We start from the raw sequence: 56,210 nt of genomic DNA, 5'->3' as shown, positions 1-56,210 counted from the left end.
CGCCCAATTTGGCTGTTGTTGGCGACGTTTTTGGTTGCCGTATCAAGCCTGATTTATGAACTTATTGCGGCGACGCTTTCCAGCTATTTGCTGGGGGATTCGATCCGCCAATTCAGCTTTGTCATCGGGGTGTTTTTATCTGCGATGGGGTTGGGCGTGTGGCTTTCCCGGTTCGTGGGCTCGGCCGTTTTGGGCTTTGTCTGGGTTCAAATTGCGATTGGGTTGATCGGGGGGGCCTTGGCTCCGACGTTGTTTTTCGCCTACGCTTATCTTGGCGATATCGCGTTTCTATTATACGGCTTGTTGGGCATGATCGGGCTTTTGTCCGGGATGGAAATTCCGCTGATTGCACGCGTGTTGAAAGATATTGGCGCCGCTTCTTTTCGCTTTGAAAACGTGTTAAGTGTTGATTACGTCGGGGCCCTGGTCGCTTCTTTGGCGTTCCCAATTTTGATCATTCCACACTTTAGCCTGACGTCAGCGAGCATTATTTTCGGCTGTCTCAATCTTGGCGTTGCTGGCGGTTCAATTTGGGTGTTCCGAGACAAATTACCCGTGAAGATTTGGTTGGGCTGGGGGGGCGCTTTTGCCCTGTCGCTGGTCGCCCTTGTGAATTCCGAACGCATGGTGTCTGTCGTAGATGCTGCAATGTTCGAAGATGATATTATCATCAACGAAACAACGGCTTATCAGAACATTGTGGTCACACGTTTTCGCGATAGAACACGATTATTTCTCAATCATTCCATTCAATTTGATACCTTAGATGAACACCGATACCACGAATCCTTGGTGCATCCGGCCATGGCATCCACCCCACGTCGCGCCAAGGTCTTGATCCTTGGTGGAGGCGACGGAATGGCTGCGCGCGAAGTCTTGAAATACCCGGATGTGGAAAGCATCACATTGGTCGATTTGGATCCGCGTATTACTGATCTATTTCGCACGCATTCGGATCTCACGGCGCTGAACTCTGGGTCACTTCTTGATCCGCGTGTGACGGTACTGGCCGATGACGCGTGGCTATACGCAGAGGCCACGCCAAATGTCTTTGACGTTATCATTGTGGATCTTCCTGACCCTAAGTCCGTGACTTTATCCAAGTTATATTCGTTGGAATTTTATGCGATTTTATTGGAACGCCTGTCGCCCCACGGTGCGATGGTGACCCAAGCCGGATCGCCAATGTTTGCGAGGGATGCCTATTGGTCCGTCGTTGAAACATTAGAAGCCACCCGCAACCCTGCCGCGCCGGACCCCCTAAGCGTTACCCCTTACCACACCTATGTTCCAAGTTTTGGCGATTGGGGTTTCGTGATCGCGCGCCCCTTGGCGCTGGCCCAAAAGGAGGTCTCCTTCCCGCCGGATCTAGAGTATATGCAGCCCGATACGTGGGAAAGTTCACAAGTGTTTGCGCGTGACGTGGATCGCACGGATGTCGAAGCAAATTCGATAAGATCCCATCCGCTTGTTGCCTATTACCAGCAGGGTTGGGATGTTTGGTTCCGCTGACCAATGGCGTGCTTTTGCTTTTGTCTCTGGGGCGGATATAGGGTATTTAGCTGGAAAATGATGGGGTTCTTGTGAATAACAAACTTAATATCCTCGTGATCGGCGCGGGATCAATCGGCAAACGTCACCATGGAAATCTTCTAGAACTGGGCGCGAAAAGTCATTTGATGTCTTGGCGGGATGGCGGGCATGAACGCGCCAGTGATTTGATTTCCAGCGGGCAATTTGATGCGGCGGTGATCGCAACCGCAACTGATATCCGATTGGAGTTGATTGCGTTATGTGCCGCGAATGATCTGCCGATTTATATCGAAAAGCCACTCGCGTTTGATCCGGTGACTTTACGCCAGATCTATGAAGTTGCTGCGCCCATTAAAAGCCGCAGCATGGTTGGTTTCATGATGCGTTATCATCCGGCATTCCAAATGTTGGCATCCGCAGACCTGTCTGGAATCTATGGGTTTAACTTCGAAATTGGCCATGATGTTACGCAGTGGCGGGAAAATTGGACCTTTTCGGAAAGCTACGCGTCGAACCCTTTGGGGGGGGGCGTTTTATTGGATCTGTGCCATGAAATTGATATGGCACATTGCTTGTTTCCGGGCGCTCTGGACGTTGACGTGGCAAGCCTTGGCCACACCGACTTTCCAAATGTCGACTTTGCGTCGCGGGTGACCATGACCGGGAAAGATGCCCCGAGCGGCACCGTCACGATGGATTACCTCGCGCCCGTAAGCACCCGCAAGATTGCTTTGCGTGGTATTGATGCTTTGTATGATTTTGATCTTGGGGCGCAGTCCTATCAGGTTCGCACGGCCAATGGGGTTGATCAGCTTGATCGGCCTTTGGAGCGCAATGAAATGTTCATCGGGATTATGCGCGACTTTCTGGCGCTGGTGCAGGGCGAGCAGACGTCTTCAACGCCACATATGCCACGTATGGATCGAGTTTTTGACAGTTGCGATCTGATCGCGCGCGCTTGGCAGGCACGTAAATTTCACAGTTCAATCACAGGGATCGTTACATGATTATTGGCCACATTGGCGCACGTAAAGGCAGCAAAGGCGTGCCGGGAAAGAATTTTCGCGACATTTGCGGCAAGCCCTTGATCGATTGGTCTTTAGATCAATTGTTTGAAAGCAAACGGGTGGATGCCGTCGTTGTATCCACTGACAGCGAAGAAATTTACGCCCATGCCGTGGCAAAAGGGGCGCTTGAAATTGGGTTGCGCCCGGCTCATTTGGCGACGGATACTGCGGGTAAGTGGAACGTTTGGCAGCATGCGCTGGAAGAGGCTGAAAAACACGTTGGCCCGGCCAGCGCGTTTCTTGATCTCGATTGCACCTCTCCTTTGCGGATCGAGGAAGATATTGATCAGGCGTTGGATCTGTTCTTCGCGCAAAAGCCTGACATGGTGATGTCTTGTTGTGATGCGCGTAAGAATCCCTATTTCAACTTGGTTGAACCGGATGAAACCGGGGCGCTTCATGTGTCGAAACCACTTCCTGGAGGTGTTGTTGCACGCCAGCAAGCGCCCGTGGTGTATGAACATGCTGCATCGACCTATGTGGTTGATCCGGCCTATCTAAAACAAGCACAAGCCCTGTTTGAGGGGCGCGTAATTCCCTATGTAATGCCCGCGTCGCGGTGCTTGGATATCGACGAAGAGTTTGATTTTCGTCTGGTGAAACTTTTGATGCAGGAACAGCTCAATGGATAAACAGTTAAGCGATAAAACCATCTTTCTCACCGGTGCAGGTGGTGTTTTGGGCAGCACGTATATTCGTCGTATGCTGGCGGCGGGCGCAACGATTGTCGCCACGGATCTGCCGGGCCATCGCGCCGATGCATTGAAGGAAGCCCATGGGGAAAACTCGGCGTTTAATTTCTTTGAGCTGGACGTTTCAAGCGAAGAACAGATCACTGAGATTTTCAAAGAAGTGCAAGGTGCTGGCTTGAACCCAAATGTTGTCTTGAACAACGCGGCTATCACGGGTGAAATGTTGATGGGGGCCGGGAAAAGCTTTCCTGACTTTGCAAATACCACCGTGGATGATTGGGAAAAAATCCTGCGCACCAATTTGACAGGTGCCTTTATGGTGGCCCGCCAAATGGATCGTGACATTGTTGGGAAATACCCTTCGACTTTGGTGAATGTTGCGTCCATGTATGCGCTGAACGGTCCGCATCATGAAATTTATGACGGCATGCCGTTCAAGAATTTCTCTGCCTATTCAACGACAAAAGCGGGTGTGCACGGGTTGACCTTATGGCTTGCCGGATATTGGGCGCCCCGCAAGGCTACGGTGAATACCATTTCACCAGGTGCCGTGTTTAATGGCCATTCGGAAGAGTTCCAGAAACGTGTGAGCAATCTCATTATGGCCGGTCGTATGGCGGAACCAGATGAGATCGCAGACGCGATGTTGTTCCTGTGCTCTTCACAATCTGCCTATATGACGGGTCAGATGATCAATGTGGATGGCGGCTTTAGCGGCTGGTAACAACGACCATAAAGCACGGGCAACGCGTCATGTTATTAGCGCGTTGCCCGTCCGTGGATTGGGCCTAAGTGGCGTCCACGAATTCTTTCTGCAAACCACCCTGCCAAAATTCGGGATCTTGCAAGGTTTTGACGAAGCGTTCCGTGGCATTCCCTTCGCCAAAAGCCGTGTGTGGCGGGTAACGCTTGCCCCATTGGCTTTCTAGGAAATCACTGATGTTTTGGGCATCCAAAGCTGCGGTGCTGTGGATGGATGGGCCCTGAGCGCGGTTGGTCTGGCGCGTGCCCACGTCAAGGGATGGCACCCCCAAGAACGGCGCTTCACGCACGCCTGCTGAGCTGTTCCCAACCATGACACTGGCATTTTTCATCAGTTCAGAGAAATGTGCAAATCGCATGGACGGGATGGCACGGAATTGACTGTTGGGCAGTGCATTTATGACGTCGAAAATCGCTTCGGATCCTGGGTCATTGTTTGGCAAGATTAGCACGAAATTACGGCCCGATGCCTTAAGCTGCCCATATAGGGTTTTGGCCTGAGCCTCCATTTGGCTTGCTTCAGAGGTCACGGGGTGGAACACACAAATCCCATAGTCATCAAAGCCGATGTCATAGCGTGATTTCACCTCAGCCAAGGACACGCCCGAGTTTTGCGAATGAAAGTCAAGTTCAGGCGACCCAATGACGTGGACGCTTTCGACGGGTTCGCCAAGGGCCTGAACACGTTTTCCTGCGGCAGCCGAGCTGACGAAATGATAATTGGCCAGTTTTGAATTGCAGTGCCGGAAGGTTTCATCAATTGTTCCAGACACTTCGCCGCCTTCAATATGGGCACAGCGCACGTAATTCGTCGCACAGACAAGGGCGCAGGCCAGGGCTTCGACGCGATCGCCATGAACGATCACAAGGTCAGGTTTTTGTTCGGCGACAAAATCAGAAAAGCCAAGAACAGTTTTCGCAAGGATGGTATCTTGGGGGTCACCTGCGCGCTGGTTCATGAATTCATAGCTGACGATCCCCGGTGTCTTCTGGACTTCCAGTTTGGTCAGGCCATAGCGCGCCATCAAATGCATGCCTGTGACAAAGAACGACACTTTGAACCCAGCCAGCCGCGCCGCAGTGGCAAGAGGTTCAAGTTTGCCGAAATCTGCACGGGTACCGGTGACGAACAAAAGGCTTTGCATTGATGACGATCCGTTGGGTTGGCTATGAATAGCTGGGGGCAAGGCGCAAGACTTAGTCGAAATCAGACCATTTCAATTGCTGATTATGCGTCACGGCAACTTTCAGGGTTTTTCCGACGACTTTGTCAAAATCATATCCTGCAATATCACCTGAACCTGGGCGGCGTGCCCAGATATCGGCTTCGGTGATCAAATGTCCTACGGGCAGGTCTTTGTCTGCGACAACACTGGCGCGGGCAAAGCGATACACGTCTTCTTCAGGGCCGGTGCGCTGCTTTTCATTGTGCAGGGCCGTGTGGATTTCTTTCGAACGATCAATGAGAAACTTCAGCTCAGCTGGGTCCATGGAACATGAAATATCCGGCCCCTTGCGATAGCGGCTATCGGTGTAATGGCGTTCCAAAATTGTCGCGCCAAGCGCAACGGACGCCAAGGCCATTGTCGGCCCAATCGAGTGATCTGAAAAGCCAACCGTCGCATTGGGGAAGGCCGCTTTCAGGTCAGTCACACCCTTCAGGGAGACGATTTCTGGCGGACTTGGATACAGATTTGTACATTCCAGCAACGCGTATTCTACACCAGAATCCTCAAGGATCTGAACGGAAGCGCGCATAGTTTCAATGGTTTGCATGCCAGTCGACATGATGATCGGTTTGCCGAACCGTGCGATGTGACGGATCAATGGAAGATTATCAGCTTCGCCGGATCCAATCTTGAAACCGGATACATCGATGTCATTGAGGAAATCGGCAGCAGCGCGCGAAAACGGGGTCGACAGATAGATCATCCCCAGGCTTTCGGTGTAATTCTTCAACTCGATCTCGTCTTCACGTGACAAGGCGCAACGCTGCATCACTTCCCAGATCGACACATCGGCATTCGGCGGAAAGATCTGCTGCGCCTCGGCCGTCATTTCATCTTCGACGATATGGGTTTGGTGTTTCACACATTCACAACCCGCATCACGCGCCATGCGCACCATTTCCTTGGCGACGTTTAGATCACCTTCGTGGTTGATCCCAATCTCAGCAATAACGAGAGGGGGATGAGCCGGGCCAATTTCGCGATGTGCAAGTTTCATAGGGTCTCTCTTCAAAGTGGATTGGTTATGGCTGACAAGCCAAGGGGCAATTGTCAAGAAAGGGGCATGTGATCAAGCAACACCACGTTGCAACATTTGCAGCACGGTGACCAGCCCAACGGGCGTGTCATTTTCAGTCACAAAAGCCGCCGTGATGAGATTGGTTTGCATGATATTGAGGGCACGCGCACTAAGTCGTTCTTGATCCAAAGTGACGCCATTTGGGGTCATCAGTTGCGCAGCCGTCGCGGCGAGGATGACGGATTGCATGGTGCCAGATGTGTTTTTCTCAAGGTATCTACGGATGTCCCCATCGGTGATCACACCAACCAGTTTTCCGGCCGTGTCCTGAAGCCCAACAATGCCGAAGCCCTTGTTGGAAATCTCAGAGATAACTTCGATGATCGGGGCGGTTTCTGGCAATAGGGGAAGTTGGTCGCCCTTGTGCATGAACTCGCTGATGGGCTGCAACACAGATCCAAGCTTGCCGCCGGGGTGGAAATTGCGAAAGCTTTCCTCAGAAAATCCACGCATACGCAGCAGGGTCACGGCCAAAGCATCACCCATGGCCAATTGCAAAAGCGTGGATGTTGTGGGGGCAAGATTGTGGGGGCAGGCTTCTTCCGCGCGGGGCAGAACGATTGGAAATTGTGCTTTGCGGGCCAAAGTTGAATTGGCATTCCCAGTGATCGCAATGATCGGCACGTCAAACCGCAAACCATAAGCAATGGTGTCTGACAATTCGCGGGTTTCCCCGGACCATGACATCAACACCAAGACATCATCGCTTTGGATCATGCCAAGATCACCATGGCTGGCCTCGGCCGCATGCACAAAATAGGCGGGTGTTCCGGTGGATGAAAACGTTGCCGCAAGTTTGCGTGCGATATGGCCGCTTTTGCCCACACCGGACAGGATCAAACGGCCCTTCATCTCAAACATGACCTGGGCAGCTTCGGTGATAATCTTCGCCAATTTAGGCTCTGATACGCTGGTTAGGGTCTGTTCAAGCCCGTTTTGAAAGACCTGAAGGGAATCCAAAACAGATTGCAGAGGTGAGATTTTGTTTGATGTGGGCACGTAAGAACCTCATTGTCCGATTGATAAAAAGTCGAAGATTTCAACCGTGTTTAGATCTGCTTTGTTAGGTCGTCATAGGCCTTCAAGCGTGTGAGAAGGGCCTTCATTTCAGCCAAGGGCACCATGTTCGGCCCGTCACTTGGGGCGTTGTCGGGGTCTGGATGTGTTTCAATGAACAAAGACGAACAGCCGACCGCCAAAGCCGCGCGTGCCAATGGGGGAACGAATTCACGCTTGCCGCCAGAGGATGCGCCATTGCCGCCAGGGAATTGCACCGAATGGGTGGCGTCAAACACAACGGGATACCCTGTTTCCGCCATGATCGGCAGGCTGCGGAAATCGCTGACCAGCATGTTATAGCCAAAGGATGTGCCGCGATCCGTCAACAGAATACGGTCATTGCCCGTGCTTGCGACTTTATCGGCGACATTGGCCATATCCCAAGGCGCCAGGAACTGACCCTTTTTGACATTGATCGCCGCGCCGGTTTCACCCGCTGCCAGCAGCAGGTCAGTTTGGCGACACAAAAACGCTGGGATTTGCAAAATATCGACGGCTTGCGCGGCAGTCGCACATTGATCAGCGGAATGGATGTCGGTCAAGGTGGGGCAGTTGAACTCGGCGGCGATTTTGCTGAGGATGGATAGACCTTCCTCAATGCCAAGTCCGCGTTTGCCGGACATGCTGGACCGGTTTGCCTTATCAAAACTGCCTTTGAAGACGAAAGGGATGTTTAGGTCATTGCAGGTCGTCGCCAATGTTTCCGCAATGGCGCGACTGTGATCCAAGCCTTCAAGTTGGCAAGGACCCGCGATCAATACAAAAGGTGCGTCATTGCCAAAAGTGGCGTTTCCAACGGTTACAGTTTTCATTCCCAGCCTTTCTCACGCAGGACGGTTTCGATCCGTGCGACATCTACGGGGTTGTTCAGTTCCCAAAATACACGCCCACGCCCTTCGACTTCTACGCAGCGCACAGGCACGCCATTGGCCAAGAACCGCAGTTGTTCCAAGCCTTCAAGTTGTTCTAACACGCATTCACCCCAATTTACATATTGGGTCAATGTGGCCGGGCGATAGGCATAAGCGCCGACGTGGTGAAAGACGGGTGTCTCGGCGCCGGGTGTATAGGTATCATCCGTATAGGGCAGCACTTCTTTTGAAAAATACAGCGCATCGCGGGCGGTGTTGAACACGGCCGTGGTGCCACCAACACGCCCGTTGCGGCGGTCTTCGCGGAAGTTTTTCAAGGTCAATCCATCACAGCGCAGAACCGGCGTTGCCATCCGCACGGATTTGTCACGGCGCATTTCGGCGATCAAATCGGTGATAAACCAAGGGGGCGTCAAAGGCGCATCGCCTTGCAAGTTCACCACGATGTCGGGTTGGCTTGGCAGGCTGCGCAAGGCATCCGCCACACGTTCCGTGCCATTTGCACAATCGGTTGCGGTCATCAGAACATCGGCACCAAAGGCACGTGCTGCATCAGCGATCCGTTCGTCATCCGTGGCGACATAAACGCCATCGACACCATCCACTTCCATGGCGGTGTCCCAACTGCGTTGGATCAATGATTTCGAGACACCTGTTGCGCCAACAAGCGGGGCCAATGGTTTACCCTCAAAACGGGTGGAACCATAACGGGCGGGAATAATAATCACGGCTTTTTCTGTCATACCACCCTGATGCCGGATAATCGCCAAAAGGCCAAGCCCTTAACTGCTTTGGCGGTGATGGCGCGTCGCACCGGCAAAGGAATGCCGATACGAGGATTATATGTGTCTATTCCAGCGCTTTTGGGGGTTATTTCCCCGTAATATACATTGGTTTTAGACATGAATGCCGATTGACATATTCTCTTGGATCACGTCGGGGTCATAGGCTTTGCGTGCAAAAACTTCGCGGACCATGGGTTCGAAATACTCAAGCGGTTTCATCGGGTAATCGGGGTCAAAGGCGCTTTGGTCCCAGCGTTCACAGAAGGTGGCGCAAGTGTCAAAGCAGGGATGATCTTTGAATTCATCACGTGCGTTTTCGTCCCAATTGTAATGGCGCGCGTAATATAACATCTGGAAAATTCCGTGATGCTCAATACACCAAGCGACCTCCCAGCGCACGAAGGGGCGGATGACTTCGGCCGAAAAACGATCATGGTTTTGCGGGGCCAATCCGTCGCCGATATCGTGAAGCAGTGCCGCAACGATCCAGTCGATGTCAGCCCCATCAGCTTCTGCGCGCGTGGCAGATTGCAAGCCGTGTTGCAGCCGTGTGATCCGATAGCCTTCAAGGGATGCTTCCCCTTGGCGACGCATCTCGTCCATGACGCGATCTGCGGTCAATGCGTGATAGGGGTGCTCAAGCTCGGCCAGTTTTTGATATTCTTCTTTTGTGCCGTCTTTCATCTGCGTGAAGGACACTTTGTAATCTTGATCCGCTTGCGTCATGCGCTGGCTTCCTTTCCGGCATAAAGGGCGATGTCATGTTCAGCACCCGCAGTTAATGTCGCCTGTTGATCCTGAATGATCTTGTCATAAAGCGACAGATCTGCCCGGTGAAATACATCACGGGGACCGGCAATGTTCACCCATCCACGCGCAGCATCTGTTCCGCGCACCAACATCGCATAATCACGACCAGGAAGACCATCGCGGACCTCAGGGGTGACGTATCGAATGGCCAAACCTATGCGTCGGTCATCAGATCTATTGGGGCCAGACGCATGAAAGCAACGCCCATGGTGCAGGGACATTTCACCGGGCTTTAAAGCCCCCATCTGTGCGTCTTCTTCGCGAATCCCTGCAATCTGTTGTCCGCGCGACAGAAGGTTGTTTTCATCTTGCGTGTCTTCGTGATCCACAATCCCATTTTTATGGCTGCCAGGGATAAAGCGCATGCATCCTGCTTGTTCGGTGACGTCACTTAGAGCGACCCAAGCGGTGACTTCGTCATTGGTTTCGCCCATGCCCCAATAGGTGATATCCTGATGCCAAGACACGGTTTTTTCGGTGTGGGCTTCTTTGATGAACAACTCGACGGACCAGACCAAAAGATTGTCGCCCAGTATGCTTTCAACGGCGTCTAAGATGGCGGGGGTCTTGGCCAATTCCGCCAAAAGCGGGATCACCACATGTCCGTTCACGCGAAAATACTGGTTCAAGTCCTGTCCGTTTGCACCAGCGCCATGTGACGCCTCAAGCGTTTCGATTTCATGTCGAAGTTGCGCAACCTTATCCGTGCTGAAGACGGGGATGTTGCAGGCGAATCCACGGGTTTCATAATGATCGCGTTGATCTTGGCTAAGGCCATTGGGAACGGTGTATGTCATTTTTCATCTCTGATGGTTGAGGCAATTCAGTTCATCAAAGGGCAGGCACTGGGCCAAGGAAAGAAATATGTCTTGCGACTTAGGGAAAGCTGAGCTTAGCCTGCGACATGGGCCATTCTCGAATTCCATCCCTCAATTGGTTGCGCGTGTTTGAAGCGGCCGCGCGTGAAGAAAGCTTTGCGCGAGCAGCTGAAAAACTCAACCTCAGCGCGCCCGCCGTCAGCCAACAAGTGCGCGCTTTGGAGGATCATTTGGGGCGTCAATTGTTCGTACGTGGCCCTCAAAAAGTGCAGCTAACCCCGGCGGGTGCAGCGTTTCTGCCCGTGGTGCAGCAAGCCTTGGCATCGGTGGAAACCACCGCCGCCGCCCTGTTCGGTGGGCAAGATCAGAAGTCGATCACATTGCAGGCGGTTTCGTTATTGGCCATGAGTTGGCTGCCATCCCGGCTTGCCGCTTTTGAAGAGGCCAACCCAGGCATGCGGGTTAACTTGATCACCGGCGAAACATTGTCAGACTTTCGGACGATCCTTCCCGGGCGTGAACCTGATTTGCAGATTGCCTTTGGTTCAGTGACAGATTTTGCGGATACGGCTGAACCTTTCCTGCGCGAAACATTGCGGGTTGTGGCAAGGCCGGAAATGGTTGCGGGCGTGCAGTCGGCGCAGGATCTGACATCGCATGGTTTGTATGAGGTGGCGGCACATCGATCTGGATGGCATCAGGTGTTGGCGACCCAACCGGATGTGGATATGCGTGACATGGATTTAAGGATGGTGGATTCAACGCCGCTTGCGTTTTCGTTCGCGGGGCAGGGGCTTGGTTTTGCTTTGGCACGTGCGCCAGCCAGTGATGATTTGGTTCAGGCGTTGGGTTTGAAGGCCTGTCCGCTTTTCCCACCAGTTCCCGGCGTGCAACGATATTTTTTCCTTACGCCCGGGGGCAGAGCGCTGTCCCGTGGTGCGCAAAAACTGAAATATTGGCTGAAATCCGAAGGGGATCACACGCGGTGATATGGGCTTCCGGCCAGGATCGATGCCGCGCGATACAATTGTTCTGACAGCATGACACGTGCCAGCATGTGGGGCCAAACCATTTTCCCCAAACTGATCGAGAAATCAGCTTTTGCCCGCAGGGATGGATCAATACCATCCGCACCACCAATGATGAAACATAAGTCTTGCGCACCGCCATCGCGAAGATCGGCGATCTTATTGGCGAAATCGGGTGATGTCAGGATTTTCCCGCGTTCATCCAAGGTGCAAATACGTGCGCCTTTGGGGATGGAACGTTCAAGCAGAACGGCCTCGGCGGTCATGCCGCCGCCCTTTTTCGCGTCGACTTCGGCCATGTTCAGAGGACCAAGACCTAAGGCGCGGCCGCTGCGATCAAACCGTGTTTGATAGTCGTCGAAAAGGGTGCGTTCCGGTCCGGCGCGCAAACGCCCGACCGCAGAGATTTGAACACGCATCGCGCTAGATTACGCGTTGGTGTCAGTCATGGAGCCTGGATCAAGCCACATTTTTTCCAGCTGATAGAACTCGCGCACTTCAGGGCGGAAAACATGAACAATCACATCGCCAGAATCGACAAGAACCCAATCGCCTTGGTCTTTGCCTTCAAGTTTGGACAGACGTCCAAAGTCGTGTTTCAGCTTGTCAGCCAGCTTTTCAGCAATACCGATCACTTGGCGTGTTGAGCGACCTGAACAAACGACCATGTGATCCGCGATTGCAGATTTTCCAGCCAGATCGATTTGCACGATGTCTTCGGCTTTGTTCTCATCGAGAGAGGTAAGAATGCTCTCAAGCAACACAGCGCTTGAAGGGGCGTTTGCCTCGGGCAGTGATTTCGACTGTGCAGTGGCGTCTTTCGCGACTACGTTATCAGCCGCACTTGTAGATTGAGACAGGGTCTTCCCTCCTAAAAACGCGCCGCAAAAGCTCGGCGCAGAGCTTCCTTTAACGGTATCACCACGCGCGCGAAAGCTCAATCGGCATCTGCTGTACTATTTATTCGGGCCTTGGTGGGTGGTTTTGCGGAAGTTGCGTTGCTTGGTGATATAGATCAGCAAGCCCCAGGACCTGTGCGTCCTGTGCGTTTTTGCCGATCAACTGCAATCCCATGGGCAGGTTTTTCGCACCGAACCCGGCCGGGATAGACACCGCAGGAAGCCCGATCAATGACGCGGGAACGACGACTTCCATCCAACGATGATAACTGTCCATCTGCTTGCCTGCGATGGATTTTGGCCAATCTAGATCGGCGTTAAAGGGGAATAATTGTGCGGATGGTAGGGCCAGTAAATTGATGTGTGTGAGGCGCGCAATTTCGCGGAACCAATCGGAACGAATGATGCCGGCATGGTGAATGTCTGTGGTGCTATAACTTAGGCCGCGTTCAATTTCCCAAACATGGGCGTCTTTCAAATGGGCACGTTTCTGTGGATCACGATACAAGGCAATTGAGCTTAGCGCGACGGAATGGCTGCGCAAAATGCACCAACTGTCCCATAGCGATTCGGGTGCAATTTTTGGTGTATATTCGACGATCTCACAGCCAAGATTACGTAAGATATCAAGCGCCACTTCGCATTGTGCCAACACCCCATTTTCCATGGGAAGATAGCCAGACCAGTCTCTAATCCAGCCAATAGTGACATTTTTGGGGTTAATCTTTTCCATACCATTATAGGCGGGAAGTGAGATCGGTTGTCGAGGATCGGGTTGCCCGATGACTTTCAACATCATGTCCATGTCGCGCGGGGATCGGGCCATTGGGCCGTTGGTTGACAGCCCTTGTGACCAAGCATCCCCCTGCGGATCTTTCGCAACCAATCCCGCGGATGGGCGAAACCCATAGACGTTGTTCCACCCCGCAGGGTTGCGCAGACTGCCCATCATGTCTGACCCATCCGCAAGTGAAACCATGCCCGTTGCAAGTGCTACGGCCGCGCCGCCGCTGGAGCCGCCAGCACTTGTGGATGTGTCATATGGGTTGCGCGTGACGCCGAAAATCGGGTTGTAACTGTGACTGCCAAGACCGAATTCGGGCACGTTTGTTTTGCCGATGATCAGAACACCAGCGGCGCGCAAGCGCGCGACCATGATGCTGTCGGCGTCGGGAATGTGATCGGTAAAGATAGGCGAACCGCTGGTGCTGCGCAGCCCCTTGGTGTCTTCGAGGTCTTTGATCGCCATGGGCAATCCCCAAAGCGGTTGATCCGGGCGCGGGCCTGCGGCATCCATCGCGTCGGCCTCGGCCAAAAGATCGGCGTTTGGGCGCAGCGACACAATTGCGTTTACTGATGGATTGATGGTTGTGATTCGCGCAAGACAGGCCTCAAGCACCGCGCGCACGGTGACCTTTTGTGCCTGCAACATTTCAACCAAATCGCAGGCGTCATATTCAGTCAATAATTTGGGGTGTGTCATTGTTGCTCTCGTTCAAAATTCGCACTTCACGTTGGGGAAAGGGAAGGTCAATTCCATGTTCCTTGAACGCATCCCAAAGCGCCAGATATACATTGCCGCGAATGTTGGTCAGCCCGCCGGTTGGGTCTGTGATCCAAAACCGTAAAATATAGTCAACGGAACTGTCCCCAAATCCCACGATATGGCAAACGGGTGCCTTGGCGGTCAGCACGCGTCCAACGGATTTTGCCGCATCAATCGCAATTTTGCGGACGGCATGCGGATCACAGCCATAGGCCGTGCCAAAGTAAATATCGAGCCGCACAAGGTCATTGGAATGCGACCAATTCACCACTTGGCCCGTGATCAAATCCTCATTCGGGATCAAATATTCACGACCATCACGGGTGACCACGGACACATACCGCGCACCCAAACTGTCGATCCAGCCAAAGGTATCGCCCAGCGAAATCACGTCGCCAGGTTTGATGGATTTATCGAGCAAAATAATGATGCCTGATACAAGGTTTGATACAACTTTTTGCAAACCAAAGCCAAGGCCAACACCGATGGCACCGGATAGAACCGCAAGACCTGTTAGATCAAAACCAACGGCTTTCAGCCCGATAAAAAACGCGGATCCATATAGGACCATCTGCGCAAATTTCACCACCAAGACCTGCATGGAAGGCGAGATTTCCTCATTGGAACGCACTTTGGTTGCCGTGGCCGTGGAAACCAGCTTGGCACCAAAAATCAACAGGCCCGTAACCGCGACGGCTTTGAAAACCACAAGGATAGACAGGTGAAAATCGCCAAAATCAACGGCTGCGGAATCGAGGATATTACTGGTCGTGTCGAGCAGGCCTAGGTAATATAGGGTCACCCATGCCCAGCCGCCACCGCGTACAAGGCGGCGCAGAAATTCGCTTTTGATGACGATCGTTGCAAGTGTGATTGCCACCCAGGCGAAGCTGACGGTGCCTATCAGGGCCAGCAAATATGTGCGGGATGGGAAGGTGTTTAGTACCTCTCGCATGTAAAGAATGACCGACCATTGCAGTATCACAAATAAGATCAAAGTCGTGCGACGATGCAGGATCAGCAACCACCGCAATTGCCATTTTGGGCGACCTTCCAAGCCGCGCATCCAGTCGTGTATGCGTGGGGCGATCCATGCTTGAAGCCCCCAAGCGACGATAAAGACTGCGACCGTGATCGCGACTTGCCACAGTTGATAGGGGCGTAGCAGCCCTTCGATGAACACCTGAAGCTGGGCCAGAAAGCCTTGTACTTCGGCGGTCAGTTCAGGGGGCAATTCAGGGGATGCCGGATCGGTGACGGGCTGGGTCGTATCGTTTTCCATGCTCTACTGTTGCATGCGGATCTGGGCGCGACAATGGTGTATGGGGGAAATTGCAGGCGCGGGCGATTTTCACCGCCCGCTGGCATGTTGGGGTTAACTGCGTGGGTCGAGAAGTTTGCTTAACACGCGATCCTTGGTGATTTGGCCAATCACCTCGTCGCCATCTTTGACAGCCACTGACTCTGTGCTGTCTCCGATCAATTCCATCACGTCGCGAATATCCATGTCTGGCGCAACAAAATGATCCGGATCGCCCGTAACCGGCACCATCACATCGCGCGCACATAACACGCCAAGCGGGTTCATATGGGCGACGAAATCAGCCACGTAATCATTCGCAGGGTTTGAGAAAATCTCCTGCGGGGTGCCACATTGCACGATGCGCCCGCCTTCCATAATCGCGATACGATCACCCAGTTTGAAGGCCTCGTCCAGATCGTGACTTACGAAGATGATGGTGCGTTTCAGATCGCGTTGCAGATCCAAAAGTTCATCCTGCAATTTCGTGCGGATCAGCGGATCAAGCGCGGAAAATGGCTCGTCCATCAGCAAAATTGGGGCTTCGGTTGCAAAGGCGCGGGCCAGACCCACACGCTGTTGCATCCCACCGGACAATTCGCCAACTTTGCGATCCGCCCAATCGGACAGGCCAACCAGCGCAAGTTGTTGGTCAACCTTTGCGTTGCGTTGCGTCTTCTCCATGCCCGCAAGTTCAAGCCCAAGTCCCGCATTTTCACGCACAGTGCGCCAGGGCAGCAGGCCAAATTGTTGGAAGACCATGGACACATGTTTCTGCCGTACATCGCGCAGGGTGGCGGCGTTGCAGCTGGTTACATCGACCATTTCCTGGCCATTGTTTACACGCACAGCGCCGCGCACCACGGGGTTCAACCCGTTGACCGCACGCAAAAGTGTGGACTTGCCAGATCCAGAGAGTCCCATAAGAACAAGGATTTCGCCTTCTGCCACGTCAATAGAGCAATCATGCACGCCCAAGATCTGGCAGGTTTCAACCTGCACTTCAGAACGGGTTTTCATTTCATCCATCAAGGGCAATGCCGTTTGTGGTTTGTCGCCAAAAACGATGGATACATTGTCGAATTCTACAGCGTTTTTCATGATTTTGTCTCCACCCGCAACATGCGATCAAGCGCAATTGCGACGGCCACAATCACAAAGCCACTTTCAAAACCTTTGGCGGCGTTCACTGTGTTCAACGCACGGATCACCGGGATGCCCAGGCCATCAGCACCAACAAGGCCGGCGATCACAACCATGGATAGGGCCAACATGATGGTCTGGTTCAGACCCGCCATGATTTGCGGAAAGGCATAGGGTAGCTCAACCTTGAATAGGGTCTCACGCGGGGTGGCGCCAAAGGCGCGCGCAGCTTCTTTCAGGGCAAGAGGAACTTGGGAAACACCCAATTGCGTCAAGCGGATAGGGGCAGCAACGACGAAGATGAACGTCGCAACAAGGCCCGGCACCATGCCGATGCCAAAGAGAACGATCATCGGGATCAGATAGACAAAAGTTGGGATGGTTTGCATCATATCAAGGATGGGTTCGACCGCGCGATAGGTGCGGGGGTTGTGGGCAAAATAAATGCCCAGAGGCACACCAACAGCCATACAGAAAAAACCGGCATATAAGATCAATGTCAGGCTTTCTGCGGTCTCATCCCAATAGCCCTGATTGATCACGTACAAGAAACACAGCGTCACGATGACAACGCGTTTCCAATCTTTCTGGATCAGCCAAGTGATGCCTGCGAAGATGACAACCATCAGAAGAGCTGGAGGGTATTGCAGCAGTTCAACCGTGCTGTCGATCACCCAAGAGAGCATGGTCTCGAGACCGTCAAAAAACCAGGAAAGATTATCTTTCAGCCACTCAAACGCGGCCTTCATCCACTTCCCGACAGGTATTTTTTCCTCTGTCAGCCAATTCATTGCGCACCCTCCCCGGTGGTGTCTTAATCTAAAGTGAACGGCCCCAGATGATCACCAGGGCCGCTCGAATTTGTTGTGAATTACTTACATGTCGAATGCGTGCTTCAAAGCTGCAAACGCGTCGGCACCGTCTTTGGTGGTCACGCCTGCAAGCCAAGGCTCAACCGCATCCATGTTCGCGGTGATCCATGTTTTGGCAGCGTCGTCTGCTTCTTCGCCACCATCAAGAATTGCGCCCATGACTTCGTTTTCCATCGCCAGTGAGAATTCGAGGTTTGTCAACATTTTGCCAACGTTCGGGCATTCAGCAACGTAACCCGCACGTGTGTTGGTATAGACGTCACCTTCCGCGCCGAACCATTCTTCGCCACCGGTCAGATATGTGACGTCGAAGTTAGAATTCATTGGGTGCGGCGCCCAACCAAGGAAGATCACTGGTTCGCCCTTGCTGTCAGCGCGTTCAACCTGTGCCAGCATGCCTTGCTCAGAGCTTTCAACAACTTCCAGCGCGGACATGCCGAATGTGTCGGCTTCGATCAGATCCATAACGATGCGGTTGCCGTCGTTGCCTGGTTCGATGCCATAAATGGTGCCGTCAAGCGCGTCAGCATGTGTTGCAAGGTCTTTGAAATCCGCGATTCCAAGGGCCGCACCCGCAGCGTTTGTCGCCAATGTATAGGCGGTTCCATGCAGGTTTGCGCGTACGGTATCAACGGTGCCAGCTTCGCGATATGCTGCGATGTCACCTTCCATGGTTGGCATCCAGTTGCCAAGGAAAACGTCGATGTCGCCTTCGGCCATGGACACGTAAGTCACAGGAACGGAAAGAACTTTAATGTCGGTCTCGTAACCGATCGCTTCTAGGATCGTTGTGGTCACAGCGGTGGTCGCGGTAATGTCGGTCCAGCCCACATCGGAGAAAGTAACAGTGCCGCAATCTGCAAGTGCTGGGCCTGCGAGTGCGATCAGCGCGAGGGCGGATACTGAAGTCTTAAAAGTCATTTTTGGCTCCCTGGTTTTTTCTTGATTGACGAGTCAATTAAAATCATTGAAAGCTATATGGCAAGTCTTTTGGAGAAAAATATGCCCAAGCTCGGGATGGAACCTATCAGGCGGGATGCCTTGGTGAAAGCGACGATTGCAGAAATCGGGCGCGCGGGTTCCCTTGACGTTACGGTGTCTCAAATCGCGAAACGTGCGGGCATGTCTTCGGCGCTTGCGCACCATTATTTTGGCGGAAAAGAACAAATCTTCCTCGCGGCAATGCGTCATACTTTGTCTTTATACGGGGCGTCTGTGCGTGGTGCATTGACGGTGGTGAAAACCCCGCGTGATAGGGTAGAGGCCGTGATTGCAGCAAGTTTTGAGCCAGGACATTTTCGACCAGAAGTCGTATCTGCGTGGTTGAATTTTTACGTGCTGGCGCAGACCTCGGATGAGGCGCGCCGTCTGTTGCGGGTCTACCAAAAGCGTTTGAATTCCAATCTATTGGCAGGTTTGCGCCCCTTGTTGGGTGCAGAAGCAGATCATGCCGCAGCTGGCGTGGCAGCAATGATTGACGGCCACTATATCCGGCGCGCCTTGCACGAAATTGAAGAAGACGCAGAAGGGGCCGCAGATATTGTGGTAACCTATCTAAATGCATTGTTGGGGGATCAACAACCATGAGCGATAAAAAGCAAAACATCCTGATTTTGATGGTGGATCAGCTGAACGGAACGTTGTTCCCGGATGGCCCGGCAGACTGGTTGCATGCGCCGAACCTGAAAAAGCTTGCCGCAAAATCTGCGCGCTTCAAGAATTGCTACACCGCCAGCCCATTGTGTGCGCCGGGTCGCGCCAGCTTTATGTCTGGCCAATTGCCCCGCCGTACTGGCGTTTATGACAACGCCGCTGAGTTCCGCTCGGATATCCCCACTTACGCGCATCACCTGCGCCGCGCGGGCTATCAAACCTGTCTGTCCGGTAAAATGCACTTTGTTGGCCCCGATCAGATGCATGGTTTTGAAGAACGCCTGACCACCGATATTTACCCTGCTGATTTCGGCTGGACGCCTGATTATCGCAAACCGGGCGAACGTATTGAGTGGTGGTATCACAACATGGGATCGGTCACGGGTTCTGGCGTTGCTGAGATCTCCAACCAGATGGAATACGACGATGAAGTCGCCTATAATGCGACCCGCAAAGTCTATGATTATGCGCGCGGAAAAGACGACCGTCCGTGGTGCATGACCGTCAGCTTTACCCACCCACATGACCCCTATGTGGCGCGTAAGAAGTATTGGGATTTGTATGAAGATTGCGAACATCTTCTGCCCGAAGTCCCTGCTATGGCGTATGAAGACCACGACCCACATGCGCAGCGTATCTTTGATGCGAATGATTGGCGCAACTTCGATATTCAGGAAGACGATATCAAACGGTCGCGCCGCGCCTATTTCGCAAACATCTCCTATCTTGATGATAAGATTGGTGAAATTTTGGAAGCGCTGGAAAGCACCCGTCAGGAAGCGACCATTTTGTTCGTCTCTGATCACGGTGATATGCTGGGCGAACGCGGGCTTTGGTTCAAGATGAACTTCTATGAAGGTTCAGCGCGCGTGCCCTTTATGGTCGCGGGCCCTGGCGTGACACCCGGTTGCTATGACACGCCGGTTTCCACGTTGGATATGACCCCAACTTTGGGTGCGCTCGCGGGCCTTGACTTGTCAGAAATTGAACCCTGGGTTGATGGTGAAAACATTCTGCCCATCACGCAAGGCGTTGAACGCGACAGCCCGGTTGCGATTGAATATGCTGCCGAGGCATCTTACGCGCCGCTGGTTTCCCTGCGTTACGGCCAGTGGAAATATAACCGCTGTGGGCTTGACCCGGATCAGCTGTTTAACCTTGACGATGATCCGCATGAATTAACCAACCTAGCTGATGACCCTGCCCATGCTGCCACATTGAACAGCTTGCGTGCCAAGTCCGAAGCGCGTTGGGATCTAGATGCGTACGACGCCGAAGTCCGCGAAAGCCAGGCGCGCCGCTGGGTTGTCTATGAAGCCCTGCGCAATGGCGAATATTTCCCTTGGGATTACCAGCCGCTGCAAAAAGCATCTGAACGCTACATGCGCAATCACATGAACCTCGACAATGTTGAGGGCGACGCACGTTTTCCCCGCGGGGAATGATGCCACCCGTCTTTCACCTTCCTTAAATACTCCCGCCGGAGGCACTAAAACATGACACATCCCACAACACCAAAAGCCAGCCACTTCATTGATGGCGAATACGTCGAAGACACCGCAGGCGCTGAGATCCCCGTGATCTACCCCGCCACGGGCGAGGTCATCGCGACGGTCTATGCCGCGACGCCTGCAATCGTTGATAAAGCGTTGCAATCCGCCAAAGACGCGCAAAAAGCATGGGCCGCCATGTCTGGCACAGAACGCGGTCGCGTATTGCGTCGTGCCGCCGATATCATGCGTGAACGCAACCATGAATTGTCGATTTTGGAAACCTACGACACCGGCAAACCCTATCAAGAAACCAGCGTTGTTGACGCGACCTCTGGTGCGGACGCTTTGGAATATTTCGGTGGTTTGGCCGGGTCTTTGACCGGTGAACATATCCCTCTTGGCGGCGGTGATTTCGCCTACACCATCCGCGAAGCGCTTGGCGTTTGTGTGGGTATTGGGGCTTGGAACTATCCAACGCAAATCGCCTGTTGGAAAGGCGCACCTGCGCTTGCTTGTGGCAACACCATCGTGTTCAAACCGTCTGAGTTCACCCCGCTTTGCGCCCTTCAAGTCGCTGAAATCATGATGGAAGCTGGCGCGCCTAAGGGCGTTTATAACGTTGTGCAAGGTTACGGCGCCGTGGGTGCAAGCCTTGTCACCGATCCACGTGTTGCGAAGGTTTCCCTGACGGGTTCTGTACCAACCGGTAAGAAAGTTTACGCGGCTGCGGCGGCTGAAATGAAGCACGTCACGATGGAACTTGGCGGCAAATCTCCGCTGATCATCTTTGATGATGCCGACCTTGAGAACGCCGTGTCTGGCGCGATTTTGGCGAACTTCTATTCCACCGGTCAGGTCTGTTCCAACGGCACGCGTGTGTTTGTGCAAAAGGGCATCAAAGAAGCGTTTCTTGCGCGCCTGTCCGAGCGTCTGGAAGCGGGTGTGAAGATGGGTGACCCGATGGATCCGGAAGTGAACTTTGGCCCGATGGTGAATGAAAACCAGCTGAACATCGTCAAGAAATACGTCGCCCTTGGTCTTGAGGAAGGTGCACGTTTGGTCACCGGCGGAACCTATCCGGAAAAGGATGGTTTCTGGGTCGATCCCGTGGTTTTTGCGGATGTAAAAGACGACATGGCGATCGCACGCGAAGAAATCTTCGGTCCCGTGATGTCTGTTCTTGATTTCGACGATGAAGACGAAGCTTTGGCGCGTGCGAATGACACAGAATTCGGTCTTGCCGCAGGTGTGTTCACCGCCGATTTGACACGTGGTCACCGCATTGCGGCCGGGTTTGAGGCCGGTACATGTTTCATCAATACCTATAATCTTGCCCCGGTTGAAGCCCCCTTCGGTGGCTCTAAGGCGTCTGGTGTTGGACGTGAAAATTCGAAACTGGCAATCAACCATTATTCAGAAATGAAGATGGTTTACGTCAGCATGAACGATGTCGAAGCGCCGTTTTAAACCGCGCACTCTCCCCTCCCTTACGGGCGGGGCCCGTTCGGGCCCGCCCATTGACTGAGTGATGAAAATGGAAGCTGATTTTGTAATTGTTGGTGCTGGCTCTGCGGGTTGTGCGATGGCGTATCGTCTCGCGAAAAGCGGGGCCTCTGTCATGGTGATTGAATACGGTGGCACCGATGCTGGGCCGTTCATTCAGATGCCTGCGGCGCTGTCCTATCCGATGAATATGTCGATGTATGACTGGGGGTTTCAGTCGGAACCTGAGCCCAATCTAGACAACCGTCAACTGGCCACGCCGCGCGGTAAAGTTATCGGTGGGTCGAGTTCCATCAATGGCATGGTTTACGTGCGCGGTCATGCGCATGACTTTGATACCTGGGCTGAAATGGGGGCTGCTGGTTGGTCTTATGCTGATGTGCTTCCGTATTATAAGCGTATGGAAACATGGCACGAAAGCGGCCAGGGTGGTGACGCTGAATGGCGCGGCAAAGATGGCCCGTTGCATGTGTCCCGTGGTCCGCGCAACAACCCGTTGCATGCGGCTTTTGTGAAAGCGGGCAAGCAGGCCGGCTATGAAACCACAGATGATTACAACGGTCAAAAACAAGAAGGCTTTGGCCCGATGGAGCAGACCGTTTGGAAAGGGCGTCGCTGGTCTGCGGCGAATGCCTATCTGCGGCCCGCGCAGGAAACCGGAAACTGTGAAATCGTCAAAGGCATGGCAGAAAAAATCATCATTGAAGATGGGCGCGCGACCGGCGTGCAGATCATGCAGGGCCGTAAGTCGATGACTGTGAAGGCGCGTCGCGAAGTGATCATTTCGGCGAGTTCTATCAACTCGCCCAAGCTGTTGATGTTGTCGGGCATTGGTCCGGCTGATCATCTGAAAGAACACGGGATTGAAGTGATCGCAGATCGCCCAGGTGTGGGGAAAAACCTGCAAGATCACCTTGAGGTGTATTTTCAGTTTGCCGCGAAGAAACCAATCACGCTGTTCACCTATTGGACATTGTTCTGGAAGGGTCTGATCGGGGCGCAGTGGCTGTTTACTAAGAAAGGCCTAGGGGCATCGAACCAGTTTGAATCCGCAGCCTTTATTCGGTCGCGCAAGGGGCTGACCTACCCAGATATTCAGTATCATTTCTTGCCGATCGCTGTGCGTTATGATGGTCAAGCGGCAGCGGAAGGCCATGGTTTCCAAGCCCATGTTGGCCCCATGCGCAGCCCATCTCGTGGTGAAATCACGTTGAAATCTGCGGATCCTAAAGAACCACCGCGCATTTTCTTTAACTACATGTCGCAGGAACAGGATTGGGTCGACTTCCGTCAATGTCTGCGCCTGACCCGTGAAGTGTTTCAGCAGGATGCAATGAAGCATCACGTCAAACACGAAATTCAGCCAGGCAGCGATCAGGTCACCGATGAACAGCTGGATGATTTTATTCGTGAACATGCGGAAAGCGCCTATCACCCCTGTGGCACCTGTAAGATGGGCGCGGCGGATGATCCGATGTCTGTGGTTGATCCCGAAGGCCGGGTGATCGGCGTTGATGGGCTGCGTGTTGCAGACAGTTCAATCTTCCCGCAGATCACCAACGGCAACTTGAACGGGCCGTCAATCATGGTGGGTGAAAAAATGTCGGACCACATCTTGGGGCTGGATCCTTTGGCGCCCTCCAATGACGAACCCTGGATCCATCCGGATTGGGAAAACAGCCAACGTTAAAATGCAAAAACGGGCCTTCGGGTCCGTTTTATTTTGTCTGGGGGCAAATGTTTGATCCGCATCAAAGAAGAAATTCAGACGCGCTTTATCTTTAGAATCAACTGAGGAAAACAGGAGAGCAAACAATGTCCCATACACCACATGAGCTGGCGGAAGAGTTTCCCGAATACGTCGAAAAGATGGGCGAACTGAAGCAGGGCAATGCGCATTTTGCCAAGCTTGCGGACGAATACCATGATCTCAACCGCGCGGTGCACCGTGCAGAGACCGACATTGAGCCAACCGATGATCTGCATATGGCCGAGCTGCGCAAACAGCGTTTGGCCCTGAAGGACGAAATTTGGGGTCTGATCAGCGCATAATTGCGCCTTAAAGAACAGGCGGGCCACTGCATTTTATCTCCCCGGATGTGCGCAGTGACTTGCCTCGTAACACCGACGTCTGGCGAGGCGCCGGTGTTTTTATTTTGTCGCGGATGTTATTTCTGCACGGGGAAATTTCTGCCATACTGTAACAAAAAGGGGAGAGAGCTATGAGCGATTTTATCGAGACCTTGATCACACAGGCAAAAGAAGCTGCGACGTCTGAAAAGCCCACACAGGCGATCCGGGCGCTGTTGCAAAAATTGGTCTCTGAGCCCGCAGCTTTGGCTGATGCGTTCGACTTGGATGAAGAAACCATGCTGTATGAAGACGAAAACTTGTCGCTTTGGTACACTCAGTTCACGCCTGACACAGCGGTTCCCCCGCATGAACACAAAGTTAATGCCCATATTGCGGTTTTCGAAGGCGCGCAGTGTAACTTTTTGCTGAAAACCGGTGGGGATCAGTTGGAGATCGCCAAGGCGAAACGTGTTTCCGCTGGCGAGGTTTTGTCACTGGGTCCTGACGGTGTGCATGCGGTGATCGCCGCAGATGATGCGATCGCACGGGGAATCCATATTTACCAAGGTGAGCTTAGCACCATTCAGCGGTCTTTGTTTGACTGGGAAACGGGCGATGCATTTGCGCTGAATGAAGCGAATTACGATGCAAATGAACGCACATCCACAGATCTACCGGACAGGTTCAAATCGGCCTTGGCAAAGGTGTGATGGCTGCCATCAAAGTGATCTAACTTTCCTCAACCGCGTCTTTAAAGTTCTCAAAGAACTGATCTGACATCTTGCGGGCAAACCCGCCGACCAGTCGGTTCCCGAGTTGCGCCAGCTTGCCGCCAACTTTCGCGGTGACATCATAGGTTAGTGCTGTGCCGTCCTCATGGTCCGCCAGGCTGACCTTCGCAACGCCAGATGCGAATCCCGCAACGCCGCCTTTGCCTTCGCCAGTGATCACATAACTTTCCGGGGCGTTGATCTCTGACAGCTCCACCGCGCCTTTGAAGGTCGCGCGAACGGGGCCGACTTTGGCTTTCACCGTGGCGGAAAACCCATCTTCGGGTGACCCTTCCAGTTCTTCACAGCCAGGGATGGACGCGCGCAACGTATCTGCAGAATTAAGATGCGCCCAGACCACATCACGGGGGGCAGCAATTACGATGGTGTCATTCAGTTCCATGCGGGTATCCTTTGAGCGTTATTCGCCAGAAATTAAAACCTGAGCGTTCATGAGGAATTGGTCAAGCTTTTCCACGACAAATGGACGCCAAGTATCGTCATGGCCGCCGCCCGGTATTTCAATAAAGATCTTATTGGGGCTTGCCCCCGCTGCAAACACGGACTGCCCCATGTCGAAGGGAATAACCCGATCATCGGTACCATGGATCACCAGAAGGGGTGTTTCGATATTGTGAACGCGCTCTTCTGTGGGGAAGCGATTTTTCAACGCAAACATGAGTGGACGGAATTGCGGAAAACTGCGACGGACCATGTGAGGGATCGCAGTGAAGGGGGCCTCCAGTACAAGCCCGGAAAGCTGAGGGTCATCCTGCAATTCAGCGGCAAGAGCCGTGCCAACTGCACCTCCGATACTTTCCCCGTAGATCATGATACTTTGGTTTTGCGCGCCGGTCAGCGTGCCGATTTGATCGTAGATCTCGCGCGCATCACTTGAAATATTGCGTTCAACAGCTTTGCCGCCGCTGCCCGATGATCCGCGATAGGACATGGCGACCAGGCCGTAACCCTGATCGATAAACCACCTAAACCGCCATGCCCGACCTGCAAGGTTTCCGGCGTTGCCATGGAAATACAGCACCGTCGGTTTGCCCGGGGCAGGTGGTGCCGCCCAAGTGACGATCTTGGTCCCATCTTGCATGGTTAACAGGTGCTCAGTTGCGTCCACGCCGGCTTGTTGTGGCGTGACATGTGCTGGATCAAGTGGCCAGATCATGCTGCGTTCAAAACGCCCAAGGCCGAAATATGCGATAAGCCCAAGGGCCGAGATTGTTAGAATGCTTTTCATATTAACGTATCACTTTGTAAGGCAGAACGCCGCGCCGATCTGGATCGACTGACAGTTGACGTTCAAGGGGGGGGACAGACCGTTGATGGCATCGTTCACGTTCGCAAATCCGGCACGAGATCCCGATGGGTTCAAATGGACCTTGACCTAAATCCATGTCATCTGCGTAAATCAGCGCATCCGCGTGTTTGACTTCGCAACCCAGACCAATGGCATATCTTCGGGTTGGGGCGGTAAAGCTGCCCCCGCTTTTTGACACATCGCGCGCAAGGCAAAGATAGCGCACCCCGTCGGGTGTCTCTGCCAGTTGCCGCAGAAAACGTCCTGGGGTTTCAAAGGCTTGGTGCACGTTCCACAGCGGGCAAGCCCCGCCATAGCGGGCAAATTGCAACAGAGTCGCAGAATGGCGTTTGGTGATCGTGCCAGCTTGATCCACACGCACAAAGAAGAACGGCACGCCTTTGGCGCCCTTGCGTTGCAGGGTGGATAGGCGATGGGCCACCTGTTCGATTGAAGCACTAAACAAATCCGCAAGGCGTTCCAAATCGTGGCGTGTGTCTTGGGTTGCTTGGCGAAAGGCCACATAGGGCATCAACGCGGCCCCGGCAAAGTAATTCGCCAGCCCCATTTTCGCGATGGATCGCGACGCATCCGACTGAAAGCGGGCGAGATCAAGGGTTGCTTCCAAAAGGTCATTCTGGGTCAGCAAGGCAATTTGCAACAAGGCCTGGAAACGGCGAGTTTCAGGGGCTGCGCGGCGTGAGATTGTCAGGCATCGCGTCGCCGGATCATATTGGCGCAGGGGCGCATCATCTGACAAAACAAGATCAATACCCAATCGGATCAGCGTGTCATGTATCAGGGCGTCAATGTTCTGGCCGTGCCCCTTTGGCATGGCAAAATGTTCAGCCGCGCGGTCAATCGCATCAACGTAATTGTCGCAATAATGAAAGAAGTCACGCACCTCTTCCCAAGGGCTTGTGGTCGCGCCAGTGCTTTGCCCGCCAAGGGCTTCATCCAGGGCCGCAAGCCGCTCCTGGCTTTGGCGATAAGCGCCATGCAAGTTCAAGAAAGCACGGGCCAATGCGGGGGCGTTTGATGCAGCAAGGCGCAGATCGGCCAAAGGCACACCGACCTCATGCAGGGCGTCGTTGCCGTCGGAAAATACCGGGTCCGCCAGGGCTTCACGCATGTCGCTAACCATACGTTCACCATCACCCGTGGACAGTTCTGTCACGTCATAACCAAATTCGCGCGCCAAGGCCAAAACCACGCCGGTCGACACAGGCCGGTTGTTGTTTTCCATCTGGTTCAGGTAGGGCAGCGACACAGACAGCTTTTCCGCAAACATTTTTTGCGTCAGGCCAAGGCCCGTGCGGATTTCACGTAGTTTTGCGCCTGCGTATAGTTTTTGAATCGCCATGGCTGGTCTCGCTTTGCAAGTTTGCTGGCACACTTATGGCATTTGCAAACTTCCTATTGCAAGGTTGCCAATTTGGCATCGCGACGTGCCACCAAAAGGATGACAACGCCCGCAGCCGCCGTGACCAAGAACATCATCCACAAAAGCGGGGTTGCACCGGTGTCATGTGTCAGCAAGCTGCCCGCCAGGGCCGATAGGGCGGCCCCCCCAGCCAGCATGATGGAACCGGACAGGCCTGACGCAGATCCGGCCAAATGCGGGCGCACGGATAAAGCCCCGGCAGTGGCATTGGGAATGACCATACCATTGCCCAGACCTACAAAGATCATGAAGCCAAAGAACGTGTGTTCGCTGCCATATCCTGTGACGAAAATCAGCAGGGACACGCCTGTGCCAAGCGCACCAAGGCAGGTGCCTGTTGCGATCATGCGCGTGATGCCGATGCGCACGGAATAGCGTCCCGAAATATAGTTCCCGGCCATATATCCAATCGCAGGCGCACCAAAGAAGAACCCCAGTTTGATTTTACTCATGTGGAACAGTTCTTCACCAACAAAGGTGGCCCCGCCGAGATAGGAAAAGAAGGCACCTGCAGTCAGGGCCGAGCAAGTGGCGTATCCCCAGAACCTTGGTGACATCAGCAATTCGGGCATATCCTGCACTTGACGCCTGAACCCGCCCTCGCGGCGCACGGCGGTTTCGCCTTGGTCTTTCCAGCAAATGATTAAAAGCGCGACCCCGGTCAAAGCCATGACCCAAAAGCTTGCCTGCCATCCCCAAAGCGTGTCCAGGATCCCACCAACGCCTGGTGCGATCATTGGGATCACTGCCATGCCCATGGTCACATATCCCATCATTGACGCGGCTTCGCTGGCGGGCACCATATCGCGGATGATGGCGCGGGACAGGACCATCGCTGTCACGATCACCGCTTGCGCCATGCGAAAGCACAGAAATACCGTTGCATTGGGCGCAAAGATACAGCCCAGAGACATCAGGATGAACAATACGATGGCCGTCAGCACCACTGGGCGGCGGCCAAACCGATCAGAGATCGGCCCAACAATCAGTTGCATCACCGCATTCATTCCCAGGTACAGGGCGACAGACAGCTGCATGACCCGATAGTCCACATCGAAATAATCCGCCATGCCTTGAAGCGAGGGCAGAAAAATATTCATCGTCAGCGTCGAGACGCCTACCATCAAGATGAGGGTCGATATGTGAGGCGGTGTGGTTTTGTCGAGGTATCGGATGACCGGACGGGAATGTGCTGTTGTTGACATTGTCAATTGATGAGCTGATTGCGCGGGAGAGTCCAGTGCGTAGTAGTACGGTAAGCGCCGTGCCTGTTGATTTGATTGTAAATACCCTTCACACAGGCTTTCCAATTTGTTCCTAACTGGTTCGCCAATGAACCCGACGTTCGATGCCGTTTTCCGCATTGATGTGGGGAATTTATTTGCAGATATTCAATTTACGATATTAATGAGCGGCTGTATTTGCAAATATTCTCATTTTCCCTTCCTTAACCTCCCGTTTATCCGTTAACTTAGCCCGAACTGCAGATACCCGCATGTGATCGATGCGGCAGCAACACCGGGAGCCCCGACATGAAAGACATTCTTCAGGAACTTGAAAGCCGTCGCGAAGAGGCCCGTCAGGGCGGAGGCGCGCGTCGGATTGAAAGTCAGCACAAAAAGGGCAAGCTCACCGCGCGTGAACGCATTGACCTGCTGCTGGATGAAGACAGTTTTGAAGAGTTCGACATGTTCGTTGCCCACCGTTGCACTGACTTTGGCATGGAAAAAGACCGTCCGGCTGGCGACGGTGTTGTCACGGGATGGGGCACGATTAACGGGCGCATGGTTTATGTGTTTTCACAAGACTTCACTGTCTTTGGTGGGTCGCTGTCTGAAACCCATGCGCAGAAGATCTGCAAAATCATGGATATGGCGATGCAAAACGGCGCGCCTGTGATTGGGATCAACGATTCTGGCGGTGCGCGTATCCAAGAAGGTGTTGCGTCGCTTGCGGGGTATGCGGAAGTGTTCCAGCGCAATGTGATGGCGTCAGGCGTTGTACCGCAAATCTCGCTGATCATGGGGCCTTGTGCTGGTGGCGCGGTTTATTCGCCTGCGATGACCGACTTTATCTTCATGGTTAAAGACAGCTCTTACATGTTTGTGACCGGCCCTGATGTTGTGAAAACCGTGACCAATGAAGTGGTTACAGCGGAAGAACTGGGTGGTGCATCCACCCATACGAAGAAATCATCTGTTGCGGATGGTGCGTTTGAAAATGACGTTGAGGCCCTCGCAGAGGTGCGCCGCTTGGTCGATTTTCTGCCATTGAACAACCGTCAGAAACCGCCTGTGCGCCCGTTCTTTGATGACCCAGCACGATTGGATGAAAGCCTGGATACGTTGATCCCGGACAATCCAAACGCGCCCTATGACATGAAGGAATTGATCCATAAGCTGGCCGATGAAGGCGACTTTTATGAGATCCAAGAAGATTTCGCCAAGAATATTCTGACCGGTTTCATTCGTCTTGAAGGCGGCACCGTGGGTGTGGTTGCAAATCAGCCTACCGTATTGGCGGGTTGTTTGGACATCGACAGTTCCCGCAAGGCGGCGCGCTTTGTGCGTTTCTGTGATGCGTTCGAAATTCCGATCCTGACGCTTGTGGATGTGCCTGGCTTTTTGCCGGGAACCTCGCAGGAATATGGTGGCGTGATCAAACACGGCGCGAAACTGTTGTTTGCTTATGGCGAAGCGACGGTGCCAAAAGTGACCGTGATCACGCGCAAAGCTTATGGCGGTGCTTATGACGTTATGTCGTCCAAACATCTGCGCGGTGATTTCAACTACGCTTGGCCAACTGCGGAAATCGCGGTGATGGGGGCCAAAGGTGCAACCGAGATCATCCACCGTGCCGATCTGGGGGACGCAGAGAAAATCGCGCAACACACCGCCGACTATGAAAACCGCTTCGCCAACCCATTCGTGGCGGCTGAAAAGGGCTTCATTGATGAGGTAATCACGCCCCAATCCACCCGCAAACGCGTGGCTCGTGCCTTTGCGTCTCTGCGCGGCAAAAGCCTGCAGAACCCGTGGAAAAAACACGACAACATTCCGCTTTGATCTGATGGCAGAAACTATTGACTTTGATGAGCTGACTTTCGGACCAGGGGCGTTGCCTCTGGCTTTCCTGGATTTCTTTGAAATCAAGGGGGCAGAAGATTTGCGTGAAGTCATGTTGGCGGTGTTTCGTTCTCCGCTTGGAGAGGCGTTGCAGGCAAGAGAAGCAACCACTTGGCAAACCGCGATGCCGCAACGCATCGATGTCAGTTGAGGGAAATTTAGTGACCTGCATTTACAGCAATCCAGCTTTTATCATCTGTCACGCGGTTTTTGTGCCGTTTGAAAAGGTGTGGCTGGGGGCATTTTTTGAATGTCGACAGCTGGGATTTCGTCATCGTTTTGTGAAGAAATCAGATGATATCGAGTTGCTAGAGTTTGTTTCACCTGCTGAATTTGCGACGACCAGGGAAAGCATGCCAGAACATGGTGTTGCGCAATGAAACGTTGGTTGGTCATAGCGGTTCTTCTTGCGGTTCTTTTGATGGTGTCATTTCGTCTGACGCTGGAATTGATTCGCCCTGAAGGCGGGGATTTGGCCAAAGGCACGGAAATCGCCGTACCTTCTGGGATGGTGGTGTGGTTTTTGGAACGCTCAACTGCAGTGAATGGTGATGCGGGGCAATCCGGGGAAGCTCTGTCAACGAGGTTTCGTTTCGTTGCGCCGAATATGGAAAAAGATACCGTCAACCTTGAGGTGATTGAGGGCGACATGTTGCATCTGTGCTTGGTGGGCAAATCCATCCTGTCGTCTGAAAACACCACTGAGATTGCACAAATAATAGTCAATCTTGAGAATCAAGAGACCCAAATCGGGTCTGTTGATCCTGGGGTGGCGAAATACTTTAGCGCTTATCGCCTTGAGGGCGATGACTGCGTGCCGGAGCTGTTCTGATGTGTCCTGTTATTGACATTCGGGCGCTTTGTGACGCCCAAACTGTGGGAAATCCATCGCAGATCGTGCAGAAACACGCCGAATGCGAATTGAGTGTGTTTTCGAATGGCGAAAAATATGCCAAGTGTCATTCAGGCGTTAACTTTTCGGGTTACCGTTTTTTGAATATTGGGAAATACCCCAAACCACTTAACAGGAGATTACCATGTCCCGTACTGCAAAAGCTCTTATCGCTCTTAGCCTCGTTGCCTTCGTATCTGCATGTGCAGCTCAGCAAGAAGAGCCAACACCATATGTTGCGCCAGTTGTTTCTGAGCCAGTATCTAACAAAATGTAATATCGTCTGGGGGCAGAATTTATCTGCCCCCGACACCCCCCCAAGCAACTTAGGGGCGCTCCTCCTGTTGTTTTCTGACCGTGCCGTACGTTTGTATGACGGGTTCAATTCTTTGGTCTATAGTCTGTGGACAACACACCAATATTTACGGAGCAAATTATGTTTAAATCAACTATTGCAACAGGCCTTTGTTTCGGACTGGTTCTTGCTTTGGGGGCGTGTTCCCAGCAAGAAGAACAAATACGCATTCAGTCCGAACCGATCTTCAATAAATTCGGTGCAGTTGTCGGCTGTTCCGATGGGTCAACTCCAAGTCATGACGGTGATGCCATCAGTGATGGGGGTGTTGATCAGATCAATCCTTGCGTATTGCCAGATGAAGTCTCCGAAGAGTGCACTGCAGGAAGTTACCGGCCACATCCGTTATCTCCGTGCATGGAGTATGACCGGGATGACAGCGATACGGGCGGCGGCGTGCATTAACCCGTCACAAATCGGGATTACCGATGGATTATGCACATCTGGCCTTTTTTACTGGGGTCAGATGTGAAACAGCTTTTCCCGCAACCTTTAAACAGTGGGAACAGCTAAAATGCTAAAACACCGTGGCTTCCCGGGCCGACTTCCGGGCACAGATTATCAGTTTATCATTCGCCGTCCGAACAAGGGTGGGGTCACCCCCCTGACCGAACGCGAACGTTATGCGGACCGTCGCCCACCTGACCGTCGCGCGGATGCGGGGTTTATAAAGGCCATTATCCAGCATTTTGGTATGGAACCTTTTGAACGCGGCAACCTAGATGCTGGACGTTTGTCATGGCATTTTGGTCGCGAAATCATTGCGGCTGAAGATCCCTTTGATCCGGCAAGTTATGATGCGCTTTTGGTGGTGAACGAAAAATTGGCGCGTGCGAATTTCCCAGATGCCTTTGAGGTGGACGACGAATGAGCGTGTTTATGCCCTCTTTTACGCGGTTTTCTGCCGTTTGCGATGCGATCAAGGCGCGGGCTTTTTGCCGTGCGGCATTCGCGGTAGAAATGGGTCACAACCCGGATCAACTAGGAAGGCAGGACATATGCCATTCAAATATATCGCAGCAGCAGTCTTCACAGTTACACTTTTGTCAGGATGCCTTGACAACGACCTTGAACGCGGAGCCGCAGGGGCTGCCGTTGGCGCGGTCGTTGCAAAAAGCACAGGCGGTGACCTTCTCACGGGGGCAGCAATCGGCGGTGCGGCTGGCGCGCTCTGCGACGACGTTAACATCTGTAACTAATAGAGTTTCACAGGTTGGCGGGCTTTGGGCGCGTCTAACAACACTGACAATAATGATGAAACCGGGACATGCGCAGGCGTGTTCCGGTTTTTGCGTTTCTACTTGATCCGGGCCATGGCCTTCACCTTAACCGCTGCCATCTGGCGCATGAATTAAACGACAAGGACAGAAGATGTTTAAAAAGATCCTCATTGCAAACCGGGGCGAAATTGCCTGCCGCGTTATCAAATCTGCCCGTGCCATGGGGATCAAAACAGTGGCGATCTATTCAGATGCGGACCGCAATGCATTGCATGTGAAAATGGCGGATGAAGCCGTGCACATTGGCCCGCCTCCTGCGAACCAGTCCTATATCGTGATCGACAAAGTTATGGATGCAATCCGCCAAACCGGCGCTGAAGCTGTGCATCCAGGCTATGGGTTCCTGTCTGAGAATTCGAAATTCGCTGAGGCCTTGGCTGCGGAAGGCGTTGCCTTTGTTGGCCCGCCTGTGGGTGCGATTGAAAAGATGGGCGATAAGATCACGTCCAAAAAGATCGCGCAAGAAGCAGGTGTTTCCACAGTTCCTGGCTATATGGGACTGATCGAGGACGCCGATGAGGCGGTCAAGATTTCCAACGAGGTTGGTTACCCCGTGATGTTGAAAGCTTCTGCCGGTGGTGGTGGTAAAGGTATGCGCATCGCTTGGAATGACGAGGAGGCCCGCGAAGGGTTTCAGTCATCTAAGAACGAGGCGAAAAACAGCTTTGGTGATGACCGGATCTTTATCGAAAAATTCGTGACACAACCACGTCACATCGAAATTCAGGTGCTGTGTGACAGTCACGGGAACGGGATTTATTTGGGCGAACGCGAATGTTCGATCCAACGCCGTCAGCAAAAAGTGATTGAAGAAGCACCATCACCTTTCTTGGATGAAGAAACCCGCAAACGCATGGGCGATCAGGCCGTCGCATTGGCGCAGGCCGTTGATTATGCCTCTGCTGGTACTGTGGAATTCATCGTCGATGGCGATAAGAATTTCTACTTCCTTGAGATGAACACACGCCTGCAGGTGGAACATCCGGTGACCGAGATGATCACCGGTGTTGATTTGGTTGAACAGATGATCCGGGTGGCCAATGGCGAAGAGCTGACGATCAAACAGGAAGATGTGAAACTGAACGGCTGGGCGATTGAAAGCCGTCTCTATGCCGAAGACCCTTATCGTGGGTTCCTGCCCTCAATTGGTCGTTTGGTGAAATACCGTCCCCCGGAAGAACTCGTGCAGGCAGATGAAGTTGTGCGCAATGACACTGGCGTCTTTGAAGGCGGCGAGATCAGCATGTATTACGACCCGATGATCGCAAAGCTGTGCACATGGGGCCCGGATCGTGCGACGGCGATTGAACATATGCGCAACGCTTTGGATGGGTTTGAACTCGAAGGGATCGGGCACAATTTGCCGTTCCTATCTGCCGTGATGGATCACCCGAAATTCACCTCGGGCGAGATGACGACCGCTTTCATCGAGGAAGAATATCCCGACGGGTTTGAAGGGGTCGAATTGGACCGCGACGCCATTCAGCGCATCGCAGCCTCTGCCGCGGCGATGCATCGTGTTGCTGAAATTCGCCGCACGCGCGTGTCTGGCCGGATGAGCAACCATGAACGCAAAGTTGGCGCAGAATGGGTTGTGAACATCCAAGGCGAAGACATCCCAGTTGAGATCGAAGCAGATCACGATGGATCGACTGTGCATTTCGATGATGGGCGCACGCATCGTGTGGCATCGGATTGGACACCGGGTGACAGTCTTGCGCGTCTGAACGTCGATGGCAGCCCTCTGGTTCTAAAGGTCGAAAAGATCACGCAAGGTTTCCGTATTCGGTCGCGTGGGGCAGATTTGATCGTGCGTGTGCGCAGCCCACGTCAAGCCGAATTGGCGGCGTTGATGCCTGAAAAAGTCGCACCGGATACGTCCCGTTTGCTTCTGTGTCCAATGCCTGGTCTGATCGTGAATGTTGCGGTGGCCGTTGGAGATGAAGTGCAAGAAGGCCAAACACTTTGCACTGTGGAAGCCATGAAAATGGAGAACATCCTGCGTGCTGAGAAGAAAGCCGTTGTCAGCAAAGTCAACGCGGCTGCGGGTGATAGCCTTGCGGTTGACGATGTGATCCTCGAGTTCGAATGAGTCAAACCCGCTTCATAATCGGCTTTGCCCTTGCATCCCTGGCCCTCGCGGCTGGGGGCTTGGCTGTGGTGCTGATACTTGAATTCGGGAAAATTCCTAAATCGCCCATTTGGAACGGGCTTGCAGCGGTGACCGCTTTAGTCGCTGCGTGGCTGGCAGCATGTGTGCATGCGCGAGATTGTGCTGCCATGGAAGGTTCCGGGCTATGACGCAGAACATGCCGTTCCCCAAAAGTTACTCTGATGTGCGTCGGTCGCGAACTTCTTGCTGGCGCAGGGGGATTTTGTCGATGGATCGGCTGATTTCGCGCACACCCCAAGCAAAGGGTTTGCGCAGACGGATCACACCATCTTTCCCGATCAACACCATCATAAACCCACGCGGACGCAGATCTTGGCGCAGCTCAGTCATACCCGCCGGATCCGTGTCTGTGATCACCACCACATCCCGATCAAGCAATGCTTCGGCACCGGCTTCCAGTTTTGTGATCTGGTCGGTGAAACGTGGATCAAGTGGGCTGTCAGCAAAAACCACAATCAAGCGAGACCGCCAGAGTAATGGGTCGCTGGTCGTGGTTGATGCGTCCAATACCGTCAAGGTAGGGGCAGCGTCCTGGGCTTGTGTCGGCAAGACGTGCAAGGCAGAAATCCCCGCCAATAATATCCCGGCAAAACCTGAAAAATATGAGTGTATTCGTTTCATCACGTGCTCCCTCTACTCAGAGATATACCATTCTGATCCGATTGCGAGTGGATACACGGCGTTTTTTGGGATTCTTCGAACGATTAATCCTTCTGAAACGGCTTCCATGCCATCTTTGGCCAAAGGGCGTGGTGGTCCAGAAAAAACGATTGCTCTGGGGCAATTGGGTGATCTAGGCCGTGTTGATATGGTGGGGGTACAGTCGGTGGAATTGGTTCTTTGTGTGGGTGCGCACCGCACCGCAACGACAAGCTTTCATAATTTTCTCATTCAAAATCTGAATGCATTACGCGCTGAAAAACTTGCCTTTGTAGGTACCAATGATACACGCGCCGGGCTTTTCACGGGTATGATGTGTCATCCCGATTTCAGCACCAGCGAACAAGATCGTCGGGTTCATAGGGCCTGCGGTTTGACGCGCTTGATGTTGGCTGAAAAGCAACGCGACGGATTTGAACAGATCTTGCTGTCTGAGCCGAATTTGTTGGGCAATATCGCGGAAAATGTGACGACGGGGTATCTATACCCTCATGCCAAGGCACGTTTGATGCGGGCGCGGAATGGGTTTATCCCCAATCTGAAGCGTATCACACTGTCGATCCGCAGTTATGACACATGGTGGGCATCGCAGTTGGCTGTATCTGTTGCCGCGGGCCATAGTTTGCCCAGCGAAGCAACCTTGGATCGCTTGATCACGCAACCCAGACGTTGGAAAACGTTGATTGAAGACATCAAAGCGGTTTTTCCAGGTGCTGAGATTATGGTGTTGCCATACGAACGCGTCTCGACGCAGCCAGAACGGGTTTTGGCCTTGTTGACGGGGGTTTGCATACCCGACGGTATAAGGGCCGCAAGGGAAGTGCACGCAATGGCACCGACACAAAAATATTTGCGCGATGTCGTGAAAGATCGGGGCGAGACCCCGCAAAATTCAAAAATATTCGATGACGGAATGGGCAGTTGGATGCCTTTTCCAACCTGGCATTCGGAGGCTCTTAAAGAAGCCTATGCCGAAGATCTAGCGTGGCTTCGTGAACAGGACGGGTCAGGCTTAACATTTATTGACGACCACGAGCATGCGCTCGGCTGGGACGAAGACCTGAGAGGACAAGATTATGGTTTCAAAGAAGAATACTCCGCTGCCAGAGGCGTGGGCACAACGGGCTGAACAAGAAATGCGCGGCCGTCCGGTTGAGGATCTGACTTGGAAAACCTTAGAGGGGATCGATGTTAAGCCGTATTATGACGCTTCGGATTTGGAGGGTGTTGATCACCTGGGCACGACGGCTGGGCACGCGCCTTTCACCCGTGGTGTGAAATCCACCATGTATGCGGGGCGCCCATGGACCATCCGCCAATACGCGGGCTTTTCAACCGCCGAAGAAAGCAACGCTTTCTATCGCAAGGCGCTTGCTGCAGGTCAACAGGGCGTGTCGGTGGCCTTCGATTTGGCGACTCACCGAGGTTATGACAGTGATCATGAGCGGGTTGTTGGTGATGTTGGTAAGGCGGGTGTAGCGATCGATTCCGTTGAGGATATGAAGATCCTGTTCGATGGTATCCCGTTGGATAAAGTCTCTGTTTCCATGACGATGAACGGTGCCGTGATCCCGATCTTGGCAAGCTTTATTGTGACGGGCCAGGAGCAAGGTCACGATAAATCCCTGCTCGCGGGCACCATTCAGAATGACATTCTAAAAGAATTCATGGTGCGCAATACTTATATCTATCCGCCTGAACCAAGCATGCGGATTATCTCTGACATCATTGAATATACGTCAAATGAGATGCCAAAATTCAACTCGATCTCGATTTCCGGCTATCACATGCAAGAAGCCGGTGCGAACCTTGTGCAGGAACTTGCCTATACGCTGGCGGATGGTCGTGAATATGTGCGCGCGGCGATCAATGCGGGCATGGACGTGGATAAATTCGCAGGCCGCTTGTCCTTTTTCTTTGCCATCGGCATGAACTTCTTCATGGAAGCCGCGAAGCTGCGCGCCGCCCGCCTGCTTTGGCATCGTGTGATGGAAGAATTCGAACCAAAGCTCGAAAAATCATCCATGTTGCGGACCCATTGTCAAACCTCTGGCGTGTCTTTGCAGGAACAAGATCCTTACAATAATGTCGTGCGCACAGCCTATGAGGCCATGGCGGCAGCGCTGGGCGGGACGCAATCCCTGCACACCAATGCATTGGACGAAGCCATCGCACTGCCGACAGATTTCTCGGCGCGGATTGCGCGCAACACGCAGCTGATCTTGCAAGAAGAAACCGGCATCACCAATGTGGTCGATCCGCTGGCGGGCTCTTACTATGTGGAAAGCCTGACCTCTGAACTGGCGGATAAGGCTTGGGCCTTGATGGAAGAGGTCGAAGAAATGGGCGGCATGACCAAGGCCGTGGCCTCTGGCATGCCGAAGCTGCGGATTGAAGAAAGCGCTGCGCGCCGTCAGGCGAATATCGACCGTGGTGACGAAGTGATTGTGGGCGTGAATAAATATCGCCTCGATAAAGAAGATGCGATTGATATCCTGGATGTGGACAATGTTGCCGTGCGCGTAGCACAGGTCGCGCGTCTGGCGAACATCCGCGAAACGCGCGATGTCGCGGCGGTCGAAGGCGCCCTTGCGGCGCTTGAGGTCGGCGCGTCTTCTGGCAAAGGAAATCTGTTGGAACTGGCCGTGGAAGCGGCGCGCGCGCGTGCAACAGTGGGCGAAATCAGCACAGCAATGGAAAAGGCGTTTGGACGCCACCGCGCGGAGGTCAAGACATTGGCAGGTGTATATGGCGCGGCCTATGAAGGTGATGAGGGCTTTGCGAACATTCAAAAATCAGTTGAGGCATTCGCCAGCGAGGAAGGCCGTCGCCCCCGTATGCTGGTCGTGAAAATGGGCCAGGATGGTCATGATCGCGGCGCAAAAGTCATCGCAACGGCCTTTGCTGACATCGGCTTTGATGTCGACGTTGGCCCGCTGTTCCAGACCCCGGAAGAAGCCGCACAAGACGCGATCGACAACGATGTGCATATTGTTGGGATCAGTTCGCAGGCGGCGGGCCACAAAACCTTGGCACCCAAGTTGATCGACGCTTTGAAAGAACAGGGCGCGGAAGATATCATCGTGATTTGTGGCGGGGTGATCCCACAGCAAGATTATGATTATCTGTATAATGCGGGGGTCAAAGCAATCTTTGGTCCCGGCACGAACATCCCCGATGCGGCTGAAGATATTCTCAAAATCCTACGCGAGGCGTAAGCGTCAGATCGTTTATCCCCGTTGATGCAGCAGTGACAGATTATTGTTACTGCTGCATTAATGGTTTGGGGGGGCTAGATTTCAACGCTACCTGATCTGGATAACCGCATCTTGCCATTCCGCCAGGAACCGACGGCGTTTAAGCCTGTCTAGAAATGTCATTAATGCAGGTTCCAATGCGATTGTTGCCCATTCAACATCATTGATCTGAGGGGCCAAAGGGGGGAGAGGAAAGGCGTTTCTACCTCCTGAGTATTGCAGCGAAATTATATGTTGGATAAAGGCCGTCGCGGCTTCGGGGCGACGCGTTTTGGCCGAGACCATGGCAGTGCGCATCATGGTTGTTGGAAAATCCGATGGGAATATAACTTCAATGACATCCTCACTTTCGATACGTGCGTTGGCATAGCTGCCCAAAACATTATAGGCGACCGCGATGGTTCCATCTGACAGGTCGTTAATCATTTCTCCCGAACAGCAATATAACCGCAGATCCAAGGCTCCCATAACTTCCATCAAGCGCCAGTAGGTTTCCGATGATCGTGCGTCTTGCGTGGCAAATAAATACCCAAGACCTGACTTGCGTACGTCGTAGGTTCCAACGCGGCCGCGAAACACATCGGGTCTTGCGCGCATAGCTTCGATCAATTCTTGGCGGGTCCTTGGAATAGGGTGGCCGGCGAAAGCTGCACGATTGATCACGATGGCGGCAGGTTCCGACGTAAAAGCGAACAGGCTTTGTCGCCATTGGGCCCAGCTTGGGTGCGAGATATCCGGCAATTGGCGCGCCAAGCCATCGTTCGCAGCTTTGAATTGCAAATCCATAGCGCTGGAAATGACCACATCAAATGCTTCTGGGTTTGCTCTGAATATGCGGTCTGTGTCTGCCGTTCCTGCCACCAAATATTCAACAGCGGTGTCGGGAAATTGCGCAACATAACGTTCAATGATCGGGGCAAACAGCGATGTGTCCGTGCTGGAAATAATCCTTAAGGGTTGACCGGATGCGCCACCATTGAACAATCGCTGATCTTCCCAGGTTTGTGCCGCAATGGACTGGGGCAATGCCCATAAGATTAAAGCAACAATAAAGCGCATGCTCCGCCCTTTTCTTGGTTTGATAACTGAAGGTTGCCGCCATGTGCCGTGGCCACATCCATCGCAATTGTAAGACCTAAGCCGGACCCGATCGTGCCTTCGGAGTTCGATCCGCGTTTGAAGCGTGTGGGCAGGGCTCCGACTTCATCCTTGGGGAACCCTTTGCCGTTATCGCACACTGAGATCTTCGGTCTCGGGTCGCCTGAAACATGAATGGTCACGACCCCATCTGCGGGCGAGTATTTCAACGCATTGTCGATCAAGTTTCGCACGGCATTTTGGATAAGAATTGGGTCGCCGGAATAATGCACCGCACCTTCACTTTTCAGCTGAAGTGTCAGGTCTTTCATCTCGGCAATTGGCGTTAGCCGCAGCACAAGTTCATCGACCAATCCAACAAGATCGATATCTTGGCGTTCCAGATGGTCTGCCCGGAACGTGATCATCGCGTGATCCAAAAGTTGGCCCGCCGCCCTTGAGCTTTCGTCAATTGCGCGCATCATGGCCCGCATGGCGTCTCGGTTTTCTTTCTTGTCTACGCGTTGCAAAGTGGCTTCGGCGTAAGATCGCACAGTCGCGAGCGGCGTGCGCACACGATGGGCGGCTTCGGCGATGAAATCTTCAGATTGACTGAGCGAATGGTCTAGGCGCGCCATCAACGAATTCAAAGATCTGACCAAGGGCAACATTTCCAACGGAACGGGCTTTTTGAATGGGCTTAAATCTTGCGGACCCCGGCGGGTCACTGAATGTGTCAGACGTTTCAATTGCCCGATGGTCGTAGAGGTTGCCCAGAACGACAGCAGGGCCGCCAGCGCGAAAAAGCCCGTGCCAAAAATCGCCGCATTGCGTGAAATCTGTGCCAATGTTCCCGACAATGCATCCTGAGTTTGCGCCAATGCGATACGAACCTGCATGCGCCCATCTTGCCCAATCATGGTGCGGCTTGCTGTGACGACACGCATATCTTGGCCTTGGTGGCGGATGGTTTGGAAACGATTGTCCCGATCCCCGATGGGGGCCGCAATTGGGGCAATGGCAAGTTCGGGGTAACCGGATAAAAACGTATCATTTTGGTAAATGGCGTAGAAAACCCGGTCATCCATGGGCGTCGTCAGCATTGAGAACGACGCATAGGGGATGTCAACTTCAACGGCCCCGTTCCATACCACGGCTGCATCCAAGATCGAGGTCGCAGAGGCGCCAAGAATGGTGTCTTGGGTGTGTTGCGCAATTTGTGCGGCGTAATTCCGGATTGCAAAAAACAGCAGTAAAGCAAGGGTTGCGGCACCGCCAATTAGCGCCAACATCAAGCGATTTCTGAGAGACCGAGAACCGTGTAAATCAACCTTCATAATCAAGCCGATATCCCATGCCCCGCAGGGTCGTGATCTTCAAATCCGAAGGGATAAGATGTTTACGCAAACGCCCGATATAGACCTCAATTGCGTTTTCCGACGCGTCCTCATCGTATGAAAATAGGCGATCTGCCAGTTTCTGCTTTGAGAAAACCTGGCGCGGGGCGTTGATTAAAACCTCAAAAAGACGCAATTCGCGATTGCGTAGATTTACGTTTTCACCGCGTACGGACAGCACACCTGCGACGGGGTCAAAAACGATGCCCCCGGTTTCAAATATGGTTTGGGATTTGCCGGCCTTTCGCCGCAATACTGCCCTGCAGCGGGCCTCGAGTTCGGCGTGATCGAAGGGTTTCGTAACATAGTCATCCGCCCCAAGATCAAGAGATCCGATTCGATCTGACACCTGGCTTCGGGCGGTCAGAATGATGACCGGCGTGTCCAAATTTCCGGCCCGGTGTTTTTTTAAAAACACGCGCCCATCCCCGTCAGGCAGCATGATATCCAGCAGGATTAAATCGTATTCCCCCGTCTCAACAAAGGCTGTTGCGTCTTCTAAATTTTCAGCGTGTTCAATGACATGGCCATCAATCCGCATGCGCGAGGCAATCGCATGGGCCAATTCTCGATTGTCTTCGATGAGTAAAAATTTCATGGCGTTGCCTCCCCGTTTGGGCGTGAAATTTGTCGCGTATTTTTGTCGCGCCAAGGGCCTGTCAGGTACATGTCAGGTACATGTCAGGTTGGCGTGATTTAGTCCCCTTAACTGAGCTGCAGTGCAGTCAGTTGTCAAATGGGAGGAAAATATGATGACTTTTGAACGAGGCTGTAAAGCTCTTATCGCGGCGACTGTAACCGCATTAACTTTTGGTTCCAGCGCCTATGCTGATGGCCACAAAATTATGGATAGCATCCACTTTCTGATCCCCGGCGGGGCCGGTGGTGGTTGGGATGGAACCGCGCGCGGTACCGGCGAAGCACTGACGGGCGCAGGCCTTGTGGGCACGGCAACATATGAAAACATGTCCGGCGGTGGTGGCGGCAAAGCGATCGGCTATTTGATCGAAAATGCTGAAAGCAACGAAGGCACTTTGATGGTCAATTCGACCCCAATCGTGATCCGTTCGCTGACCGGCGTTTTCCCGCAAAGTTTCCGTGACCTGACATTGGTTGCAGGCACCATCGGGGATTACGCAGCGATTGTGGTTGGCAAAGACAGTGCGATCAACAACATGGGTGACTTGGTTGCCGCTTATGACGCTGATCCAGCTGCAACGGCGATTGGTGGGGGATCTGTGCCTGGTGGTATGGATCACTTGGTTGCAGCTATGGCGATGGAAGCTGCTGGCCGAGACGCGCTTGCGGTGAAGTATATTCCATACGACGCTGGTGGGAATGCAATGGCGGCCTTGCTGTCTGGTGAAATCGCTGCCCTGTCCACTGGACTGTCAGAAGCCATAGACTTGGCCAATGCGGGCGAGGTTAAGATCATCGGGGTGACTGCGGACGAACGTGTACCTGCCGCTGCGGATGCGATGACCATGAAAGAACAAGGCATCGACATGAGCTTTGTGAACTGGCGCGGATTCTTTGGTGCACCTGGCTTGGACGCTGATCAAGTGACGGCCTACCAAGAGGCGATTGCAGCAATGTATGACACCCCGGAATGGGAAGCTGTGCGCGCGCGCAATGGTTGGGTGAACATCCATAACTCTGGCGAAGATTTCAGAACGTTTCTAGAAAACCAAGAACAAGTTCTGGGCGATCTGATGACCAAATTGGGCTTCCTATAAGGGGTTCTATCTTGGCAGAGCGGACCGTCGCTCTGCCATTTTAACACAGGGGACATGTCATGGCGCTAGATCGCTGGATTGCATTGATATTACTTAGCATTTGTTTGGCCTATGGCTATACGGCGTGGTTCACAATGGACGCGGGGCTGGCGCCATTTATGAAGCGTAACCCGATTTGGCCAAGCACCTTTCCTAAGGTTTTATCAATTCTCGCCGTCATCGCATGTCTTGTGGTGTTGTCCGGGATTGAGAAATCGGAACCAAAAGAAGCTGATATCGATTATCGCCGACTGCATGAATATAAGCTGGGGCAAGCGATAATGCTGTTGGGGTTGATGGTTGCTTATGCGCTGTGCCTACGTCCGGTGGGGTTTATCTTTTCCACGACATTATTCCTGTTTCTTGGCTCGTTCATTCTGGGCGAGCGCAAATGGATACTGATGATCACAGTCGCCCTGATCGCGACGATGGTTGTTTGGTATTTGGTTCAACAGGTTTTGGGCATTTATATGCGCCCATTGCCCGGTATTTTGGGAGGCTGATATGCTAGAAGGACTTCTGATTGGCCTGCAAACGGCCATGTCATTTCAAAACCTCGCGATGGTCATCGCAGGGTGTCTCATTGGTACATTCATTGGCATGCTGCCGGGGCTTGGTCCGATGTCGATCATCGCCATTATGATACCTGTCGCGATCTCGATGGGGGATCCTTCGGCGGCGCTTATCTTACTTGCGGGTGTTTACTATGGCGCGATTTTTGGCGGCTCGACATCTTCGATTTTGCTGAATGCCCCTGGGGTTGCGGGAACTGTTGCATCAAGTTTTGACGGCTATCCCATGGCGAAGAAGGGAAAGGCAGGTAAGGCACTGACCATTGCTGCAATCTCAAGTTTTGCTGGGGGAACGATTGGCGCGATCTTGTTGATGATTTTCGCACCGATGCTGTCTTCTGTAGCGTTGCTGTTTCATTCAGCCGAATATTTTGCCCTTATGGTCGTGGGCCTGTCTGCCATCGCCGCCTTTGCTGGCACCGGGCAGGTCGCCAAGGCGATCATCATGACGTTGTTTGGCTTAATCTTGGCGACCGTTGGCGAAGGCACGTTGTTCAGCTTACCCCGCTTTACTGGCGGCATCATGGATTTGCAATCTGGGCTTGGTTTCATCACGCTTGCGATGGCGATGTTTGCTTTGCCAGAAGCTTTGTTCCTTGTGTTAAAGCCCAAGGAAACGGGCAGTTCTGGTGGGGAAATCAAGGATCTTCGCATCACGAGAAGTGAAGCGCGCGCTATTGCGCCGGTGATCGGGCGTCAGTCTATTCAGGGGTTCTTTATCGGCGTCTTGCCTGGTGCTGGGGCTACGATTGCCAGCTTTCTGGGCTATGCAGTTGAACGCAATCTAGCAACCAAAGAAGAACAGGCTGAGTTTGGTAAAGGGTCCATTAAGGGTTTGGCCGCGCCAGAAACGGCAAACAATGCGGCCTGTACCGGGTCTTTCGTGCCATTGTTGACGCTGGGGATACCGGGTTCGGGCACCACGGCGATCCTTTTGGGGGCGCTGATTGCCCTGAATGTGTCACCTGGTCCGCGCCTTATGATTGATGAGCCGCAGATTTTCTGGGCTGTCATTATGTCGATGTTTATCGGAAACTTGGTACTGTTGGTTCTAAACTTGCCGCTGATCCCTTACATCGCAAAAGTCTTGTCTATTCCGCGTAATTTTTTGATACCGTTCATCCTATTCTTCACATTGATGGGGGCGTACATCGGTCAAAATAACGCAACCGAGCTGTTGATCCTCGTGGGGTTCGGCATATGCGCAACGGCATTAAAGTTCGCTGATTACCCACTTCCACCACTGTTGATTGGCTTCATTCTAGGCGGCATGTTGGAAGATAATTTTGCCCGCTCAATGCAGCTTTATGATGGTATTGCCTTCATTTGGGAACGCCCCATGACACTTGGGCTATTGGCGATCTCTTTGATCTTGCTTGTCTTGCCCAGCTACCGCGCGCGGCGTGCTAGGTACCATGCGGATGGCGTTGCAAGCGGCGACTAAACGATAGTTTTGTAATCTGAAGAAATTGGCCATGGCTTCCTGATTGGGATGCCGTGGCTGTCTTATTAGAATGGTCCGGGCCCTGTTTTCGATGCGCGAAAGAGACGAAATCGCGCCATATTTATGCCAATAATTACAGTATATATAAGGCAGATTGGATGTGATTTTCGGCATAAACCTGTACATATATACAGGTTTTGAAGGCAAAATAACATTTGAGACATAGGACGACTGGTGTAGTATTACACCTAACGGTTGCTGACTTTTTGGGGGAGATACTTATGCGATTGTTTTTTAGTGCAGTTATTTTGATGGCGACAAGTTGGGGGGCGCAGGCCTGCCCGGACTACCAGCTTTGGGGCAATGAAAGACATGAACTGTCTGGTTCCCAACTTTATACGCCGCAGCGTTTCAATGTGACTGCTGGCGGACAATATAATCTTGAGAATTGTGGTCTGCGTGCGCACAATTGGACGGGCCCAATGCCTGGATATGTGATTGGAAAGCCGGACTTTTCGATCACGATCAATGGCATCAAAGGCTATCAGTTAGAATTTCGTGTCGAAAGCCAGTGTGATTCAACCTTGCTGATCAACACTGCCGGTACGAACTGGTATTTTGATGATGATGACAACGGAAACGCGGATCCAAAAATTCGCCTGACCCGTCCAGGTGGGAATGGTATCTATGATATTTGGATCGGCACATTTGACGGCAGCCAGTGCAATGCGCAACTGATCGTGGAAACATTCTGATCAACGCGTTTGCGTAAAAATTGTGAAAAGCGGGCTGAAGGCATTGATCTTTTAGCCCGCTTTTGCGTTTCTAGTGCAAACAACCCAGAGGCCATCATGTTTACATTTGACCACATCGCTATTGCCGCGGAAACGCTCGCCGAAGGGGTGGAATATGTCGAAGATATGCTGGGCGTTTCTATGGCGGCGGGTGGCGAACACCCTTTGATGGGCACGCATAACCGTCTTCTGGGGCTGGCGGATGGGCTGTATATGGAAGTGATCTCGATCAACCCGGATGTGCCGAACCCAGACCGTCGACGGTGGTTTGACCTGGATAATTTCAAAGGTCAGCCACGTGTCACGAATTGGATTTTGCGGTGTGATGATTTGGCTGCGGGAATAGATGCCGCGCCAAAAGAATCAGGTGTACCAATTTCGCTGTCGCGTGCGGATCTGCGCTGGCAGATGGCCGTGCCCGACACTGGAAAATTGCCTTTTGACAACTGCTCGCCTGCCCTTATCGCTTGGGATGGGGCCGCTCACCCGGCACAGCGTTTGCCCGCCTCTGGCTTGCGCCTTTCCAACTTCGAAATACATCACCCGCAAGCAATTGAGCTGGAAGATTACTTTATCAACACTGTTGGCCCAAAGTTGCAGTTCCAGGCAGACGACCCTGGGTTTATTGCCCATTTTGACACGCCCCAAGGCGTGAAAGTATTGCGTTGAACATCCGTCGGGCCTTGGCCGGTGACGCACCCGAAATCGCACACATTTGGAATGCGGAAGTTCAAACGGGTTTGGCGACGTTTACCACGGAAGAAAAAGACCAAAAGGCCTTGGTCACGCGCATGCAAACACCTTGGCCTTTTCTCGTTGCCGAGGTGGATCAACGTGTTGTTGGTTTTGCTTGTGCAAGTGGGTTTCGCGACGGCCCGGGTTACGCATATACGGCGGAAAGTACGGTGTATCTTGCTGTGGGGGCGCAGGGACGCGGGGTGGGGCGTGCCTTGATGCATCAATTGGAAGCGGATCTTCGCGCGCAAGATATTCACACTGTGGTCGCGGCGATTTCTGGTGCGAATACGGCGGCTTTGGCATTTCATCAGGCAATTGGTTTCCAAGATGGCGGGATTTTGCCGCAAGCCGGGCGAAAACACGAAAACTGGCTTGATCTTCACCTTTTGTTCAAGCACCTCTGAACGGGCGGGACTTTCCTCGCAGTTGCCGTTAGGATTGTGGCATGAGTATTTGGACACGTATCAGTGATGCAATTTCTGCGCTGGCGTCGGGCGAGAGCCTGTCAGAGGTGTTCGATAAGCTGCGTTCCACGCCCGAACGTTCGGTGGCGTTTACCATCGCTGTTATTGCTCTTGGTGCTAAGATGGCAAAGGCCGATGGTCAGGTGACCCGCGACGAGGTGACCGCGTTTCGCGAAGTTTTTCAGATTAGTTCTGAGGATGAGGTTCAAGCTGCGCGTGTATTTGACCTTGCGCGTCAAGATGTTGCCGGGTTTGAAACCTATGCCGAACGCATTGCAAGGATGTTTGACGAAAAAGACGGTCGCACCTGTTTTCTGATGGAAGGTTTGTTTCACATCGCGATGGCGGATGGGGAATACCACCCAAAAGAAGATGATTTCCTTGCGCGCGTGGCGACAATTATGGGCATGGATGAAATGATGTTTCGATCCCTGCGAACACGTTTTGTGCCTGATACGACACCAAACCCCTACGACGTTTTAGGCGTCACCACGGAAACCCCCATGAGCGATATTCGCAAGATTTGGCGCGGGTTGGTCCGTGAGATGCATCCCGATCGCGTGATGGCGCGCGGACTGCCGAAAGAAGCCGTGAAATTGGCCGAGGGGCGTTTGATCGCGATCAATCAGGCCTGGGAAGAAATCCAATCCTTACATCAGACTGAGCCTGCTTAATGCGCATAGCCACATGGAACGTCGAATGGTTTAACTCGCTTTTTGATGCCGATGATCAACCGATATCCGACCAAAACTGGTCTGGGCGCTGGAATGTGAAACGCAAGGCGCAGTTGGATGCGATTGTGCGGGTTTTGCGCGAAATTGACGCTGATGCGATTATGTTCATCGAAGCCCCCGACAGCCATGCGAAACGATCTGCAAGTCTAGCGCTTGAAAATTTGGCAAAGCGGTATCATTTGCGCCAATCCAAGGCGGTTACTGGGTTTGCAAATGAAACGCAGCAGGAAATTGCGCTGTTGTTTGATCCAAGTAAAATGACGGCTGAACATGATCCCAAGGGGACAATAAATGCCGCTGAAAAAGGATCGCCACGTTTCGATACTGAATTCGCAATGGATCTTGATGTGGATGCAACGCCAGAAAAGGTAATCTTTTCAAAGCCACCGCTGGAATTATCGGTGAAGACAAAATCGGGCAAGGCGCTGCGCATGATTGGGGTGCACGTGAAATCAAAAGCGCCACATGGGGCGAAGAATGATGCGGATGCCCGGCGCATTTCCATAGAAAACCGTCGCAAGCAGCTGGCCCAATGTATTTGGTTACGTCAGCGTGTGGTCGAACATGTCAAAGCAGATGATGACATCATCGTCTTGGGTGATTTCAATGATGGCCCTGGTTTGGATGAATTTGAAAAACTGTTTGGGCGATCCGGTGTTGAGGTCGTCTTGGGTGAGGAAGGTAAAAATTGCCTGTTTGACCCCAACGCTCGTCAAGCATTGCTGCGCCATGGCATTGCTATTCCGACGACCTCGCGGTTTTTCAAGCGTATGGAGAATCGATATCTGTCAGCACTGCTTGATTATATCATGGTGTCGGGAAAACTGCGTCAGCTGAAATCCAATTGGCGGATCTGGCATCCCTTTGACGATGGGGATTGCTATAATGACGAAAAACTGCGCGATGCCTTGTTGACCGCGTCAGATCATTTTCCAGTCACCATAGATATTGATCTCTGACCCTTAAAGAATCGCCCGTCATGCCCTATATTGAGGGCATGAAACAGATTGGCACATTCGGGCTGATTGCGGCCCTCAGCGTCACTGCGCCTGCCGTGCGAGCCCAAGACGCCACTTCGACGGACGAAGGTTTTAGCCTGATGGAAGAGGGGGCCAAACTGTTGTTGCGCGGTCTTCTTGATGAAATGGAACCCGCCTTGGAAAACCTTGAGGGTCTTGCCCAAGACATGGGGCCGGTCATGCAGGAATTGCGTGATAAGATTGGTGATTTCTCTGCTTATGACCTGCCCGAGGTGCTTCCCAATGGCGATATTATCATTCGTCGAAAGTCCCCATTGGAACAGGCTGATCCATCCGAAACTGAAATTTAGGGGTCTACCTTTACAGATTTCTTGCGCTTCAAATATGTCTGCGAATCCAAGGATGCCGCAAGAGATTTGAAACGCGATTCAGCCACTTCGCCGAACAAGGCGTCGCCTTCTTTTGTTAGGGATAATTCCAGCTGTTTTTTCTGCGGAAACAGTTTTAGGGCTGCGACTTCATTTGGGCTTTTGACCGAGAACATCGCGCCGAAACGCATGGCTTTGCCAAGGATCTCTGCGTCACGGATCTCACGCTCTGTCAGCATTTCGAACAGTTCTTCAAAACGCGACCCATCCCGATTGTTTTTGTAACGATGCAACAGGGCGAGGCCCAGGAAAATACGTTCTCGGTGGCGCAATCCACCAAGATTTGCCCGTGTTGCATTGTCAAAACAGACCTCGGCCCGAAAATCAGGATGGGCGCGCCAAGTCACGTCATGCAACAGGCAGGCCGCCTTGATCAGACGCTGGCGATCAGCCCCAGAGGATTTGAATAGGGGCTGGATGAATTCATACAAAGCCTTGCCAAACCCAGGCATCCTAGCGTCTTTGACCTCGGCGAAACGGCAGGCTTCAATCAGGGGGTCGCGATGGCGCAGGCGTTCAGGCATTTGTTCATAGAGCATGCCCTCGCGGATGCCATATGAGGATACAGCGATGTCACGTGGCTTAAAGCTGCGCACGAGTTGCTTCAAAACACGACAGGCCTCGGGCACAAGCACCATACGCGCGGCAGAGGTTCCGGTGCGTGCGCGAAGGTCTTCCAAGTCGTGTTGTTCGATCCATTTCACCGTGTCCATCACAGATTTCGGTGTCATCCGGTATTCGTGCAAAACGGTAAGAGGGTATCCGCGCCGTTCCATATCAAGACGCGCAATTGCACGCCATGAACCGCCCACCAGATAGATGCGCTCATAGTCTTTTGGCATGGCCGCGCGTAGGTCTTCGACGCCGGCTTTGATATGGGCTTTGAGGCCCTTTATCCCGCCGGATACGGCTTTCAGGTTTTGTGGGCCTAGGGATGATGTGATGGTTTGTCCGACGCCATCTTCCGAGACTTCGGCCAGTTCCATGGATGATCCGCCAATGTCACAGACCAAGCCCCGGGCGGTAGGCCACCCCAAAAGCACCCCCTGTGCAGACAGGCGGGCTTCTTCCAAACCATCAATGACTTGAATGGTTAATCCGGTCTCAACCAAGACCTCGGCACAGAAATCGGGTCCGTCTTCTGCTTCGCGTACGGCTGCGGTGGCGACGGCGGTTAATTCATCAAGGCCCATACCTTTGGCCAATTGTTGAAAGCGGCGTATGGCAGATAAAGCGCGTGCGCGTCCCACCACGGACAAACGCCCAGTTTCGGGCAGATCTGAGCCCAACGCACACATGATTTTTTCGTTAAAAAAGTAGGCGGGCGAGCGCGCCGCGCCGTCAAAGACCACCATCCGAACCGAGTTGGACCCAACATCAACCACACCCACGCGGGATAGATCGCGCGCGGCTGAATCTTCAAACAATGGCCGACCAAATAGGCCCCAGTCATCGTGCAATGCACTGTCGCCACGGGTGGTTTTTTTCTTACGGGTCATGTCGGGTTCCGTGTGTTCGGGGGCGAATCTGTAGGGCGTGTTGATACAGTGAAATCACGGTGTGATCTCTGATTTGGGTCAAACTTATGGATCATCATGGCTGTGTGTCAGTTGGGGCACATCAGACGCGCCCGCAGATCCTCGCCCTGAAAGTGATGGGTTTTCCATGAAGAAACGATGGCAGTTGAAGGGGCGGGCATCAGCTGCGAAATCAGGTCGGTTGAAGCTTCCATCGGCTGCCATCACCCAACTTTGTGCTTCGTCTGCAAGGTTTGCTGCCATGACTTGCCCAACGATCTGGGCTTTCACTGTTGCGTTCGTGATTTCTATTAATGTCTCGACCCGGCGGTTCAGGTTGCGGCCCATCCAATCGGCAGACGAAATATAGACCCGGGCTTTTTTATTGGGCAGTTCTGCGCCATTGCCAAAACAAACAATGCGGGAATGCTCCAGAAAGCGCCCAACGATGGATTTCACGCGGATGTTTTCAGACAGGCCCTTGATGCCTGGGCGAAGGCCGCAGATCCCACGGATCACGAGGCTGATTTTCACACCGTCTTGGCTGGCGGCATAAAGAGCGTCAATAACTTCAGGTTCGATCAGGGCATTCATCTTTGCCCAGATCTCAGCGGGTTTACCAGCACGGGCGAATGCGGCTTCGCGGGCGATCATTTCAAGTAAGCGTGGCTTTAAGGTCAAAGGCGAAATGGCAAGGTTTTCCAAGGCCTGCGGCGGTGCATACCCCGACAAGTAGTTGAACACGCGGGTTGCGTCACGGCCCAGTTTGGCATCGCAAGTGAACAGGCTAACATCGGTATAGATGCGCGCGGTGATCGGGTGGTAATTCCCGGTTCCATAATGGGTGTAGGTGACCAACCTGTCGCCTTCGCGTCGCACCACCGTGGAAATTTTGGCATGTGTTTTGAGGTCAAGAAATCCGTAAACCACATGGGCACCAGCGCGTTCCAGACGTCGCGATTGACGAATATTCGCGGCCTCGTCAAAGCGGGCTTTCAACTCAACCAAGGCTGTTACAGATTTTCCGTCTTCGGCAGCTTCGCAAAGCGCCCCCACAATCGGCGAGTTCTTAGAGGTGCGATATAAGGTTTGTTTGATCGCCACGACATTCGGATCGCGGGCGGCTTGTTGCAGAAAACGTACAACCATATCAAAGGTTTCGTAAGGGTGATGCAGCAACATATCTTTCTGCTGGATCGCGGCGAACATGTCGCCATCGTGATCTTGCACACGTTCAGGCACACGCGGTGTGAACACGGGCCACAACAGATCATGGCGTTGATCAATCACCAGTTCCGACAGATCGGCCAGCCCAATCATGCCGGTGATCTCAATTAGCTCATCAACAGTTGCAGGGAGGTTCTCCATGATCATTTTGCGCAAACCACGTGGTGCGCCCGCGGATAGTTTTAAACGAATAACCTGTCCTCGACGGCGGCGCTTTAAGGCGACTTCGAACTCGCGAACAAGGTCTTCTGCTTCGTCCTCTACTTCAAGATCGCTGTCTCGCAGAACCCGAAAGGCGCAGGACCCTTTGGTTCGATATCCTGGGAAAAGCTGTTCGATGTGCAGCAGAAGATGTTCCTCTAGCGGTAAAAATCTGAGGCAGCCGTTGCCCGTGGGCAAGGCGACGAAACGGTCAATTTGTTGTGGAACCGGTAAAAGAGCCTGGAGGCCGCGCTTGTCGTTTTTACGTTCCAGATGCAATGCAAGCGCGAAGCCCGTGTTGGGGATGAACGGAAAGGGGTGTGCCGGGTCAATCGCAAGCGGGGATAAAACAGGGAACACTTCATTGAGAAAGTGATCGGCCAGATATTCCTTATCCGCAGTGGTCAGATCATCCCGTGTTAACAGATGAATGCCCTGTGTTTCCATCTCAGCACGCAGGTCATCCCAAGTGTTTTGTTGACGTTCCATCAAGGCGCGCGCGTCGTGATTGATCAGTTGAAGTTGCTCGGCTGGGGTCAGGCCATCGGCGGCCGGGGTGGTGTTGCCTGCCTGCGCCAATTCCCGCAAACCTGCGACGCGCACAGTGTAAAATTCATCAAGGTTGGTGGCTGATATTGATAGAAAACGCAGACGTTCCAGCAAGGGAACACGTGGATTGCACGCCTCTTCCAGCACACGCCAGTTGAAGGCCAGCCAACTTAATTCACGATTGAAAAAGCGCTTTGGCCCGCCGCATTCCTCATGGGATAGGGCGATTGGGGTTGGAAAGGGCGCTTTCAGGAAGTCGCTGCGGTTCATGGCATCAGTCATGGGCGTGTCCTGGCGAAAAATTGTGAAGCTTTCGTGACGTTATGCGCTTTCGGGTGCAATTTTGTCCAGAACTTCTCCGGCGAGGCGCAATCCAATTGGCTTACCTCGTGCCAAGGCTTCTTGGTCCAGTGCTTGCACCAGATATTGCGCGGCATGAAAACTGCGGTCCATGCGTTTTACAAGGTAATCCACCACCGGGGCCTTCACATCGATCCCGCGATCAAAGAATAATTTCACCAACAGTTGCATCAGCAACAGATCATCTGGTGCGTCAATTCGGATGGCGGGGGTGCCTTGCATGCGGCTTTTGAGATCCGGCAAAGCGATGGCCCAATGGGTGGGTTCGCTGCGCCCTGTGATCAGCAAAGGTTGCCGATTGGCCAAAATCAAGTTGTGCAGGTGAAACATCGCGCGTTCCAAATAAGGGTTCCCCGCAATGTCTTCGATGTGTTCCACGGCCAGGGGGGCGCTGGCCAGGGCTTCGATGTCGGCCGTGTTCAAGCGGCGTGCGTCAAAGATCTTGGCCTCTGTATCCTCGGCCCAGACATGGGTCAAATGGGTCTTCCCACTGCCAGCTTCGCCAATCAACGCCAGCTTTCCTGCAGGCCATGCCGCAGGGTTTTCCAACGCGGCCATTGCGATCGCGTTGCTTTCTGAAACCAGAAAGTCATCACGGCCAAGTGCTGGCGCTGAAGGAAGATCAAAGCTCAGCTGCATATTATTCAGTGTCAGGGTTTGCGTCAGTGTCTTCAGGGTGGGTGGCGGCGTAGCGTTCACGGCCCTGATACAGGAGGCTGTCTTCATATTGCGTGATCGCGAATCGTACGACCACCCCGATAGAGGCCGCGACGGGTACGGCAACCAGCATGCCAACGAACCCGTAAAGCGTGCCAAAAGCAGAGAGCGCGAAGATCAACCAAACAGGATGCAAGCCGACGGATTTTCCAACCAGTTTCGGGGTGATGACATTGCCTTCAAGGACTTGCCCCACTGCAAAGATCGCGGCCACGATGCCGATGGACCACCAATCGCCCCAGAATTGGAACAACGCCAAACCAATGGCCAACAGACCGCCAACAAGCGCGCCGATATAGGGAATGAAGGTCAGCAAGCCGGCGATAAAGCCCGCAACAATGCCAAAGTTTAGCCCAACCAGCATAAGGGCCACGGCATAGAACGTGCCCAATACCAGACAAACGGTACTTTGACCGCGCACAAAGGCCGCAAGGGTTCGATCAATCTGTGTCGCGATGCTGCGAATTGTCGGCGCGTGATCACGTGGCAAAAGTCGATCAACTTGTGCAACCATTCGGTCCCAATCCAGCAGCAAATAGAAGGCCACGACAGGCGCGATCACCAAAGGTAGGACGATGTTTACAACGCTTTGCGCCGAACTTAGGACGGCCTGTAAGATCTCGCCGCCACGGGATTGGATTGTTTCACCGATTTTCCCCAATGCTTGGCTAATGGGGCCGTCCGCATCCATGATGCCTGGGAACTTAGAACTTAGGAACTCTTCCAGTTGGGTGAAGAGTTGCGGTGCTGTCTCAACCAGAGAGATGGCTTGGTTTATAAGAAGGGGGATGATCGTGAGGATGATCACCATGAGCACAAAAACCGCACCAAGTGAGATCGTTACAGTGGCCGCGGTTCGAGACAGGCCTGCATTCTCAAGGCGATCCGCAACTGGGTCTAGGAAATACGCGATGGCCCCGCCCAACAAGAACGGCATCATGACATTTCCGATGTACCAAAGCGCCACGAGAAAAACTGCGCTTGCGATGCCCCAATATTTGAGCTGACTTTGTACCGGTAGTCCCACCTGGTTCACTCCTACAATTATTTTATCCTGTATGTGCTTGGGCGCTGGGCAATGCAAGCCCGGGCAACTTAAGGGGGGCGATGGTCAGCGATCTTCAGCGCCTACGCAAGTTAGAATGATTTCCGTCGTGAGAATGCTCCACAGTTATATGTGCATATATGAACATATTAAATCCAATCCTCACGCTTCTGTGTATTGAACGTGACCACGGCCACCCCCAAATCAATCTCATCGGAAGCACAAAGACTTCCACCGAAACAAACGAACCCAGACCCGTAAGGAATATGAAAATGAAAACTGTAATCGCATCCATCCTCGCCCTGACTGTTGCTGCTCCTGCTTTTGCTGGCGCCAAAGACGTCGAAGCACATTTCGCACAAGACAACACCGGCATCGAAGCCGTTGTTCTGGACAGCCACACACCAATCACTGCAGAAGCTGTTGAAGTCTTTGCAGATCTCGCAGCAGAGGCAGGCACCGGCATCGAAACCAAATCAAACCCAGTTGTTGGTGTGACGGCATCTTCCAAAGGCGGCGTGAACCCGGTTGCCACAGCTTGGTTCGCAAGCCAATTGGCATCAGAAGACGCATCAGACAAATAAGTTGACCCAATTTTGAAATTGAAAAGCCTCGGAGATCACTATTCGGGGCTTTTTGGGTTCAAGCAGGTTTTCTAGTTTTCTAGTTTTCTAGTTTTCTAGTTTTCTAGCTTTCTAGTTTTCTAGTTTT

59 protein-coding genes (1 of these 59 running past the window's edge) are annotated in these 56,210 nt (G+C 53.0%); 33 read left to right on the top strand and 26 right to left on the bottom strand.

Annotated features, from left to right (window positions below; all coding sequences use genetic code 11):
• From RJ38_RS16280 to RJ38_RS18305, 4 genes are all read left to right on the top strand, one after another.
• Positions 1-1,512, top strand: the 3' portion of a protein-coding gene (locus RJ38_RS16280) for a polyamine aminopropyltransferase (RefSeq protein WP_039019929.1). 27 nt of this gene lie to the left of the window's left edge; only the last 1,512 of its 1,539 coding nucleotides appear in the window; the start codon falls outside the window, past its left edge; its stop codon occupies positions 1,510-1,512.
• A gap of 71 nt (positions 1,513-1,583) precedes the next feature.
• Positions 1,584-2,540 (top strand): Gfo/Idh/MocA family protein, encoded by a 957-nt coding sequence (locus RJ38_RS16275; protein WP_039019928.1) that lies wholly within the window; start codon positions 1,584-1,586, stop codon positions 2,538-2,540.
• A complete protein-coding gene (locus RJ38_RS16270; RefSeq protein WP_039019927.1) occupies positions 2,537-3,232 on the top strand; it encodes an acylneuraminate cytidylyltransferase family protein in 696 nt (231 codons plus the stop codon). Before RJ38_RS16275 ends, RJ38_RS16270 begins: the two co-directional genes overlap by 4 nt.
• Positions 3,225-4,016, top strand: coding sequence for an SDR family oxidoreductase (locus tag RJ38_RS18305; protein ID WP_052245491.1), 792 nt, complete (start codon positions 3,225-3,227; stop codon positions 4,014-4,016). Before RJ38_RS16270 ends, RJ38_RS18305 begins: the two co-directional genes overlap by 8 nt.
• Positions 4,017-4,080: 64 nt before the next feature.
• Here the strand turns inward: RJ38_RS18305 and neuC are convergent, their stop codons facing one another.
• The 7 genes from neuC to RJ38_RS16230 form a co-directional block, all read right to left on the bottom strand.
• The gene (neuC, locus tag RJ38_RS16260) at positions 4,081-5,199 is read right to left on the bottom strand and encodes a UDP-N-acetylglucosamine 2-epimerase (protein ID WP_039019926.1); all 1,119 of its coding nucleotides are present in this window, start codon (positions 5,197-5,199) and stop codon (positions 4,081-4,083) included.
• A 52-nt stretch (positions 5,200-5,251) separates the two neighbouring features.
• Positions 5,252-6,280 (bottom strand): N-acetylneuraminate synthase family protein, encoded by a 1,029-nt coding sequence (locus RJ38_RS16255; RefSeq protein ID WP_039019925.1) that lies wholly within the window; start codon positions 6,278-6,280, stop codon positions 5,252-5,254.
• A 72-nt stretch (positions 6,281-6,352) separates the two neighbouring features.
• The gene (locus tag RJ38_RS16250; protein ID WP_039019924.1) at positions 6,353-7,360 is read right to left on the bottom strand and encodes a KpsF/GutQ family sugar-phosphate isomerase; all 1,008 of its coding nucleotides are present in this window, start codon (positions 7,358-7,360) and stop codon (positions 6,353-6,355) included.
• Between the two features lie 50 nt (positions 7,361-7,410).
• Positions 7,411-8,232 (bottom strand): 3-deoxy-8-phosphooctulonate synthase, encoded by an 822-nt coding sequence (gene kdsA / locus RJ38_RS16245; protein ID WP_039019923.1) that lies wholly within the window; start codon positions 8,230-8,232, stop codon positions 7,411-7,413.
• Positions 8,229-9,035, bottom strand: a complete 807-nt coding sequence (locus RJ38_RS16240; protein ID WP_039019922.1) for a 3-deoxy-manno-octulosonate cytidylyltransferase — start codon at positions 9,033-9,035, stop codon at positions 8,229-8,231. Before RJ38_RS16240 ends, kdsA begins: the two co-directional genes overlap by 4 nt.
• Before the next feature lie 153 nt (positions 9,036-9,188).
• Complete coding sequence (locus RJ38_RS16235; protein ID WP_238321742.1) at positions 9,189-9,803, bottom strand: HD domain-containing protein; 615 nt, start codon at positions 9,801-9,803, stop codon at positions 9,189-9,191.
• Positions 9,800-10,684, bottom strand: coding sequence for a phytanoyl-CoA dioxygenase family protein (locus RJ38_RS16230; protein ID WP_039019921.1), 885 nt, complete (start codon positions 10,682-10,684; stop codon positions 9,800-9,802). Before RJ38_RS16230 ends, RJ38_RS16235 begins: the two co-directional genes overlap by 4 nt.
• Before the next feature lie 107 nt (positions 10,685-10,791).
• On the opposite strand from RJ38_RS16230, the gene RJ38_RS16225 reads away from it, so the two are divergent.
• On the top strand, positions 10,792-11,694 hold the full coding sequence (locus tag RJ38_RS16225; RefSeq protein WP_039019920.1) for a LysR family transcriptional regulator: 903 nt from the start codon (positions 10,792-10,794) through the stop codon (positions 11,692-11,694).
• Here RJ38_RS16225 and rlmH read toward each other — a convergent pair.
• The 7 genes from rlmH to choX form a co-directional block, all read right to left on the bottom strand.
• Complete coding sequence (rlmH, locus tag RJ38_RS16220) at positions 11,682-12,152, bottom strand: 23S rRNA (pseudouridine(1915)-N(3))-methyltransferase RlmH (protein ID WP_039019919.1); 471 nt, start codon at positions 12,150-12,152, stop codon at positions 11,682-11,684. The two genes, RJ38_RS16225 and rlmH, sit on opposite strands and share 13 nt — an antisense overlap.
• A 9-nt stretch (positions 12,153-12,161) precedes the next feature.
• Complete coding sequence (rsfS, locus tag RJ38_RS16215) at positions 12,162-12,527, bottom strand: ribosome silencing factor (protein ID WP_039019963.1); 366 nt, start codon at positions 12,525-12,527, stop codon at positions 12,162-12,164.
• Positions 12,528-12,693: 166 nt separating this feature from the next.
• Positions 12,694-14,115, bottom strand: a complete 1,422-nt coding sequence (locus tag RJ38_RS16210) for an amidase (protein ID WP_082005805.1) — start codon at positions 14,113-14,115, stop codon at positions 12,694-12,696.
• The gene (locus tag RJ38_RS16205) at positions 14,090-15,460 is read right to left on the bottom strand and encodes a mechanosensitive ion channel family protein (RefSeq protein ID WP_082005804.1); all 1,371 of its coding nucleotides are present in this window, start codon (positions 15,458-15,460) and stop codon (positions 14,090-14,092) included. The genes RJ38_RS16210 and RJ38_RS16205 overlap by 26 nt, the downstream gene beginning before the upstream one ends.
• 93 nt (positions 15,461-15,553) lie before the next feature.
• Positions 15,554-16,579 carry a choline ABC transporter ATP-binding protein gene (choV, locus tag RJ38_RS16200; protein WP_039019918.1) on the bottom strand — a complete coding sequence of 342 codons (1,026 nt, stop codon included), beginning with the start codon at positions 16,577-16,579 and terminating at the stop codon, positions 15,554-15,556.
• The gene (gene choW / locus RJ38_RS16195; RefSeq protein WP_039019917.1) at positions 16,576-17,412 is read right to left on the bottom strand and encodes a choline ABC transporter permease subunit; all 837 of its coding nucleotides are present in this window, start codon (positions 17,410-17,412) and stop codon (positions 16,576-16,578) included. The genes choV and choW overlap by 4 nt, the downstream gene beginning before the upstream one ends.
• Positions 17,413-17,496: 84 nt before the next feature.
• Positions 17,497-18,414: a choline ABC transporter substrate-binding protein gene (gene choX, locus RJ38_RS16190; RefSeq protein ID WP_039019916.1), complete on the bottom strand. Its 918-nt coding sequence runs from the start codon at positions 18,412-18,414 to the stop codon at positions 17,497-17,499.
• Positions 18,415-18,495: 81 nt separating this feature from the next.
• Between choX and betI the strand changes: the two genes are divergently transcribed.
• The 6 genes from betI (at position 18,496) to RJ38_RS16160 (ending at position 24,925) form a co-directional block, all read left to right on the top strand.
• Positions 18,496-19,080: a transcriptional regulator BetI gene (gene betI, locus RJ38_RS16185; protein WP_156121911.1), complete on the top strand. Its 585-nt coding sequence runs from the start codon at positions 18,496-18,498 to the stop codon at positions 19,078-19,080.
• Positions 19,077-20,591, top strand: coding sequence for a choline-sulfatase (betC, locus tag RJ38_RS16180; protein ID WP_039019915.1), 1,515 nt, complete (start codon positions 19,077-19,079; stop codon positions 20,589-20,591). Before betI ends, betC begins: the two co-directional genes overlap by 4 nt.
• Positions 20,592-20,642: 51 nt before the next feature.
• On the top strand, positions 20,643-22,106 hold the full coding sequence (gene betB, locus RJ38_RS16175; RefSeq protein WP_039019914.1) for a betaine-aldehyde dehydrogenase: 1,464 nt from the start codon (positions 20,643-20,645) through the stop codon (positions 22,104-22,106).
• Between the two features lie 67 nt (positions 22,107-22,173).
• The gene (gene betA, locus RJ38_RS16170; protein WP_039019913.1) at positions 22,174-23,832 is read left to right on the top strand and encodes a choline dehydrogenase; all 1,659 of its coding nucleotides are present in this window, start codon (positions 22,174-22,176) and stop codon (positions 23,830-23,832) included.
• A gap of 125 nt (positions 23,833-23,957) precedes the next feature.
• Positions 23,958-24,194 carry an HP1242/YdcH family protein gene (locus tag RJ38_RS16165; protein WP_039019912.1) on the top strand — a complete coding sequence of 79 codons (237 nt, stop codon included), beginning with the start codon at positions 23,958-23,960 and terminating at the stop codon, positions 24,192-24,194.
• Between the two features lie 170 nt (positions 24,195-24,364).
• Positions 24,365-24,925 carry a hypothetical protein gene (locus RJ38_RS16160; RefSeq protein ID WP_039019911.1) on the top strand — a complete coding sequence of 187 codons (561 nt, stop codon included), beginning with the start codon at positions 24,365-24,367 and terminating at the stop codon, positions 24,923-24,925.
• A 19-nt stretch (positions 24,926-24,944) separates the two neighbouring features.
• On the opposite strand, the gene RJ38_RS16155 is transcribed toward RJ38_RS16160, so the two are convergent.
• Genes RJ38_RS16155 through RJ38_RS16140 form a run of 4 tightly spaced genes read right to left on the bottom strand, consistent with a single transcriptional unit; the run spans position 24,945 to position 28,943 of the window.
• Positions 24,945-25,388: an SRPBCC family protein gene (locus tag RJ38_RS16155; protein ID WP_039019910.1), complete on the bottom strand. Its 444-nt coding sequence runs from the start codon at positions 25,386-25,388 to the stop codon at positions 24,945-24,947.
• An 18-nt stretch (positions 25,389-25,406) separates the two neighbouring features.
• Complete coding sequence (locus RJ38_RS16150; RefSeq protein WP_039019909.1) at positions 25,407-26,234, bottom strand: alpha/beta hydrolase; 828 nt, start codon at positions 26,232-26,234, stop codon at positions 25,407-25,409.
• A 1-nt stretch (position 26,235) separates the two neighbouring features.
• Positions 26,236-27,657 (bottom strand): helix-turn-helix domain-containing protein, encoded by a 1,422-nt coding sequence (locus RJ38_RS16145; RefSeq protein WP_039019908.1) that lies wholly within the window; start codon positions 27,655-27,657, stop codon positions 26,236-26,238.
• A gap of 53 nt (positions 27,658-27,710) precedes the next feature.
• On the bottom strand, positions 27,711-28,943 hold the full coding sequence (locus RJ38_RS16140; RefSeq protein WP_052245490.1) for a multidrug effflux MFS transporter: 1,233 nt from the start codon (positions 28,941-28,943) through the stop codon (positions 27,711-27,713).
• Between the two features lie 327 nt (positions 28,944-29,270).
• Between RJ38_RS16140 and RJ38_RS16135 the strand changes: the two genes are divergently transcribed.
• From RJ38_RS16135 to RJ38_RS16095, 10 genes are all read left to right on the top strand, one after another.
• Complete coding sequence (locus RJ38_RS16135; protein ID WP_039019907.1) at positions 29,271-30,803, top strand: acyl-CoA carboxylase subunit beta; 1,533 nt, start codon at positions 29,271-29,273, stop codon at positions 30,801-30,803.
• 4 nt (positions 30,804-30,807) lie between these two features.
• A complete protein-coding gene (locus tag RJ38_RS16130) occupies positions 30,808-31,014 on the top strand; it encodes a hypothetical protein (protein WP_039019906.1) in 207 nt (68 codons plus the stop codon).
• On the top strand, positions 31,004-31,243 hold the full coding sequence (locus tag RJ38_RS16125) for a cupin domain-containing protein (protein WP_156121910.1): 240 nt from the start codon (positions 31,004-31,006) through the stop codon (positions 31,241-31,243). Before RJ38_RS16130 ends, RJ38_RS16125 begins: the two co-directional genes overlap by 11 nt.
• On the top strand, positions 31,240-31,695 hold the full coding sequence (locus RJ38_RS16120) for a DUF6497 family protein (protein WP_039019904.1): 456 nt from the start codon (positions 31,240-31,242) through the stop codon (positions 31,693-31,695). The genes RJ38_RS16125 and RJ38_RS16120 overlap by 4 nt, the downstream gene beginning before the upstream one ends.
• Positions 31,696-31,900: 205 nt before the next feature.
• Positions 31,901-32,032: a hypothetical protein gene (locus tag RJ38_RS19410; protein ID WP_272945949.1), complete on the top strand. Its 132-nt coding sequence runs from the start codon at positions 31,901-31,903 to the stop codon at positions 32,030-32,032.
• 159 nt (positions 32,033-32,191) lie between these two features.
• Positions 32,192-32,515, top strand: a complete 324-nt coding sequence (locus RJ38_RS18985; protein ID WP_156121909.1) for a hypothetical protein — start codon at positions 32,192-32,194, stop codon at positions 32,513-32,515.
• Between the two features lie 109 nt (positions 32,516-32,624).
• Positions 32,625-32,981, top strand: a complete 357-nt coding sequence (locus RJ38_RS16110) for a hypothetical protein (protein WP_039019902.1) — start codon at positions 32,625-32,627, stop codon at positions 32,979-32,981.
• A 127-nt stretch (positions 32,982-33,108) separates the two neighbouring features.
• A complete protein-coding gene (locus RJ38_RS16105; RefSeq protein ID WP_039019901.1) occupies positions 33,109-33,309 on the top strand; it encodes a hypothetical protein in 201 nt (66 codons plus the stop codon).
• A 172-nt stretch (positions 33,310-33,481) separates the two neighbouring features.
• Entirely contained in the window at positions 33,482-35,482 is a 2,001-nt protein-coding gene (locus RJ38_RS16100; protein ID WP_039019900.1) for an acetyl-CoA carboxylase biotin carboxylase subunit, read from the top strand.
• Positions 35,479-35,691 (top strand): hypothetical protein, encoded by a 213-nt coding sequence (locus RJ38_RS16095; protein ID WP_039019899.1) that lies wholly within the window; start codon positions 35,479-35,481, stop codon positions 35,689-35,691. Before RJ38_RS16100 ends, RJ38_RS16095 begins: the two co-directional genes overlap by 4 nt.
• 25 nt (positions 35,692-35,716) lie before the next feature.
• Here RJ38_RS16095 and RJ38_RS16090 read toward each other — a convergent pair whose 3' ends face one another.
• Positions 35,717-36,184 (bottom strand): DUF4174 domain-containing protein, encoded by a 468-nt coding sequence (locus tag RJ38_RS16090; protein ID WP_039019898.1) that lies wholly within the window; start codon positions 36,182-36,184, stop codon positions 35,717-35,719.
• A gap of 106 nt (positions 36,185-36,290) precedes the next feature.
• On the opposite strand from RJ38_RS16090, the gene RJ38_RS16085 reads away from it, so the two are divergent.
• Together RJ38_RS16085 and scpA are read left to right on the top strand one after the other, a co-directional pair.
• The gene (locus RJ38_RS16085; protein ID WP_039019897.1) at positions 36,291-37,352 is read left to right on the top strand and encodes a hypothetical protein; all 1,062 of its coding nucleotides are present in this window, start codon (positions 36,291-36,293) and stop codon (positions 37,350-37,352) included.
• Positions 37,300-39,441: a methylmalonyl-CoA mutase gene (gene scpA / locus RJ38_RS16080; RefSeq protein ID WP_052245489.1), complete on the top strand. Its 2,142-nt coding sequence runs from the start codon at positions 37,300-37,302 to the stop codon at positions 39,439-39,441. Before RJ38_RS16085 ends, scpA begins: the two co-directional genes overlap by 53 nt.
• Positions 39,442-39,528: 87 nt before the next feature.
• Here scpA and RJ38_RS16075 read toward each other — a convergent pair whose 3' ends face one another.
• The 3 genes from RJ38_RS16075 to RJ38_RS16065 are packed head-to-tail and all read right to left on the bottom strand — an operon-like array spanning position 39,529 to position 42,552.
• The gene (locus tag RJ38_RS16075) at positions 39,529-40,539 is read right to left on the bottom strand and encodes an ABC transporter substrate-binding protein (protein ID WP_039019896.1); all 1,011 of its coding nucleotides are present in this window, start codon (positions 40,537-40,539) and stop codon (positions 39,529-39,531) included.
• The gene (locus RJ38_RS16070; RefSeq protein ID WP_039019895.1) at positions 40,518-41,894 is read right to left on the bottom strand and encodes a sensor histidine kinase; all 1,377 of its coding nucleotides are present in this window, start codon (positions 41,892-41,894) and stop codon (positions 40,518-40,520) included. The genes RJ38_RS16075 and RJ38_RS16070 overlap by 22 nt, the downstream gene beginning before the upstream one ends.
• On the bottom strand, positions 41,884-42,552 hold the full coding sequence (locus RJ38_RS16065; protein ID WP_039019894.1) for a response regulator transcription factor: 669 nt from the start codon (positions 42,550-42,552) through the stop codon (positions 41,884-41,886). The genes RJ38_RS16070 and RJ38_RS16065 overlap by 11 nt, the downstream gene beginning before the upstream one ends.
• A gap of 154 nt (positions 42,553-42,706) precedes the next feature.
• On the opposite strand from RJ38_RS16065, the gene RJ38_RS16060 reads away from it, so the two are divergent.
• The 9 genes from RJ38_RS16060 to RJ38_RS16020 all read left to right on the top strand — a co-directional run bounded on the left by RJ38_RS16060 (position 42,707) and on the right by RJ38_RS16020 (position 49,805).
• Positions 42,707-43,690 (top strand): tripartite tricarboxylate transporter substrate binding protein, encoded by a 984-nt coding sequence (locus RJ38_RS16060; protein WP_238321741.1) that lies wholly within the window; start codon positions 42,707-42,709, stop codon positions 43,688-43,690.
• Between the two features lie 59 nt (positions 43,691-43,749).
• The gene (locus RJ38_RS16055; RefSeq protein ID WP_039019892.1) at positions 43,750-44,232 is read left to right on the top strand and encodes a tripartite tricarboxylate transporter TctB family protein; all 483 of its coding nucleotides are present in this window, start codon (positions 43,750-43,752) and stop codon (positions 44,230-44,232) included.
• A 1-nt stretch (position 44,233) separates the two neighbouring features.
• Positions 44,234-45,745 carry a tripartite tricarboxylate transporter permease gene (locus RJ38_RS16050; protein ID WP_039019891.1) on the top strand — a complete coding sequence of 504 codons (1,512 nt, stop codon included), beginning with the start codon at positions 44,234-44,236 and terminating at the stop codon, positions 45,743-45,745.
• A gap of 281 nt (positions 45,746-46,026) precedes the next feature.
• Entirely contained in the window at positions 46,027-46,500 is a 474-nt protein-coding gene (locus RJ38_RS16045) for a hypothetical protein (protein ID WP_052245488.1), read from the top strand.
• A 96-nt stretch (positions 46,501-46,596) separates the two neighbouring features.
• Positions 46,597-47,208 (top strand): VOC family protein, encoded by a 612-nt coding sequence (locus tag RJ38_RS16040; RefSeq protein WP_039019956.1) that lies wholly within the window; start codon positions 46,597-46,599, stop codon positions 47,206-47,208.
• A complete protein-coding gene (locus RJ38_RS16035; protein ID WP_039019890.1) occupies positions 47,205-47,681 on the top strand; it encodes a GNAT family N-acetyltransferase in 477 nt (158 codons plus the stop codon). Before RJ38_RS16040 ends, RJ38_RS16035 begins: the two co-directional genes overlap by 4 nt.
• Positions 47,682-47,722: 41 nt before the next feature.
• Positions 47,723-48,415: a molecular chaperone DjiA gene (locus RJ38_RS16030; protein WP_039019889.1), complete on the top strand. Its 693-nt coding sequence runs from the start codon at positions 47,723-47,725 to the stop codon at positions 48,413-48,415.
• On the top strand, positions 48,415-49,434 hold the full coding sequence (locus tag RJ38_RS16025) for an endonuclease/exonuclease/phosphatase family protein (RefSeq protein ID WP_039019888.1): 1,020 nt from the start codon (positions 48,415-48,417) through the stop codon (positions 49,432-49,434). Before RJ38_RS16030 ends, RJ38_RS16025 begins: the two co-directional genes overlap by 1 nt.
• Before the next feature lie 20 nt (positions 49,435-49,454).
• On the top strand, positions 49,455-49,805 hold the full coding sequence (locus RJ38_RS16020) for a hypothetical protein (RefSeq protein ID WP_238321740.1): 351 nt from the start codon (positions 49,455-49,457) through the stop codon (positions 49,803-49,805).
• Here the strand turns inward: RJ38_RS16020 and RJ38_RS16015 are convergent.
• From RJ38_RS16015 to RJ38_RS16000, 4 genes are all read right to left on the bottom strand, one after another.
• A complete protein-coding gene (locus RJ38_RS16015) occupies positions 49,802-51,382 on the bottom strand; it encodes a Ppx/GppA family phosphatase (RefSeq protein WP_052245487.1) in 1,581 nt (526 codons plus the stop codon). The genes RJ38_RS16020 and RJ38_RS16015 overlap by 4 nt on opposite strands.
• Positions 51,383-51,466: 84 nt before the next feature.
• Positions 51,467-53,647 carry an RNA degradosome polyphosphate kinase gene (locus RJ38_RS16010; RefSeq protein ID WP_039019953.1) on the bottom strand — a complete coding sequence of 727 codons (2,181 nt, stop codon included), beginning with the start codon at positions 53,645-53,647 and terminating at the stop codon, positions 51,467-51,469.
• Positions 53,648-53,698: 51 nt separating this feature from the next.
• Entirely contained in the window at positions 53,699-54,376 is a 678-nt protein-coding gene (locus tag RJ38_RS16005; RefSeq protein WP_039019887.1) for a P-loop NTPase family protein, read from the bottom strand.
• Position 54,377: 1 nt separating this feature from the next.
• Entirely contained in the window at positions 54,378-55,481 is a 1,104-nt protein-coding gene (locus RJ38_RS16000) for an AI-2E family transporter (protein ID WP_039019886.1), read from the bottom strand.
• Between the two features lie 290 nt (positions 55,482-55,771).
• On the opposite strand from RJ38_RS16000, the gene RJ38_RS15995 reads away from it, so the two are divergent.
• On the top strand, positions 55,772-56,083 hold the full coding sequence (locus RJ38_RS15995) for a hypothetical protein (RefSeq protein WP_039019885.1): 312 nt from the start codon (positions 55,772-55,774) through the stop codon (positions 56,081-56,083).
• Positions 56,084-56,210: the final 127 nt, after the last annotated feature.

The sequence above is a fragment of the Halocynthiibacter namhaensis genome, from assembly GCF_000812685.1.
GTDB classification, from domain to species: Bacteria; Pseudomonadota; Alphaproteobacteria; order Rhodobacterales; family Rhodobacteraceae; genus Halocynthiibacter; species Halocynthiibacter namhaensis.
The sequence above is the reverse complement of the archived record's forward strand: the minus strand, read 5'-3'. Positions and strand labels throughout refer to the sequence as shown.

Excerpts from the sequence above, each read along its gene's own strand:
- RJ38_RS16010 (WP_039019953.1), bottom strand. The coding sequence starts at position 53,647 with ATGAACCGCAGCGACTTCCTGAAAGCGCCCTTTCCAACCCCAATCGCC.
- RJ38_RS16020 (WP_238321740.1), top strand. The coding sequence starts at position 49,455 with ATGCCCTATATTGAGGGCATGAAACAGATTGGCACATTCGGGCTGATT.
- RJ38_RS16030 (WP_039019889.1), top strand. The coding sequence starts at position 47,723 with ATGAGTATTTGGACACGTATCAGTGATGCAATTTCTGCGCTGGCGTCG.
- choW (WP_039019917.1), bottom strand. The coding sequence starts at position 17,412 with ATGAATTGGCTGACAGAGGAAAAAATACCTGTCGGGAAGTGGATGAAG.
- RJ38_RS16255 (WP_039019925.1), bottom strand. The coding sequence starts at position 6,280 with ATGAAACTTGCACATCGCGAAATTGGCCCGGCTCATCCCCCTCTCGTT.
- RJ38_RS18985 (WP_156121909.1), top strand. The coding sequence starts at position 32,192 with ATGTTTAAATCAACTATTGCAACAGGCCTTTGTTTCGGACTGGTTCTT.
- RJ38_RS16240 (WP_039019922.1), bottom strand. The coding sequence starts at position 9,035 with ATGACAGAAAAAGCCGTGATTATTATTCCCGCCCGTTATGGTTCCACC.
- RJ38_RS16270 (WP_039019927.1), top strand. The coding sequence starts at position 2,537 with ATGATTATTGGCCACATTGGCGCACGTAAAGGCAGCAAAGGCGTGCCG.
- RJ38_RS16235 (WP_238321742.1), bottom strand. The coding sequence starts at position 9,803 with ATGACGCAAGCGGATCAAGATTACAAAGTGTCCTTCACGCAGATGAAA.
- RJ38_RS16120 (WP_039019904.1), top strand. The coding sequence starts at position 31,240 with ATGAAACGTTGGTTGGTCATAGCGGTTCTTCTTGCGGTTCTTTTGATG.
- RJ38_RS16140 (WP_052245490.1), bottom strand. The coding sequence starts at position 28,943 with ATGTCAACAACAGCACATTCCCGTCCGGTCATCCGATACCTCGACAAA.
- RJ38_RS16040 (WP_039019956.1), top strand. The coding sequence starts at position 46,597 with ATGTTTACATTTGACCACATCGCTATTGCCGCGGAAACGCTCGCCGAA.
- RJ38_RS16125 (WP_156121910.1), top strand. The coding sequence starts at position 31,004 with ATGTCAGTTGAGGGAAATTTAGTGACCTGCATTTACAGCAATCCAGCT.
- RJ38_RS16230 (WP_039019921.1), bottom strand. The coding sequence starts at position 10,684 with ATGACATACACCGTTCCCAATGGCCTTAGCCAAGATCAACGCGATCAT.
- RJ38_RS16060 (WP_238321741.1), top strand. The coding sequence starts at position 42,707 with ATGACTTTTGAACGAGGCTGTAAAGCTCTTATCGCGGCGACTGTAACC.
- RJ38_RS16045 (WP_052245488.1), top strand. The coding sequence starts at position 46,027 with ATGCGATTGTTTTTTAGTGCAGTTATTTTGATGGCGACAAGTTGGGGG.
- kdsA (WP_039019923.1), bottom strand. The coding sequence starts at position 8,232 with ATGAAAACTGTAACCGTTGGAAACGCCACTTTTGGCAATGACGCACCT.
- RJ38_RS16085 (WP_039019897.1), top strand. The coding sequence starts at position 36,291 with ATGCCATCTTTGGCCAAAGGGCGTGGTGGTCCAGAAAAAACGATTGCT.
- RJ38_RS16100 (WP_039019900.1), top strand. The coding sequence starts at position 33,482 with ATGTTTAAAAAGATCCTCATTGCAAACCGGGGCGAAATTGCCTGCCGC.
- RJ38_RS16070 (WP_039019895.1), bottom strand. The coding sequence starts at position 41,894 with ATGAAGGTTGATTTACACGGTTCTCGGTCTCTCAGAAATCGCTTGATG.
- choX (WP_039019916.1), bottom strand. The coding sequence starts at position 18,414 with ATGACTTTTAAGACTTCAGTATCCGCCCTCGCGCTGATCGCACTCGCA.
- betA (WP_039019913.1), top strand. The coding sequence starts at position 22,174 with ATGGAAGCTGATTTTGTAATTGTTGGTGCTGGCTCTGCGGGTTGTGCG.
- RJ38_RS16005 (WP_039019887.1), bottom strand. The coding sequence starts at position 54,376 with ATGCAGCTGAGCTTTGATCTTCCTTCAGCGCCAGCACTTGGCCGTGAT.
- RJ38_RS16095 (WP_039019899.1), top strand. The coding sequence starts at position 35,479 with ATGAGTCAAACCCGCTTCATAATCGGCTTTGCCCTTGCATCCCTGGCC.
- RJ38_RS16065 (WP_039019894.1), bottom strand. The coding sequence starts at position 42,552 with ATGAAATTTTTACTCATCGAAGACAATCGAGAATTGGCCCATGCGATT.
- RJ38_RS16225 (WP_039019920.1), top strand. The coding sequence starts at position 10,792 with ATGGGCCATTCTCGAATTCCATCCCTCAATTGGTTGCGCGTGTTTGAA.
- RJ38_RS16135 (WP_039019907.1), top strand. The coding sequence starts at position 29,271 with ATGAAAGACATTCTTCAGGAACTTGAAAGCCGTCGCGAAGAGGCCCGT.
- RJ38_RS16025 (WP_039019888.1), top strand. The coding sequence starts at position 48,415 with ATGCGCATAGCCACATGGAACGTCGAATGGTTTAACTCGCTTTTTGAT.
- RJ38_RS16105 (WP_039019901.1), top strand. The coding sequence starts at position 33,109 with ATGCCATTCAAATATATCGCAGCAGCAGTCTTCACAGTTACACTTTTG.
- betI (WP_156121911.1), top strand. The coding sequence starts at position 18,496 with ATGCCCAAGCTCGGGATGGAACCTATCAGGCGGGATGCCTTGGTGAAA.
- RJ38_RS16055 (WP_039019892.1), top strand. The coding sequence starts at position 43,750 with ATGGCGCTAGATCGCTGGATTGCATTGATATTACTTAGCATTTGTTTG.
- RJ38_RS16015 (WP_052245487.1), bottom strand. The coding sequence starts at position 51,382 with ATGACCCGTAAGAAAAAAACCACCCGTGGCGACAGTGCATTGCACGAT.
- scpA (WP_052245489.1), top strand. The coding sequence starts at position 37,300 with ATGGTTTCAAAGAAGAATACTCCGCTGCCAGAGGCGTGGGCACAACGG.
- RJ38_RS16110 (WP_039019902.1), top strand. The coding sequence starts at position 32,625 with ATGCTAAAACACCGTGGCTTCCCGGGCCGACTTCCGGGCACAGATTAT.
- RJ38_RS19410 (WP_272945949.1), top strand. The coding sequence starts at position 31,901 with ATGTCCCGTACTGCAAAAGCTCTTATCGCTCTTAGCCTCGTTGCCTTC.
- RJ38_RS16145 (WP_039019908.1), bottom strand. The coding sequence starts at position 27,657 with ATGGCGATTCAAAAACTATACGCAGGCGCAAAACTACGTGAAATCCGC.
- RJ38_RS16205 (WP_082005804.1), bottom strand. The coding sequence starts at position 15,460 with ATGGAAAACGATACGACCCAGCCCGTCACCGATCCGGCATCCCCTGAA.
- RJ38_RS16165 (WP_039019912.1), top strand. The coding sequence starts at position 23,958 with ATGTCCCATACACCACATGAGCTGGCGGAAGAGTTTCCCGAATACGTC.
- betC (WP_039019915.1), top strand. The coding sequence starts at position 19,077 with ATGAGCGATAAAAAGCAAAACATCCTGATTTTGATGGTGGATCAGCTG.
- RJ38_RS16090 (WP_039019898.1), bottom strand. The coding sequence starts at position 36,184 with ATGAAACGAATACACTCATATTTTTCAGGTTTTGCCGGGATATTATTG.
- RJ38_RS16210 (WP_082005805.1), bottom strand. The coding sequence starts at position 14,115 with ATGACACACCCCAAATTATTGACTGAATATGACGCCTGCGATTTGGTT.
- RJ38_RS18305 (WP_052245491.1), top strand. The coding sequence starts at position 3,225 with ATGGATAAACAGTTAAGCGATAAAACCATCTTTCTCACCGGTGCAGGT.
- rlmH (WP_039019919.1), bottom strand. The coding sequence starts at position 12,152 with ATGCGTGTTCAAATCTCTGCGGTCGGGCGTTTGCGCGCCGGACCGGAA.
- RJ38_RS16050 (WP_039019891.1), top strand. The coding sequence starts at position 44,234 with ATGCTAGAAGGACTTCTGATTGGCCTGCAAACGGCCATGTCATTTCAA.
- RJ38_RS16075 (WP_039019896.1), bottom strand. The coding sequence starts at position 40,539 with ATGCGCTTTATTGTTGCTTTAATCTTATGGGCATTGCCCCAGTCCATT.
- RJ38_RS16155 (WP_039019910.1), bottom strand. The coding sequence starts at position 25,388 with ATGGAACTGAATGACACCATCGTAATTGCTGCCCCCCGTGATGTGGTC.
- RJ38_RS15995 (WP_039019885.1), top strand. The coding sequence starts at position 55,772 with ATGAAAACTGTAATCGCATCCATCCTCGCCCTGACTGTTGCTGCTCCT.
- RJ38_RS16130 (WP_039019906.1), top strand. The coding sequence starts at position 30,808 with ATGGCAGAAACTATTGACTTTGATGAGCTGACTTTCGGACCAGGGGCG.
- RJ38_RS16150 (WP_039019909.1), bottom strand. The coding sequence starts at position 26,234 with ATGAAAAGCATTCTAACAATCTCGGCCCTTGGGCTTATCGCATATTTC.
- RJ38_RS16160 (WP_039019911.1), top strand. The coding sequence starts at position 24,365 with ATGAGCGATTTTATCGAGACCTTGATCACACAGGCAAAAGAAGCTGCG.
- betB (WP_039019914.1), top strand. The coding sequence starts at position 20,643 with ATGACACATCCCACAACACCAAAAGCCAGCCACTTCATTGATGGCGAA.
- choV (WP_039019918.1), bottom strand. The coding sequence starts at position 16,579 with ATGAAAAACGCTGTAGAATTCGACAATGTATCCATCGTTTTTGGCGAC.
- neuC (WP_039019926.1), bottom strand. The coding sequence starts at position 5,199 with ATGCAAAGCCTTTTGTTCGTCACCGGTACCCGTGCAGATTTCGGCAAA.